General features: G+C 57.4%; 55 protein-coding genes and 1 pseudogene (2 of these 56 only partly in view). 22 read left to right on the top strand and 34 right to left on the bottom strand.

Annotated features, from left to right (window positions below):
* The 4 genes from ACR0NN_RS08885 to ACR0NN_RS08870 form a co-directional block, all read left to right on the top strand.
* A protein-coding gene (locus ACR0NN_RS08885) for a hypothetical protein (RefSeq protein WP_170720794.1) crosses the window boundary here: on the top strand, window positions 1–11 show its 3' end. It extends 1,132 nt beyond the left edge of the window; the window shows 11 of its 1,143 coding nt (coding positions 1,133–1,143); its start codon lies beyond the left edge, outside the window; its stop codon occupies window positions 9–11.
* 165 nt (window positions 12–176) lie between these two features.
* On the top strand, window positions 177–485 hold the full coding sequence (locus tag ACR0NN_RS08880) for a hypothetical protein (protein ID WP_170720797.1): 309 nt from the start codon (window positions 177–179) through the stop codon (window positions 483–485).
* A gap of 66 nt (window positions 486–551) precedes the next feature.
* The gene (locus tag ACR0NN_RS08875) at window positions 552–1,493 is read left to right on the top strand and encodes a LysR family transcriptional regulator (RefSeq protein WP_170720800.1); all 942 of its coding nucleotides are present in this window, start codon (window positions 552–554) and stop codon (window positions 1,491–1,493) included.
* A 133-nt stretch (window positions 1,494–1,626) separates the two neighbouring features.
* On the top strand, window positions 1,627–2,916 hold the full coding sequence (locus ACR0NN_RS08870) for an MFS transporter (RefSeq protein WP_170720805.1): 1,290 nt from the start codon (window positions 1,627–1,629) through the stop codon (window positions 2,914–2,916).
* Window positions 2,917–2,986: 70 nt separating this feature from the next.
* On the opposite strand, the gene ACR0NN_RS08865 is transcribed toward ACR0NN_RS08870, so the two are convergent.
* Window positions 2,987–3,436 (bottom strand): low molecular weight protein-tyrosine-phosphatase, encoded by a 450-nt coding sequence (locus ACR0NN_RS08865; RefSeq protein WP_170720808.1) that lies wholly within the window; start codon window positions 3,434–3,436, stop codon window positions 2,987–2,989.
* Between the two features lie 28 nt (window positions 3,437–3,464).
* Between ACR0NN_RS08865 and ACR0NN_RS08860 the strand changes: the two genes are divergently transcribed.
* Window positions 3,465–4,169, top strand: coding sequence for an NAD-dependent deacylase (locus ACR0NN_RS08860; protein WP_170721825.1), 705 nt, complete (start codon window positions 3,465–3,467; stop codon window positions 4,167–4,169).
* 58 nt (window positions 4,170–4,227) lie between these two features.
* A complete protein-coding gene (locus ACR0NN_RS08855) occupies window positions 4,228–4,836 on the top strand; it encodes a DUF308 domain-containing protein (protein WP_170720812.1) in 609 nt (202 codons plus the stop codon).
* Between the two features lie 78 nt (window positions 4,837–4,914).
* Here ACR0NN_RS08855 and ACR0NN_RS08850 read toward each other — a convergent pair whose 3' ends face one another.
* The 6 genes from ACR0NN_RS08850 to meaB all read right to left on the bottom strand — a co-directional run bounded on the left by ACR0NN_RS08850 (window position 4,915) and on the right by meaB (window position 8,909).
* A complete protein-coding gene (locus ACR0NN_RS08850; RefSeq protein ID WP_170720815.1) occupies window positions 4,915–5,373 on the bottom strand; it encodes a copper chaperone PCu(A)C in 459 nt (152 codons plus the stop codon).
* 45 nt (window positions 5,374–5,418) lie between these two features.
* Window positions 5,419–5,769 carry a hypothetical protein gene (locus ACR0NN_RS08845; RefSeq protein WP_170720818.1) on the bottom strand — a complete coding sequence of 117 codons (351 nt, stop codon included), beginning with the start codon at window positions 5,767–5,769 and terminating at the stop codon, window positions 5,419–5,421.
* A gap of 69 nt (window positions 5,770–5,838) precedes the next feature.
* Window positions 5,839–6,015 (bottom strand): hypothetical protein, encoded by a 177-nt coding sequence (locus ACR0NN_RS08840; RefSeq protein WP_170720822.1) that lies wholly within the window; start codon window positions 6,013–6,015, stop codon window positions 5,839–5,841.
* 147 nt (window positions 6,016–6,162) lie between these two features.
* Window positions 6,163–6,450, bottom strand: coding sequence for a 50S ribosomal protein L28 (rpmB, locus tag ACR0NN_RS08835; protein WP_008756960.1), 288 nt, complete (start codon window positions 6,448–6,450; stop codon window positions 6,163–6,165).
* 170 nt (window positions 6,451–6,620) lie between these two features.
* Entirely contained in the window at window positions 6,621–7,763 is a 1,143-nt protein-coding gene (locus tag ACR0NN_RS08830) for a Hint domain-containing protein (protein ID WP_170720824.1), read from the bottom strand.
* 168 nt (window positions 7,764–7,931) lie between these two features.
* Entirely contained in the window at window positions 7,932–8,909 is a 978-nt protein-coding gene (meaB, locus tag ACR0NN_RS08825) for a methylmalonyl Co-A mutase-associated GTPase MeaB (protein WP_170720827.1), read from the bottom strand.
* 120 nt (window positions 8,910–9,029) lie between these two features.
* On the opposite strand from meaB, the gene hrpB reads away from it, so the two are divergent.
* From hrpB to ACR0NN_RS08810, 3 genes are all read left to right on the top strand, one after another.
* Window positions 9,030–11,468: an ATP-dependent helicase HrpB gene (hrpB, locus tag ACR0NN_RS08820; RefSeq protein WP_170720832.1), complete on the top strand. Its 2,439-nt coding sequence runs from the start codon at window positions 9,030–9,032 to the stop codon at window positions 11,466–11,468.
* Window positions 11,469–11,650: 182 nt separating this feature from the next.
* A complete protein-coding gene (locus ACR0NN_RS08815) occupies window positions 11,651–12,109 on the top strand; it encodes an NUDIX hydrolase (protein WP_170720835.1) in 459 nt (152 codons plus the stop codon).
* A 91-nt stretch (window positions 12,110–12,200) separates the two neighbouring features.
* On the top strand, window positions 12,201–13,679 hold the full coding sequence (locus ACR0NN_RS08810; RefSeq protein ID WP_170685924.1) for an inorganic phosphate transporter: 1,479 nt from the start codon (window positions 12,201–12,203) through the stop codon (window positions 13,677–13,679).
* Window positions 13,680–13,741: 62 nt separating this feature from the next.
* Here the strand turns inward: ACR0NN_RS08810 and ACR0NN_RS08805 are convergent, their stop codons facing one another.
* The gene (locus ACR0NN_RS08805; RefSeq protein WP_170720838.1) at window positions 13,742–14,716 is read right to left on the bottom strand and encodes a 2-dehydropantoate 2-reductase; all 975 of its coding nucleotides are present in this window, start codon (window positions 14,714–14,716) and stop codon (window positions 13,742–13,744) included.
* A 64-nt stretch (window positions 14,717–14,780) separates the two neighbouring features.
* Window positions 14,781–15,746: a pirin family protein gene (locus ACR0NN_RS08800; protein WP_170720842.1), complete on the bottom strand. Its 966-nt coding sequence runs from the start codon at window positions 15,744–15,746 to the stop codon at window positions 14,781–14,783.
* Window positions 15,747–16,032: 286 nt separating this feature from the next.
* Between ACR0NN_RS08800 and ACR0NN_RS08795 the strand changes: the two genes are divergently transcribed.
* Complete coding sequence (locus ACR0NN_RS08795) at window positions 16,033–16,521, top strand: peptidase associated/transthyretin-like domain-containing protein (RefSeq protein WP_170720845.1); 489 nt, start codon at window positions 16,033–16,035, stop codon at window positions 16,519–16,521.
* A gap of 6 nt (window positions 16,522–16,527) precedes the next feature.
* Window positions 16,528–17,121, top strand: coding sequence for a ferric reductase-like transmembrane domain-containing protein (locus ACR0NN_RS08790; RefSeq protein ID WP_480684553.1), 594 nt, complete (start codon window positions 16,528–16,530; stop codon window positions 17,119–17,121).
* Here ACR0NN_RS08790 and argF read toward each other — a convergent pair.
* The 3 genes from argF to ACR0NN_RS08775 form a co-directional block, all read right to left on the bottom strand.
* Complete coding sequence (gene argF, locus ACR0NN_RS08785; RefSeq protein ID WP_170720851.1) at window positions 17,118–18,044, bottom strand: ornithine carbamoyltransferase; 927 nt, start codon at window positions 18,042–18,044, stop codon at window positions 17,118–17,120. The genes ACR0NN_RS08790 and argF overlap by 4 nt on opposite strands.
* A gap of 75 nt (window positions 18,045–18,119) precedes the next feature.
* Window positions 18,120–19,307, bottom strand: coding sequence for an aspartate aminotransferase family protein (locus tag ACR0NN_RS08780; RefSeq protein ID WP_170720854.1), 1,188 nt, complete (start codon window positions 19,305–19,307; stop codon window positions 18,120–18,122).
* A 243-nt stretch (window positions 19,308–19,550) separates the two neighbouring features.
* The gene (locus ACR0NN_RS08775) at window positions 19,551–19,808 is read right to left on the bottom strand and encodes a zinc ribbon domain-containing protein (protein ID WP_170720856.1); all 258 of its coding nucleotides are present in this window, start codon (window positions 19,806–19,808) and stop codon (window positions 19,551–19,553) included.
* Between the two features lie 75 nt (window positions 19,809–19,883).
* Between ACR0NN_RS08775 and ACR0NN_RS08770 the strand changes: the two genes are divergently transcribed.
* Both ACR0NN_RS08770 and ACR0NN_RS08765 read left to right on the top strand, forming a co-directional pair.
* Window positions 19,884–20,249: a MerR family transcriptional regulator gene (locus ACR0NN_RS08770; RefSeq protein WP_170720861.1), complete on the top strand. Its 366-nt coding sequence runs from the start codon at window positions 19,884–19,886 to the stop codon at window positions 20,247–20,249.
* A gap of 50 nt (window positions 20,250–20,299) precedes the next feature.
* Entirely contained in the window at window positions 20,300–21,190 is an 891-nt protein-coding gene (locus ACR0NN_RS08765; protein ID WP_170720864.1) for a DMT family transporter, read from the top strand.
* Here ACR0NN_RS08765 and ACR0NN_RS08760 read toward each other — a convergent pair.
* Window positions 21,172–21,975 (bottom strand): ABC transporter permease, encoded by an 804-nt coding sequence (locus ACR0NN_RS08760; protein WP_480684430.1) that lies wholly within the window; start codon window positions 21,973–21,975, stop codon window positions 21,172–21,174. The genes ACR0NN_RS08765 and ACR0NN_RS08760 overlap by 19 nt on opposite strands.
* A gap of 126 nt (window positions 21,976–22,101) precedes the next feature.
* Here ACR0NN_RS08760 and ACR0NN_RS08755 point away from each other — a divergent pair, with 126 nt between their 5' ends.
* A complete protein-coding gene (locus ACR0NN_RS08755; RefSeq protein ID WP_170686119.1) occupies window positions 22,102–22,671 on the top strand; it encodes a GcrA family cell cycle regulator in 570 nt (189 codons plus the stop codon).
* Window positions 22,672–23,099: 428 nt separating this feature from the next.
* Here ACR0NN_RS08755 and ACR0NN_RS08750 read toward each other — a convergent pair whose 3' ends face one another.
* The 6 genes from ACR0NN_RS08750 to ACR0NN_RS08725 all read right to left on the bottom strand — a co-directional run bounded on the left by ACR0NN_RS08750 (window position 23,100) and on the right by ACR0NN_RS08725 (window position 29,941).
* Entirely contained in the window at window positions 23,100–23,855 is a 756-nt protein-coding gene (locus tag ACR0NN_RS08750; RefSeq protein ID WP_170636879.1) for a branched-chain amino acid ABC transporter ATP-binding protein, read from the bottom strand.
* Between the two features lie 9 nt (window positions 23,856–23,864).
* The gene (locus ACR0NN_RS08745; protein ID WP_170685375.1) at window positions 23,865–24,620 is read right to left on the bottom strand and encodes an ABC transporter ATP-binding protein; all 756 of its coding nucleotides are present in this window, start codon (window positions 24,618–24,620) and stop codon (window positions 23,865–23,867) included.
* A 10-nt stretch (window positions 24,621–24,630) separates the two neighbouring features.
* The gene (locus tag ACR0NN_RS08740) at window positions 24,631–25,836 is read right to left on the bottom strand and encodes a branched-chain amino acid ABC transporter permease (RefSeq protein ID WP_170720873.1); all 1,206 of its coding nucleotides are present in this window, start codon (window positions 25,834–25,836) and stop codon (window positions 24,631–24,633) included.
* Window positions 25,837–25,839: 3 nt separating this feature from the next.
* Window positions 25,840–26,871, bottom strand: a complete 1,032-nt coding sequence (locus tag ACR0NN_RS08735; protein ID WP_170720876.1) for a branched-chain amino acid ABC transporter permease — start codon at window positions 26,869–26,871, stop codon at window positions 25,840–25,842.
* Between the two features lie 106 nt (window positions 26,872–26,977).
* Window positions 26,978–28,324, bottom strand: a complete 1,347-nt coding sequence (locus tag ACR0NN_RS08730) for a substrate-binding protein (protein WP_170685372.1) — start codon at window positions 28,322–28,324, stop codon at window positions 26,978–26,980.
* Between the two features lie 669 nt (window positions 28,325–28,993).
* Window positions 28,994–29,941 (bottom strand): homocysteine S-methyltransferase family protein, encoded by a 948-nt coding sequence (locus ACR0NN_RS08725; protein WP_170720879.1) that lies wholly within the window; start codon window positions 29,939–29,941, stop codon window positions 28,994–28,996.
* A 144-nt stretch (window positions 29,942–30,085) separates the two neighbouring features.
* Between ACR0NN_RS08725 and ACR0NN_RS08720 the strand changes: the two genes are divergently transcribed.
* The 3 genes from ACR0NN_RS08720 to ACR0NN_RS08710 all read left to right on the top strand — a co-directional run bounded on the left by ACR0NN_RS08720 (window position 30,086) and on the right by ACR0NN_RS08710 (window position 32,044).
* Window positions 30,086–30,712, top strand: a complete 627-nt coding sequence (locus ACR0NN_RS08720) for a TetR/AcrR family transcriptional regulator (RefSeq protein ID WP_170720882.1) — start codon at window positions 30,086–30,088, stop codon at window positions 30,710–30,712.
* A gap of 421 nt (window positions 30,713–31,133) precedes the next feature.
* Window positions 31,134–31,376: a hypothetical protein gene (locus tag ACR0NN_RS08715; protein WP_170720886.1), complete on the top strand. Its 243-nt coding sequence runs from the start codon at window positions 31,134–31,136 to the stop codon at window positions 31,374–31,376.
* A 335-nt stretch (window positions 31,377–31,711) separates the two neighbouring features.
* The gene (locus ACR0NN_RS08710) at window positions 31,712–32,044 is read left to right on the top strand and encodes a hypothetical protein (RefSeq protein ID WP_170720890.1); all 333 of its coding nucleotides are present in this window, start codon (window positions 31,712–31,714) and stop codon (window positions 32,042–32,044) included.
* Window positions 32,045–32,190: 146 nt separating this feature from the next.
* Here ACR0NN_RS08710 and ACR0NN_RS08705 read toward each other — a convergent pair whose 3' ends face one another.
* Window positions 32,191–32,961: a TIGR01458 family HAD-type hydrolase gene (locus ACR0NN_RS08705; RefSeq protein WP_170720892.1), complete on the bottom strand. Its 771-nt coding sequence runs from the start codon at window positions 32,959–32,961 to the stop codon at window positions 32,191–32,193.
* Window positions 32,962–33,286: 325 nt separating this feature from the next.
* Here ACR0NN_RS08705 and ACR0NN_RS08700 point away from each other — a divergent pair.
* Window positions 33,287–33,502: pseudogene (locus ACR0NN_RS08700) on the top strand (DDE-type integrase/transposase/recombinase); the annotation flags it as partial.
* Between the two features lie 143 nt (window positions 33,503–33,645).
* Here ACR0NN_RS08700 and ACR0NN_RS08695 read toward each other — a convergent pair.
* The 7 genes from ACR0NN_RS08695 to ACR0NN_RS08665 form a co-directional block, all read right to left on the bottom strand.
* Entirely contained in the window at window positions 33,646–34,809 is a 1,164-nt protein-coding gene (locus ACR0NN_RS08695) for a Gfo/Idh/MocA family protein (RefSeq protein WP_170720900.1), read from the bottom strand.
* A complete protein-coding gene (locus tag ACR0NN_RS08690; protein ID WP_170720903.1) occupies window positions 34,806–35,573 on the bottom strand; it encodes a sugar phosphate isomerase/epimerase family protein in 768 nt (255 codons plus the stop codon). Before ACR0NN_RS08690 ends, ACR0NN_RS08695 begins: the two co-directional genes overlap by 4 nt.
* Window positions 35,570–38,002, bottom strand: coding sequence for a beta-mannosidase (locus ACR0NN_RS08685; protein ID WP_480684425.1), 2,433 nt, complete (start codon window positions 38,000–38,002; stop codon window positions 35,570–35,572). The genes ACR0NN_RS08690 and ACR0NN_RS08685 overlap by 4 nt, the downstream gene beginning before the upstream one ends.
* Complete coding sequence (locus ACR0NN_RS08680) at window positions 37,999–39,072, bottom strand: ABC transporter ATP-binding protein (RefSeq protein WP_480684550.1); 1,074 nt, start codon at window positions 39,070–39,072, stop codon at window positions 37,999–38,001. The genes ACR0NN_RS08685 and ACR0NN_RS08680 overlap by 4 nt, the downstream gene beginning before the upstream one ends.
* Complete coding sequence (locus ACR0NN_RS08675) at window positions 39,072–39,980, bottom strand: carbohydrate ABC transporter permease (protein ID WP_480684423.1); 909 nt, start codon at window positions 39,978–39,980, stop codon at window positions 39,072–39,074. Before ACR0NN_RS08675 ends, ACR0NN_RS08680 begins: the two co-directional genes overlap by 1 nt.
* Window positions 39,973–40,899, bottom strand: coding sequence for a carbohydrate ABC transporter permease (locus ACR0NN_RS08670; RefSeq protein WP_170720909.1), 927 nt, complete (start codon window positions 40,897–40,899; stop codon window positions 39,973–39,975). Before ACR0NN_RS08670 ends, ACR0NN_RS08675 begins: the two co-directional genes overlap by 8 nt.
* Before the next feature lie 72 nt (window positions 40,900–40,971).
* Complete coding sequence (locus ACR0NN_RS08665) at window positions 40,972–42,201, bottom strand: ABC transporter substrate-binding protein (RefSeq protein WP_170720913.1); 1,230 nt, start codon at window positions 42,199–42,201, stop codon at window positions 40,972–40,974.
* Between the two features lie 175 nt (window positions 42,202–42,376).
* Between ACR0NN_RS08665 and ACR0NN_RS08660 the strand changes: the two genes are divergently transcribed.
* Together ACR0NN_RS08660 and ACR0NN_RS08655 are read left to right on the top strand one after the other, a co-directional pair.
* A complete protein-coding gene (locus ACR0NN_RS08660) occupies window positions 42,377–43,378 on the top strand; it encodes a LacI family transcriptional regulator (protein ID WP_170720916.1) in 1,002 nt (333 codons plus the stop codon).
* A gap of 230 nt (window positions 43,379–43,608) precedes the next feature.
* Window positions 43,609–43,800 carry an SGNH/GDSL hydrolase family protein gene (locus tag ACR0NN_RS08655; RefSeq protein WP_170720918.1) on the top strand — a complete coding sequence of 64 codons (192 nt, stop codon included), beginning with the start codon at window positions 43,609–43,611 and terminating at the stop codon, window positions 43,798–43,800.
* Between the two features lie 1,130 nt (window positions 43,801–44,930).
* Here the strand turns inward: ACR0NN_RS08655 and ACR0NN_RS08650 are convergent.
* Genes ACR0NN_RS08650 through ACR0NN_RS08630 form a run of 5 tightly spaced genes read right to left on the bottom strand, consistent with a single transcriptional unit; the run spans window position 44,931 to window position 49,426 of the window.
* Window positions 44,931–45,761, bottom strand: a complete 831-nt coding sequence (locus tag ACR0NN_RS08650; protein WP_170720920.1) for an alpha/beta fold hydrolase — start codon at window positions 45,759–45,761, stop codon at window positions 44,931–44,933.
* Window positions 45,762–45,781: 20 nt separating this feature from the next.
* Window positions 45,782–46,933 carry a CoA transferase gene (locus ACR0NN_RS08645; RefSeq protein ID WP_170720923.1) on the bottom strand — a complete coding sequence of 384 codons (1,152 nt, stop codon included), beginning with the start codon at window positions 46,931–46,933 and terminating at the stop codon, window positions 45,782–45,784.
* A complete protein-coding gene (locus ACR0NN_RS08640; protein ID WP_170720928.1) occupies window positions 46,930–47,574 on the bottom strand; it encodes an enoyl-CoA hydratase/isomerase family protein in 645 nt (214 codons plus the stop codon). The genes ACR0NN_RS08645 and ACR0NN_RS08640 overlap by 4 nt, the downstream gene beginning before the upstream one ends.
* Window positions 47,571–48,299: a class II aldolase/adducin family protein gene (locus tag ACR0NN_RS08635; protein WP_170720931.1), complete on the bottom strand. Its 729-nt coding sequence runs from the start codon at window positions 48,297–48,299 to the stop codon at window positions 47,571–47,573. Before ACR0NN_RS08635 ends, ACR0NN_RS08640 begins: the two co-directional genes overlap by 4 nt.
* Complete coding sequence (locus tag ACR0NN_RS08630) at window positions 48,296–49,426, bottom strand: aromatic ring-hydroxylating oxygenase subunit alpha (protein WP_170720934.1); 1,131 nt, start codon at window positions 49,424–49,426, stop codon at window positions 48,296–48,298. The genes ACR0NN_RS08635 and ACR0NN_RS08630 overlap by 4 nt, the downstream gene beginning before the upstream one ends.
* 98 nt (window positions 49,427–49,524) lie before the next feature.
* Here ACR0NN_RS08630 and ACR0NN_RS08625 point away from each other — a divergent pair, with 98 nt between their 5' ends.
* Window positions 49,525–50,424: a LysR substrate-binding domain-containing protein gene (locus tag ACR0NN_RS08625; RefSeq protein WP_170720938.1), complete on the top strand. Its 900-nt coding sequence runs from the start codon at window positions 49,525–49,527 to the stop codon at window positions 50,422–50,424.
* Window positions 50,425–52,331: 1,907 nt separating this feature from the next.
* Window positions 52,332–54,236, top strand: a complete 1,905-nt coding sequence (locus tag ACR0NN_RS08620) for an adenylate/guanylate cyclase domain-containing protein (protein WP_480684419.1) — start codon at window positions 52,332–52,334, stop codon at window positions 54,234–54,236.
* Window positions 54,237–54,471: 235 nt separating this feature from the next.
* Here ACR0NN_RS08620 and speB read toward each other — a convergent pair whose 3' ends face one another.
* Window positions 54,472–55,434, bottom strand: coding sequence for an agmatinase (gene speB, locus ACR0NN_RS08615; protein WP_170720944.1), 963 nt, complete (start codon window positions 55,432–55,434; stop codon window positions 54,472–54,474).
* Between the two features lie 188 nt (window positions 55,435–55,622).
* Window positions 55,623–56,491: the 3' portion of a T6SS phospholipase effector Tle1-like catalytic domain-containing protein gene (locus tag ACR0NN_RS08610; protein ID WP_170720947.1), read on the bottom strand. 208 nt of this gene lie beyond the right edge of the window; only the last 869 of its 1,077 coding nucleotides appear in the window; the start codon falls outside the window, past its right edge; its stop codon occupies window positions 55,623–55,625.

Here is a 56,491-nt window from a genome sequence, read left to right as displayed (position 1 = left end):
TTCTATCGTAAGCTTTGCCGGGCTGCAGCCCGGCTTACGGGGTGGGGTGTTTCCGACTCGTGTATTCACTTTTTCGAACCACCCGATTGATCACGAATCCACTTTGATTCATACTCCCGCGCAGACCGAGAGGGGCATAAGACCCGTCCGGGCAGGCAAAAAAACGAGGCTCGAGTATGAAACAGTTCCTCCTAATCGCATTTTGTGCGGCATCGGTGACGGCGGTTGCCCAAACAGTGGACGCGGCGCAGATCAAGCGGGCGTGTTTGGCGTCAGACCGTGAGGCGGCGACGCGGGCGCGGTGTACGTGCATCCAGCGTGTGGCAGATCAGGCGTTGACGCGTGGCGATCAGAAGACCGTGGCCAAGTGGTTCGAAGACCCCCATCAGGCGCAGGAGTTGAAGATGTCGCAGACCGCGCGCGATGATGCGCTATGGGATCGGTATCAGAACTTTGGCCAGATGGCGCAGGCGATCTGCAGCTAAGTCCGAGGCAATCCTTGACCTGATGCACGCTGCGCCTCAGAAAAGGCGCAGCGAAAGGTATGTGCGATGGTGATGAAAGGGCTGACCCTGCGGGGCCTTGAGGTGTTCGAGGCGCTGGCGCGGACCGGATCGGTAGCGCAGGCGGCCGAGATCACGGGGCTCAGCCAGCCATCGGTGTCTCAGCAATTGCGCAATCTGGAAAAGGCGTTGGGCACCGATCTGGTGGATCACGGGCGGCGACCGATGCGGCTGACGCAGGCCGGGCGCAGTTTTCTGGCGCGCGCGCAGGCGGTGTTGGCCGAGCTGCAGGTGGCCCAAAGCGAGCTGGCGGTGATGGATCTGGGGCATCTGACCACGCTGTCCATCGGGCTGATCGACGATTTTGACAATGATCTGACGCCGCGCTTGGCGACTTTGCTAGCCGACAGCCTGACCCGGTCCAAGTTCAAGCTCACCACCCTGCCCAGTCTGGACCTGTTTGAAGAGCTTGAGGCGCAGCGGTTGCACATGGCCGTTTCGGCCCATTCCGGCGAGGTACTGGAGGGCGTGGTCGAATACCCGCTGGTGCAGGACCCGTTCATATTGGTCGCGCCCAAAGGGGCCGAGCAGCCGATGCAGGGCCTGCCCTTTCTGCGCTACGCCCGCGAGCAGTTGATCAGCCGCCAAATCGAAGGCCATCTGGCCCGGCAGCAGATGGAGTTCGAGGAACGGTTCGAGATTGGCTCGCACCTTGCCCTGATGGCGATGGTGGCGCGTGGGCTGGGTTGGGCGATCACGACCCCGCTGGGCTATATGCGCGCAACGCGGTTCCATGACGGGTTAGAGGTGCACCCCGCCCCGTTTGGTGAATTCGCGCGAACGATTTCCCTGTTCACCCGCTCGGACTGGTCGGATCAGGTACCGCAGGAAGTCGCAGGCATGATCCGGCGGCTGATGCAGAGCCAAATCATTGACCCCGCGATTGCGCAGGTGCCGTGGTTGGGCGGGCAGTTGAAGGTGTTCGGATAGGACGGAGCATGTTTTTGGACGTCAAACCAGGACGCTTGGCGGGTGTTTCTGGCGTCGTTGAGCATGGCGACACGATTGAGGTCAGCCTTTTGAAGCTGTTGCGCAAGTTGCCTGCAAAGACGAGGGTGCGGTCATGGCAACGGAACTAGAATTCTCTTTCGCTGCGCTGAGCGTTCCGGCGAGACGACATATCCGAGTATTTCAGATCCACCAGTTTCTGGATCGTTTTGCGATGGGTTTGACGGTTGCCGTCGTTGCACTGGCGCTCACCGACCGTGGCATGGACCTTTTGCAGATCTCCCTGCTTTTTGGGGTCTATTCTCTTACAACCATGGCGATGGAACTGCCGTTCGGCGGATTGGCCGATAACATTGGACGCAAGCCGGTTTTTCTGGGTGCGGTCGTCGCCAGCGTGATCTCTCTGGTACTTTTCCTCTCGACACGCGACTTCTACGTTCTCGCGCTGTCGTTTGCGTTCATAGGTTTTGGGCGCGCTCTGCGGTCGGGTACGCTGGACGCCTGGTTCGTTGAAACCTTCAAAGCCGCTGCCCCAAATGTGGATGTTCAACCCGCTCTTGCAAAAGCGCAATGGGCCAATGCCATGGGCTTGGCGGTGGGGGCTGTTTTGGGCGGCCTTCTGCCCGATCTCTTTGGCGGTGTGGCAGAGAGGCTGGGTGTCAGTGCCTATGATGTGTCATATATGGCGAGCCTGGCGGTGATGCTTGGGGTGTTCGCCTATACCATTATTTTCATTGTGGAAAAACCCCATCCGCTCAACTCCAAAGCCGTGATGCAGGGATTTACAGCTGTCCCATTGGTGGTCAAAGACGCGGGTCTGCTTGCCCTGAAACATCCGGCGCTGTCGGTGCTTTTGGCCGCTCTGGCATTTTTCTTGATGGCAACCAATCCGGTTGAGGTGCTGTGGCCGACCCATGCAAAGCCAATGTTGGATGAGGGCTATGCGAATACGGTCATTGGCCTTGTGACTGCTGCCTACTTCTTCTCAATCGCATTTGGCGCGTCGCTGTCCCCTCGCGTCAATCGAATATTCAAACGACGACACGCGACTACCCTTGCGGCGGCTTTTCTCTGCACGGCCGTTGTTCAGATCGCCTTGGCTTTACAAGGCGGCATCGTCGGCTTTGTGATGGTATTCATCCTCTATTCCGTTCTGCTTGGAGTTTCCGAGACGCCAGCCAGCAGTATTCTGCACAGATGCGTAGAAGACCGACAACGATCCACAATGCTGTCTCTCAAGTCGCTGATACAGCAACTTGGGGCGGCGTTGGGCCTGATTTTGGCAGGCGCTATCGCTGAGGTCTATTCGACACCAACGGCTTGGATGGTTGGGGCCGTGTTTCTTGCGATTGCCGTGATCCTGATCGGCATCTTAGCCAAACGGCTGACCGCCGAGATTGATTAGCGGTCGCTGGAGCGGCGTGCTGCATTCCGTAGCAATGGCCTAACGCAATTTCCAATTTGACCTTCTGCGCCTACCCGCTCGTGTTTAGATGCGCTGCTAACCCCGCCACCGCTTCTTCAATCAAATCCAGCGCCCCGTTGAAATCGCGGGTATAGTAAGGATCCGGCACATGGTCTGCCCCGGTATGAGGCGCAAAGTCGGTGAGCAGGCGAACGGGCGTGTCGCTGCCATTTGGGCGCAGGTCTTCGATGCCCGCGATGTTGTCCGCGTCCATGCCGATGATCAGGTCGAAGCGGTGGAAATCTTCGGCCACGAATTGCCGCGCGCGCAGGTCGCTCAGGTCGATATCGCGGGCGCGGGCAGCTTTTTGCATCGGGCCATAGGGCGGGTCTCCGATATGCCAGCCCGAGGTTCCGGCGCTGTCGGTCCGGTGATGCGGGGCGCGGGCGCGAAAAACGCCTTCGGCGGCGGGGGAACGGCAGATATTGCCCAGGCAGACGAAAAGGATACGCTGTGTCATGGGAACGGGTGTAGCGCGAGAGGCAGGCATGGAAAAGATCGTCATTCTGACCGGGGCTGGAATTTCCGCCGAAAGTGGGCTGGGGACGTTCCGCGACGAAGGGGGCCTTTGGGCGCAGCACCGGATCGAGGATGTGGCCACGCCCGAAGGCTTTGCCCGCAATCCGGCGCTGGTGCACCAGTTCTACAATGCCCGCCGGGTGCAGGCCGCTAAGGCGAAACCCAATGCTGCGCATGAGGCACTGGCGCGATTGCAGCGGGACTGGCCCGGCGAAGTGGTCATTGTCACCCAGAATGTCGACGGCCTGCACGAAGCAGGAGGGGCCGCGGATGTGATCCACATGCATGGTACATTGGCCGGGGCTTTGTGTGCGATCTGTGGGCACCGCTGGACCTCACCCCCCGAAATGGAGGTGGGCGAGCCTTGCCCCGCTTGCCAGCAGCCCTCAGCACGGCCCGACGTGGTGTGGTTTGGCGAGATGCCGTATTTCATGGACCAGATTTATGATCATCTGGCCGAGGCCACTCTGTTCGCCTCAATCGGCACCTCGGGTCAGGTCTATCCTGCGGCGGGGTTTGTGCAAGAGGCTCGGGCCTCAGGCGTGCGAACGGTGGAGCTAAACCTTGAGCCATCCGCCGGAGGGGCGCTGTTTGACGAGATCCATCTGGGCCCCGCATCCGAAGTCGTACCGCGCTGGGTCGACGGGCTGCTGGCGCGAGGCGCTGTGCGTTAGGGGCAGACAGCGGAGCACTTTCCTGTCTATGGTGTTGAAAACAAAGCGAGTGAGTGACATGACCGACCTACCGCCCAAAGACGGAGAAATCCTTGACGATAGCAGCATCAACGCGCGCGACACGTTAAGCGCCAATCTGGCGAGCCTCTGGTGGACGTTTTTGCTGCGTGGTGTTCTGGCCGGCTTGATCGGGATCGCCGCATTATTCTGGCCGACCAGCAGTATCTCACTGCTGCTGCGGTTGGTGGGTGTGTTGCTGATCCTCGACGGCGCGCTAACCTGGCTGGGCTTCGGGCGGCGCGGGCTGATCGGTGGGTTCGGGATCGGGGCCGCACTGATCGGCCTGGTCCTGCTGATCTGGCCTCAGGGCGTGGCCTGGCTGGCCTTTACCCTGATGGGGGCGATGGCGCTGTTCGTGGCCATTGGCTCGTTCATGGCGCTGCCGCAGATGCATCCGCAGGACCCCGAGCGGGCAACAGTGCGCAACTCGGGCATTTTTGCGCTGATCATCGGGCTGGTGCTGATCTTCTGGCCGGGCAGCGGGATGGTGGCGCTGGGTTGGGCGATTGCCTTCTTTGCACTGACCTCAGCTGTGGTGATGTTCTTCCTCGCTGCGCGTTTCAAGAAAGCCGGCGACCGGGTGGGAATGAAAACGGTCAATCACTAGCGCAACTGGCCGGGCACCGCCCGGCCTGACGCATGGATGATGGCCACCGGAACGGTGGCTTGAAGACAGGCGTGGCCCCTAATGCCCGTGCTTGTCCTTCCGCTCCAGATCGACGGGGATTTCGATCTCAACCTCTCCGGCGTTTTCGAACACCAGCGTCACCGGGATGGTTGCTCCATGTTCAAACGGAGCGGTCAGGCCCATGAACATGACATGGTCGCCGCCGCGTTTCAGCATGTGGGTTTCGCCCGCCGGAATGGCAAAGCCTTCCTCGACATGCACCATTTTGGCGACACCGTTTGCATCAATCTCGTGTGTGTGCAGTTCAACACGGCCCGCGACATCCGACGTGACGCTGATCAGGCGGTCGTCGGAGTCACCAGTGTTTTCGATTATCATGAAGGCCGCACCGGCCTTGGCTGCCTTGCCCGAAGATCGGGCGTACGCGTCATCGACAACGATGACATCAGCGGCAAACGCCACCGAGGTCAGGGACAAGGTGGTCAGGGTTGCAAGCAGGGTGGACTTGAGGGTCATTGCGCCTCTCCTAATATAACTGTCTGATTTTCTAAGAAGTTTAGTTCAGGCAGTTGCAGGGGGCGCGCGTGCGGGGTGCTGCGGAACCGGGGCGGCGATCAGGCTGTTGGCGCGCCGCAGCAATTCGGGCACCGTTTTGGCGGGTGCTTGCGGCAGACTGGCCTGATCGGGATGCACCGCACCCAGCAGGCTAAGCGCGTAGTCGGGGCAATAATGCGGGGCGCGTGTGGGCTGGCCGTCTTCGTCCACATAGACCATGACCGGCCCATTGCCGGTACAAAGTACCATCTGACCAACGGCCCGATCCATGCCACGCGACTCGGCCACACCCATACCGGTAAGGATCACCAGCAGGGACAGGGCATAAGGCAGAGTATTTCTCAGAACAGCTCTCATTCCGGCTTGGGTATACGCCGGGGCAAAAGCGGGCTTCAAGCGCCAAAGCGTCGCGCTTGAAGCCAGGTTTTAGTGGTCAAGCCCCGGCCGCTTGACCGGGCTCTTGGTCAGGCTGGTGTGCGAGCGATTCACCCAACGCTGCATACGGTTACAGGCGGTGATCGTCTTGCGGATCAGCGATCCAACCATGAGGAACAAATAAAAACTCTTTAACGACATAACAGAGCCCCCAACTTCTGCGCTCATTCATAAATGCAAGTGCCCGCCGTGTATGTGAACGAGGTCACGGTTTCGGGAAAATTTAAGAACGCCCATGATTTCGGATCAGGACGCTTGAGACGAAAAAACCCCGCACCGAAAGGTGCGGGGTCAGAAATTCGACTGAGAAAGAGATCAGGCCGAGGCTTGTGCCTTGGCGATTTCTTTCTTCACTTTCAGTGCGTTGGCGGACAGCTCATCATCCTTGGCTTTGGCCAGGAATGCGTCCAGACCACCGCGGTGATCCACCGAGCGCAGGGCAGCCGCCGAGATGCGCAGCTTTACGCCGCGGCCCAGGGTTTCGGACTGCAGGGTAACGTCGTTCAAGTTCGGCAGAAAACGACGACGAGTTCTGTTTTTGGCGTGGCTGACATTGTTGCCAGTCATCGGGCCTTTTCCGGTCAGTTCGCAACGGCGCGACATGGTTTCTTCCTTTGTTTCTGGAGGCCGGGCACTAGACCCGCGGCCAAATCACAAGGGGCGCAACCCGAAGTCGCGCCCGAAAACTGGTTGGATGCGTTTAGTGGGAATCGCGCGGAGGGTCAAGACGGCTGCGCCGAAATCTTTACACCTCTGTTGAATTCCCTGAAGCATCAGATCCGAGGCATGCGCAACAGGGGTTTGTTATTCTTCAAATGCCGCGTGATCAACTGTGCCTGCATACGTCCACGCGGGATCAGACGGGCCGGTTCGGCACGAAAATCGAGATCAGCCAACTCGGGGAAAATCTCAAATATCTCTAGGCGCGCTTCGGCGCTGAGCGCTTTCAGCGCCTCGGGACCAGTATAAAGGCTTTCGGTTGGCGCGTTTTCAGCAAAGATTACCTGATGCTGGTCGAACAACAGGTGAAAATACTCGATTCGCTCGACGCCTTGATCGACATAAATCCCCGGCAATGCGGTAAGTTTGATGGCGGGTATCAGGACTTCGGTGGTACCGAACATGCGTTCAGCGATTTTCGATTGTACCAACATCCGATGCTGGCGCGAGACCAGCAAATCGCGATGCGGCAACCCCTCGCCCAGTGCCCCCGCGAGGATTCGCACGGGCCAGAGCTTGGGGTTGGCTTCAAGCTGAGGGCGATCAAATGCGCGTCGTCCGATCCAGCGGATCGGGTGCAAACCCTGCCCCAGCGTGGGGATCAGATCACCCGTGCGCAGAGACTGGATCGGGGCTGAACCTTGTGTGGTCGCGATCAGCGTATCGCGCGTGAAACAGGGCATGCCCGAGCCATTCTCGAACGCGGAATAGTTGACAACGATGCCGGAAGGCAGGGTGAATGTGCCGCTGGAGATCGAGTATCCGACTCCGTCTTCAACCGTAATCTCTCCGAATGTATCGTCGTTGATCACGGTGCCTTCGGGCAGGTTCAGCGTGTCAGTGCCGTTGCCGCCGCGAATATCGCCCGAGACCGAGGTGCTGATAAAGTTCAGCGTGTCGTTGCCGCCACCCAGCCGGATATTGCCCACGGTTGAGCCGCTGATATCCACCGTATCGGCATCAGAGCCACTGGCAATGCGCCCGCCAACCGTGCTGTTGGTGATTATGATCGTATCGGTGCCAGCGTTGCCCAGCACATTGTTAGAAATCGTGCTGTCCGTAATGGTGATATCGTCATCACCACCGCGCCCGCGGACATTATCAATCGGCGTGCCCTGCGGAGTGCCGTTTAGCGTACCGTTGTCATTTGTGACATCGATATTGTCGTCGCCATTGGTGCCATTGATATTGGGCATTCATATGTGTCCCGTTCCTCGGGGCGTTGGGACAGATCACGTCGATCAAGCCCTTACCCAGACCGGTTCAAACGCAGCAAATCACACTCGAACATATCAATTTATGCATCGATATTACACCATTAGCGGCCGGCACACTAGCCACACGCATAGATTGTGGTCTCAGAGTTACGTGACGGAAAGACCTTCAAGGATTTGCTCGGCCGCCGCCGACGGACTGAGGCTGCCAGCGCTGACCTGTGCGCCCAGATCGCCCATGCGGTCGCGCATTTGCGGCGTTTCGAGACGGGCGAGCAGGGCATGGCGCACTTCTTGCTTGAACCAATATTCGGCCTGCGCTGCACGGTTCGATGCCCAATGCCCGGCCTCGCGTCGCTTTTTGGTCAGGTCCTGCATCTCGTCCCAGGCCTGTTCCAACCCGTGCTCTTCAACCGCCGAGATGGTCATGGCCTTGGGGAACCCTTCGGGATCCTGCGGACGTTTGCGCAGTAGGCGCAGCGCGCCCGCGTAATCGGCGCAGGTGCGCGTGGCGGTGGCCTTGAGATCCCCGTCGGCCTTGTTGATCAGGATCATGTCGGCCATCTCCATGATGCCGCGTTTGACGCCCTGCAATTCATCGCCCCCCGCAGGGGCGAGCAACAACAAGAACAGATCAGACATCTCAGCCACCACGGTTTCTGACTGGCCGACGCCTACGGTTTCGATCAGCACAACGTCAAATCCTGCAGCCTCGCACAGCGCGATGGCTTCGCGCGTTCGGCGGGCGACACCACCGAGGTGGCTTTGGCTGGGAGAGGGCCGGATAAAGGCGTTCTTCTCACGACTCAGACGCTCCATCCGGGTTTTGTCGCCCAGGATCGAGCCTCCAGAACGGGCCGAGCTGGGATCAACCGCCAGAACCGCTACGCGCAGCCCCTGCCTCGTTAGCATCATGCCGAAGCTTTCGATGAAGGTGGATTTCCCGACGCCGGGCGTGCCCGACAAGCCGATCCGCAGCGCCTGTCGGCCGGCCTTGGTCAGATGATCCAGCAATTCTGTTGCCTGCGCCCGATGATCGGCGCGCCCACTTTCGACCAGCGTGATCGCACGGGCCAGCGCTCTGCGATCTCCGTTCAATATCCTGTCGCCAAGTTCGGCAGTGTTCATCGGTGGGCCCCCGGCTGGAATTTGCCCTAGATGAGGCGGGAAGCACGGGTTTGTCCAGCCCCTAGTCTGACGCGTCTTGCGGGTGCTGGACCTTGGCCGGGGCTTTGGCGATAAGGCGATATGACCCGGTTGCCCATAGATGACGCCATTCCAGACCTTCTGAGCGCCCTGCGAACGCATGGGCGCGCGGTGCTGCAGGCACCTCCGGGGGCTGGTAAAACCACGCGCGTACCGCTTGAGATGTTGCAGGCGGGCCTGTGCGCAGGTCGGATCGTGATGCTGGAGCCCCGGCGGTTGGCTGCGCGCGCCGCCGCCGAGCGCATGGCCGAGACCTTGGGCGAACCTGTGGGCCAGACCGTCGGGTACCGCGTGCGTGGCGATGCGAAGGTGTCAAAAGCAACTCGGATCGAAGTTGTGACCGAAGGCATTCTGACCCGCATGCTGCAATCCGAGCCCGACCTGCCAGGTGTGGGCGCGGTGATTTTCGATGAGTTCCACGAAAGGTCTCTGAACGCGGATCTGGGGCTTGCCTTGTGCCTTGAGGTGACCGGGGCATTGCGGGACGACCTGATCCTGCTCGCTATGTCTGCCACTTTGGATGCCGAACCGGTGGGCAGGCTGATGGAGGCGCCCCTAGTGACGTCCGAGGGGCGCAGCTATCCGGTCGAAACCCGCTGGTTGGATCGCCCGCTGGGTGCGCAGGCGCGGCGGCTGGATGCTTTGATCGAACTTGTGGTGAGGGCTGAGCGTGAGACGCAGGGCGGTATGCTGGTCTTCTTGCCCGGCGAAGGTGAAATTCGCCGTGTCGAAGCCGCATTGAGCAACCGGCTGCCCGATACTTGCGCCGTTCGGCCCCTGTTCGGAGCCTTGCCCTTTGCTGTTCAGCGCACGGCGATTGCTCCGGTGAAGCAGGGGCGCAAGGTGGTGCTGGCCACGTCGATTGCCGAGACCTCGCTGACCATCCCCGACATCCGCGTGGTGGTGGATATGGGGCAAGCGCGACGGGCGCGGTTCGACCCGGGATCCGGCATGTCACGGCTGGTGACTGAGCGGGTGACGCGGGCCGAGACCACCCAGCGTGCAGGCCGCGCAGGCCGTGTAGCTGAAGGGGTGTGTTATCGGCTGTGGTCAAAGGGCGAAGAAGGTGCGCTGTCGGCTTACCCGCCTGCCGAGATTGAGGCGGCCGATCTGACAGGGTTGGCGTTGGAACTGGCGCTGTGGGGCGCTGAACCCGGAGATCTGGCCTTTCTGACACCTCCGCCCGAAGGCACGCTGGCTGAAGCACGGGCGTTGCTGGCGATGCTGGGTGCATTAGACTCAAAAGGCCGGATCACCGATCACGGTCGGGCGCTGGCAGCGCTGCCGCTGCACCCGCGTTTGGGGCATATGCTGGTGCGCGCTGGGACTGATGCCGCGCCTCTGGCGGCGCTGATCGCAGAACGTGATCCGCTGCGGGGGGCTCCGGTCGATCTATTGCTACGGCTTGAAGCGCTGCGCGACGTGCGCGCGTTTCAGCGCAACCGGGTCTGGCAGGTCAATATGGGTGCTCTGGATCGGATCAAGGGCGAAACCAAACGGCTGCGCGCGCAGGCCAAAGGCACAGATGGCCTGAGTCCGGCGGCGATGGCCGCGCTGGCCTACCCGGACCGGATCGGGCAGCGGCGCAAGGGCGATACGCCACGCTATGTGCTGTCGGGCGGCAAGGGGGTTGTGCTGGACAACGGCGATACTCTGGCCGGTGCGCCATATCTGGTGGTGACGGATACGGATGGAAATCCGCGTGAGGCGCGCGTTCGTATGGCCGCGCAGATTTCCGAGAGTGAAATCCGCGCGCTGTTCAGTGATCAGATCGCTTGGGTCGACAGCTGCGACTGGTCAAAACGCGAGCGCCGTGTTTTGGCCCGCAGGCAGGAGCGGTTTGGCGCGATTACGCTGGATGATCGCATTTGGAAGGATGTGCCCGAGGACGCTGTGGCGCTGGCCATGTTGGATGGAGTGCGTGATCTGGGCATTCGGCTGAATGGCGCGGCGGCACGATTGGCTGCGCGGGTCGAGCTGGTGCGCGCGGAAGGAGCTGACTTGCCGGATTTCTCGGATCAGGGGTTGCTGGCTTCGGTGAAAGACTGGCTGCTGCCCATGCTCTCGGGCGTACGCAACGCCGAGGATTGGAAGCGGTTCGATCTGTTGCCAGCGTTACGCGCCAGGCTGGATTGGGACCAGATGCAAGAGCTGGATCGACGCGCGCCGGGCTCATTCGTGACCCCTCTGGGACGGAAACTGCCGATTGACTATGGGGGGGCGGTGCCCGAAATCTCGGTGCGTTTGCAAGAGGTGTTCGGTGTCACTCAACACCCGGTGGTTGGCGGTGAGCCTTTGAAGATCACCTTGCTGTCACCGGCGCAACGACCGATCCAGATCACCCGCGACCTGCCCGGGTTCTGGGCGGGGTCTTATGCCGATGTGCGCAAGGATATGCGCGCGCAATATCCCAAACACCCTTGGCCCGAAGACCCGACACAGGCCGACCCGACGCTGCGCGCGAAACGCCGGAAGACCTGAAATTTGGTCGTCATGCCAGGCGCCATCTACAGGAAAACGGCAAAAAACACACATATCTCGCTATAATTCGGCCATAACTGCCCATTAGCGTGGGAAAGTATTGTTTAATCTGCAATACATAATTAAGTAATGTTTTCTGACCAATGTAGCATTGTCCAAAAATACGTTTGAGCAGGCCGAGAATGACAAAGTGGATACACAACATCTGGGAAGAGGTCGCACGACCTTTGATCCAGCGCCCCAGCCGGGTGCAGGTTGCCGCATTGTGCACGCGCGACACAAGCCCGGGCGGTGATGTTCTGCTGATCACCAGCCGAGATACCAAACGCTGGATCATCCCCAAGGGCTGGCCCATCGATGGGCTCAACGGGCCTGAAACGGCGCTGCAGGAAGCATGGGAAGAGGCTGGCGTTCGGGCGACAGAGGTTGGCCAGACGCCGGTCGGCTATTACTCGTACGACAAGAAATTGAGTGATGGTACGGCGCAACCCGTTACCACGAGCGTTTATCACATTGAGGTGTCTGATCTGGCCGACGACTATCCCGAGGCCGACCAGCGCACACGCTGCTGGGTTTCGCGGAAAGTGGCCGCTGAGCGGGTGCAAGAGCCAGAATTGCGTGATCTGCTTCTACAAATGTAACAGTTATACGAAGTTTTGATGACATCCCGGTTGCTGCACGCGCCGGAAAGGGTTAGCGCCGAGCGTTAACTCAAATAGCTTCTGTGGACTGATGTCGGATCAACCTACCAAAGCCCGCTGGCACGCGCTCGATCGTGATCTTCAGCGTATCTCTCGTGTTGAACATGCCAATGCCCATGTAGCGCGCCCGCTGCTGGCACCCGGTATTGCGCTGGCCTTTATTGCTCTGGCCGGACTGGCCGCAGCGCTTCTGTTCGGACGCGCCGATGGCGGCCTGATCGTTGTCGCTGCTGCTGCGTTCGGGGCCTATATGGCGATCAACATTGGCGCCAATGACGTGGCTAACAATATGGGCCCGGCCGTGGGGGCCAACGCGCTGACAATGGGTGGCGCGATCCTGATCGCTGCCATTGCCGAAAGCGCGGGTGCTTTGCTGGCAGGCGGCGATGTGGTTTCGACCATCTCAAAAGGCATCATTGATCCGATGTCGGTTCAGAACAGCAATGTGTTCATCTGGGCGATGATGGCGGCGCTGATCTCGTCGGCGCTGTGGGTCAATCTGGCCACCTGGGTCGGCGCACCGGTCTCGACCACGCATTCGGTCGTGGGCGGTGTTATGGGCGCGGGCATTGCTGCGGCAGGCCTGAGCGCGGTGAGCTGGGGCACAATGAGTGCGATTGCTGCCAGTTGGGTGATCTCTCCGGTCTTGGGCGGAGTGATTGCAGCCGCATTTCTGGCGCTGATCAAGCACAAGATTCAGTATCAGGACGACAAGATCGCCGCCGCGCGCCGCTGGGTGCCCATATTGGTTGCGGTGATGGCCGGGGCCTTCGCCACTTATTTGTCAGTGAAGGGTCTGAAGCGGATCGTGAAAATCGATCTGCAATTTGCGATCCTGATCGGGCTGGCCTTCGGCGGGCTGGTTTGGGCTGTGACCGTGCCTTGGGTCAAGCGCAAGTCCGAGGGTCTGGAGAACCGGACCCGGTCATTGAAAGTATTGTTCGGCCTGCCGTTGGTGATTTCAGCCACGTTTCTGAGTTTTGCCCATGGGGCTAATGACGTGGCCAATGCGGTGGGTCCGCTGGCAGCGATTGTGCACGCGGCTGAATTTGGGGACTTTGCCTCGAAAGTGTCGATCCCGACATGGGTGATGGTGATCGGGGCTTTTGGCATTTCGTTCGGTCTATTCCTGTTCGGCCCCAAGCTAATCCGGATGGTGGGCAGCCAGATCACCAAGCTGAACCCGATGCGCGCCTTTTGCGTGGCGCTATCGGCGGCGATCACGGTGATCGTGGCCAGTTGGCTGGGTTTGCCGGTCAGTTCGACTCATATCGCGGTCGGGGCGGTTTTTGGCGTTGGCTTCTATCGGGAGTGGCATGCCGAGCGGCGGTGGAAATATTCGAACCGTCAACGACCGGCAGAGCTGCGTTTAGCGCGCGAGGAGCATCGGCGGCGCAAGCTGGTGCGGCGTTCGCATTTCATGACCATCGTCGCAGCCTGGGTGATTACAGTACCCGCAGCCGCGGTGATGTCGGCGGTGATCTTCTGGGTTCTGACGGCGTTTGGATGATCGGATTTAAGCGAGGCTCTGCCTCGCGCTCCGGGATATTTTTGGCCAGATGAAGAGGCGGATCAGGGATTGATCTGATTCACTGCGAGCGGTGTCGACGGGGCTTGTTGGATCAGTTCGGCGATCCGGCTGTTGATCGGGGTTGGGATTGCGTGTTGATGGCCGAGCCTGATGATTTCGCCTTGCAGGCTGTCGATTTCGGTTGGTCGACCTGCCATCAGATCATATGCCATCGAGGTGCGCGCAGTGGGGTCGATGGTCAACATCTTTGCCGCGATCCGTGAAAAGATTGGCGTTGGTAGGCGCAGGATATGCGGGGTCATCCAAGCGGGCAGCGGTGTGGTCGAGGCGGCGTTGATTTGGGCGGCTTGCAGCACGCGTATCGCCTCTGCCATTTGGTCGGCCATCAGGCGACGCCAGTTTCTGTCGAGCAGTTGGTTTTGCAGGGTCAGTCCAGACAGCGCGTTAAGCGCGTTGTTGAGGTTGATCACCAGCTTGCCCCATTGCACCGCTTCGATCCGGTCGCTTTCGGTTATGGGCAGATCGGGGCTGGTGAGCTGGCTGACCAGCGCCCTGGGGCCGTGCTCGATCACAATCTCTCCGGATGTGGCGCGGTGATAGGCGGCCCCATCGGTGGGCACCACATTGAACGGCACCATTCCGGCGCGCACGTCGCGCCCGCGGAGGAATGCGCGCAATATTCGGGCGTTCTCCAGACCGTTTTGCCAGGACAGGATCGGGGCCGTTTCCGGGGCATGCGCGGCGATCAGTGCAGCCATCTCGGCAGTTGCGCCGGTTTTGACCGTCACGATGACCAGTTCGGCATCCACAAGACAGTCCGATTCTTCGCTGAGCGTCAGTTGCGCGCCGGGGATATAGCGATGCAGGTTCGAGAAATCTGTCACCGTCAGCCCCCGAGCCCGGATCGCGTCCAGCACGCGGGCGCGGCCCAGCAGCGTCACGTTATGGCCCGTGGCGGCCAGCAATGCGCCGCAAAAGCAGCCTATACTGCCCGCACCTGCGATGACGATCTTCATGGTGCACCTCCGTTGTGCGCCAATGATTGCCGGGATCGCTCAGTGCGGCCAGTGTAACGTGAGGTCAGACGCGGGCGCGGCGTGGCTGCGTGCGTTCCAGTGCATCCGGGATCGGGATGAATTCCTGATCGTCACCAGGGGGCAGATGGAAGGCCCCGTTGGCCCAGTCAGCGGTGTTCCATTCGCGGGTGGCGGTTTCGATCTTTTCCTTCGAGGACGAGACGAAGTTCCACCAGATATAGCGATCTTCGTTCAGCGTCGCACCGCCCAGCAGCATCAGCCGGGCCCCCTGGGGGCCCGCCTTGACCGAAAGCTTGTCGCCGGGTCGAAAGACCATCATGCGCCCTTCATCGAAGGTATCACCCGCGACCTCGACCGAGCCTTGGGTGACATAGACACCGCGATCCTCATGATTGTCGGGCAGCGGGAACGAGGCGCCGGGGGCGAGTTGGACATCCAGATAGAAAGTCTCGGACAGCATAGTGACCGGGCTGGTTTCGCCATAGGCCGAGCCCAAGATCAACCGGGCGCTGACGCCACTGTCTTCGATATGAGGCAGCGCGCCTTGCTTGTGGTGTTCGAAATCGGGGGCCATATCCTCATGCGATTCCGGCAGGGCCAGCCAGGTCTGGATACCGAACAGTTTGTTCTGGCGGGCGCGGGTTTCGTCGCTGGTGCGTTCGGAATGGGTGACGCCGCGGCCTGCGACCATCCAGTTGACCTCGCCTGGATAGATCATCTGATGGGTGCCGATACTGTCACGATGTTCAAACTCACCCTGATACAGGTAGGTCACGGTGCCCAGTCCGATGTGAGGATGCGGGCGGACATCGATGCCGCCTTCGGTGATGAATTCTGCCGGGCCCATCTGGTCGAAGAAGATGAACGGGCCGACCAATTGCCTCTCGACCGAAGGCAGCGCGCGACGCACCTCGAACCCGCCCAGATCGCGGGCGCGCGGGATGATCAACGTTTCGAGCGCACCGTTTTCGGAGGCGCATTCGGGGTTATGGGTGGGGTTCCAACTCATTCCTGATCTCCCTTGTTCAGTTCCATGAGACGCGCTCATGTTCGCTTATGCAAATGTATAGCTAAATCATCACGTGAAAAGTGCATCTTCGCACAATATCCGTGCGATGGTTCGAGCAGCCTGCGACTACTTACGGTGGATATTCACAGAGGCGTGAAGTGGATCACTTGCTACTGCCCCTCATGCCTCTCGGAATCGGGGGTAATCGTGCTAGTCTTAGGGATCGGGTGCGGCTGGTTCAGGAAGGCCAGTCAATGATGGGGTTCAACCGACAGGAGTGGATGCAATGACCCGACTGGAAATCAATCGCCGCAGATTTGTTGCGGCCGGGCTTGGCACGGTTGCCGCGGGCATGACCGGCGTTGTTGCACCGGCCCGCGCGGCGGATCTTGCGCCGACACGCTCGATGCGGGGCGGGTCCAATAATTACCGACCGGGTGCGCCCATTGTCGACCGGATCGGCGGCGGTGGGTTTTGGATGACCGGGACCGTGCGCCGCGCGGGCGACGGAGCCCCCCTGCCCGGCCAGCGCATCCAGATCTGGGCGCATACGACCGAAGGGCATGAGCGCGACCAGCGCAGCCATGGCGCGACGCTGACGGATGCCAACGGAGAATTCCGGCTTGAAATGCCCCAGATCGTGCCTGCCTTTGGTCAGGCGCATGGGCATCTGGCTTATGACAGCGGTGAATTTGAAACGGTATTTCTGCGCCCCGTGATGTCGAGTTCGCGGGACAAAACCCTTGCCGCGCATTTTGTGCTGCAGCCTGTCTGATAGGTGCTGAAACGCGTGGCGATCTGGGCGGCGTTATTTGTTGCCGTTTTGGGTCCGGTTATTGCGGCAGCGTTCAGCCCATACTTGGCGTGGCGCGATCCGATTTACATCGTGGCCGGATTTGCCGGGATCATCAGCATGGGCCTGCTGCTGGTGCAGCCACTTTTGGCGGGGCGCGATTTGCCTGGGATATCCCCTATCGCAAGCCGACATATTCACCGATTGATTGGGCTGGTTCTGGTTGCGGCGATTGCAATCCATGTCGGCGGGCTGTGGATCACCAGCCCGCCTGATGTTGTGGACGCGTTGCTGTTCGTATCGCCGACACCGTTTTCCGCTTGGGGTGTCGTGGCCATGTGGGCGGCGTTTGCGGCGGCCCTGTTGGGGGTTTTTCGCCACCTTCTGAACCTTCGGTTCCGGGTCTGGAGGCTGGGTCACGCGGGGTTGGCCTGCGTGACCATCCTGGGCAGCGTGGTGCATGCGATGCTGATCGAAGGCACAATGGAGATCATGACAAAAACCGCCCTGTGCGCGCTGGTCTTGATGGCGAGCGTCCGAACGCTCGCCCGATTGAGGATCTGGGACATCAGGCGGCGTTAGACGCCAAGGCACCAGCGCATGATCGCCTTTTGCGCATGCAAGCGGTTTTCGGCCTCGTCGAAAATAACCGAGTTTGGGCCATCCATAACTTCAGAGGTCACCTCTTCCTCGCGGTGGGCGGGCAGGCAGTGCATGAACAGCGCGTCGGGCTTGGCATGTGACATCAGCTCGGTGTTCACCTGATAGGGGCGCAACATGTTGTGGCGGCGTTCCTTGGCGGATTGGCTGTCGTGCATCGACACCCAAGTGTCGGCCACCACCAGATCGGCGCCTTGGACTGCCTTATGCGGGTCGCGTTCGATCACCACCTTCGAGCCCTGCTGGCGGGCCAGCCCCATAAACTCGTCTTCCGGATCCAGCTGGGCTGGGCCGGTGAAGGTAAAATCGAACCCGAATTGACCGGCCGCATGCAGGAACGAGGCGCAGACATTATTGCCATCGCCAGTCCACACGACTTTTTTGCCTTTGATCGGGCCGCGATGTTCCTCGAAGGTCAGCACGTCAGCCATGATCTGGCAGGGATGGGTGCGGTCCGTCAGGCCGTTGATCACCGGTACGTCTGAATATTCCGCCATCTCGGTCAGGATTGTCTCGTCAAAGGTGCGGATCATGATCATGTCGACATAGCGCGAGAGCACACGTGCGGTATCGGCGATGGTTTCACCATGGCCCAGTTGCATGTCCTTGCCCGAGAGCACCATGGTCTGCCCGCCCATCTGGCGCACGCCGACGTCAAAAGATACGCGTGTCCGGGTTGAAGGTTTTTCGAAGATCAGCGCCACCATGCGACCCTTAAGCGGCTGCTCATCATCTGGCGCGGCTTTGGGGCGGCCAAGGCGGGCCTGTTTCATGACGCTGGCCTGATCGATCATACCTCGCAGAGCGGGTACATCGGTTTTGTGGATATCGAGGAAATGGTTCATTTCATATCGCTTTTGGCTGTCGAAGGCCGGGGGCGCTGCCCCCGGACCCCCGGAGTATTTGGGAAAAGATGAAGATCAAGCTGTGGTCAGGCTGGCTTCGATTTGCACTGCGGCCTTGTCGAGGCGGATCATGGCTTGGGCGATGTCGTCCTCGGTTAAGGTCAGGGGTGGCAGCAGGCGGATCACGTTGTCGGCGGCCGGAACCGTTATGACCTCGTTATCATAGCCCGCGTTCACCACGTCGATATTGGTCGGTTTGCACTTCAGGCCGAGCATCAGGCCGGAACCGCGCACCTCTTCGAACACTTCAGGGTGGTCGGCGATCAGGCCTTCGAGCTTTTGACGCAGCAGGCCTGCCTTGCGGTTGACGCCTTCGAGGAAGGCGGGCGTGGCGACCTGATCGATCACCGCACAGCCTACGGCGCAACCCAGCGGGTTGCCGCCATAGGTGGACCCATGCGTACCTGCCGTCATGCCGCTGGCGGCCTCTTCGGTGGCAAGGACCGCACCGAGGGGGAAGCCGCCGCCGATGCCCTTGGCAACCATCATAATATCGGGCGTGATACCGGCCCATTCATGGGCGAAGAGCTTGCCGGTGCGGCCCACGCCGCATTGCACTTCGTCGAGGATCAAAAGCAGCCCATTGTCGTCGCAGATCTGGCGCAGGGCCTTGAGTTCTGCGTCGGATACGGGGCGGATGCCGCCTTCGCCCTGGACAGGTTCGATCAGGATCGCCGCGGTTTTGTCAGAGATGGCGTTGGTGACGCCGTCGAGATCGCCGAACATGACATGCACAAAGCCGGGCAGCAGGGGGCCAAAGCCTTTGGTCATTTTCTCGGACCCAGCCGCAGCGATGCCAGCCGAAGACCGGCCGTGGAAGGAGCCGTCAAACGTGATGATCTCGACCTTTTCGGGCTGGCCTTTGTCATAGAAATACTTGCGGGCCATTTTCACGGCCAACTCACAGGATTCCGTGCCCGAGTTGGTGAAGAACACCGTATCGGCGAAGGTGTGTTCGACCAGTTTGTCAGCCAGCGCCTGCTGCTGCGGGATGTTGTAGAGGTTCGAGACATGCCACAGAGCATGCGCCTGTTCGGTCAGAGCAGCGACCAGCGCAGGATGTGCATGGCCCAGCGCGTTTACAGCGATGCCAGCGCCGAGGTCCAGAAAACGTCGGCCATCCGCCTCGGTCAGCCAGGCGCCTTCGCCCTTTACGAATGTCAGGGGCGCACGGTTATAGGTCGGCAGAACGGACGGGATCATCGGATCATCCTTTTCGAATAGCTTGAGCCCTGTGAGTGATACACTGGGGCCATGGTCGTCAACTGATTTGGTGGAGATTGCGCGGATTTGGGCAGCGCAAATAGATCAAACGGGCCGGTTACGCGGAAAAGCGTCGGCGTCGGAGGCGCAGGATATGTGCGGTTTTGATCATGCGTGCTCTATAGGGGCTATGAGCCGATCTGCAAAGCCTCAAAATTGAGCATTGTGATATTTGTGCCGAGATCAGGCAGACTGCCACCGATCCAGACGCCCCATACCGCGCGTGAAGGCCCATGCCAGGATGCGCGGCATACCCTTGGCGACCAGCGCATCCACGCAATGGGCCTGAAATTCTTCAAACGACGCATCAGGATGCCGGAATGCCCCGTTTTCGTAGCAAATCGAGCAATAAGTTATGCTGAGCGTTCCATCTGCTTCGGTCCCGCCACCCTGCGGATCTTTTGACAGCGGCATTCCGCAGCTCTGGCATTTCGGTCCCATGGGTATCGTCCTTGCGTGTGTTTGGCAAAAACCATAGAATATAAACCATGGATCATAGTCAACGGTTTTTTGAGCATGCGCATCGGTGAACTTTCGAAACGCAGCGGTATCAGCCGCGACACGCTGCGGTTTTATGAGAAACAGGGGTTAATACAGTCTTCCGAAGGGCCTGACCCGACGAATTCCTATCGCGACTACCCCGAAGATGCGCTGATCACGCTTGAGCAGATCGCTGACGCGCAGGCCGCCGGGATGAGCATCGCGGACCTTGCAATCCTGCTGGGCCAGCTTTCTGCAGCAGACCCCGAGTCGTTTGATGCGGAAGAGTTTCTGCAAGATCGGATTGATGAGGTCGAGCAGCGGATCACGCGCGCCAACCGGTTTCTGCAAAGCCTGCGCGACGCCAAGGTAGCGCTGGCCGGGTCGCATTTTCCACGCTGAGGGCAAGAATGCGCTTGCCATTTAGCGCCCACTAACGCACCGCTGTCGGCATGACACCTGCACGCCAAAACCCTGCCCTTGCGGCCCTGTTGATCCTCGCGGCAAGCGCGCTTTTGGCGGCCACGACGTTGCTGGCCAAGGCATTGGGCACGGATGTTCTGGGCCCTGCGCTGCATCCGATGCAAATCAGCCATGGGCGGTTTCTGTTCGCCTTTCTGGTGATCATCACGGCTGTGGGCGTTCTGCGTCCGCGTTTGGGGCGTGTTCATTGGGGGCTGCATATCGGGCGGACGAGTTTTGGCTGGCTGGGTATCACGCTGATGTTTGCCTCAGTCGCTTATATCCCCATTGCAGATGCAACGGCGATTTCATTTCTGAACCCAGTCTTTGCCATGGTGCTGGCGATCCCGCTGCTGAAAGAAGGCGTTGGCCCCTGGCGTTGGCTGGCTGCTGCGGTTGCGCTGGTCGGAGCCTTGATCCTGCTGCGTCCAACACCCGCCAGCTTTCAACCCGCCGCCTTGCTGGCCCTGACCGCAGCCGCCGTGATCGGGATGGAGCTGATTTTCATCAAGAAACTCTCAGGCCGCGAAATTCCAATACAGATTTTGCTGATAAACAATTCCATGGGGCTGACCATCGCAACTGTCGCCGTGAGTTTTGTGTTTCAAATGCCAACGCCGCAACAATGGGCCGCGCTGGCAGGGATCGGGGTACTGATGGCCTGTGCGCAGGCCTGTTTCGTCAACGGCATGGCGCGGGCGGATGCCTCATTCGTGGCACCGATCAGCTATGCGACGCTGATCTTTGCGGCCTTTTATGACTTTGCGATCTTTGACGTGATCCCGGACAGCATCAGCCTGATCGGATCAGCCATCATCCTGACCGGCGGGCTGATCCTTGTCTGGCGCGAAACCCGGCAGCGTCAGGCCTTGAGCCGGTAGCCGGTCCTCAGCATTTGCCAGGTCGCGGCCCCAACCAGCAGTGTTGCGGCACCACAAACGACCATTCCAAGCCACGGAGAGCTGTCAGAAACGCCGATTATGCCATACCGCAATCCGTCGATCAGATAGAAGACCGGGTTCACATGGCTGAGCCGGTTCAATACCGGAGGCAGTGCCTGGACCGAGTAGAAAGTGCCCGACAGAAAGGCCAAAGGGGTGACGATGAAATTGGTGATCGCCGCCATCTGATCAAACTTGTTGGCAAAAATCCCCGCCAACAGGCCGAGCGCGCCCATGAACGCGCTCCCGAGAATCACAAAGACCAGCGCGATCAGCGGATGCTGCGGCAGGATGCCCAGAACCAGCGCCAGCGCAGTGGCCACTACAAACGCTATCAGGACGCCGCGCGCGATACCTCCGGCCAGATATCCCAGCAAAATCTCAAGCGGCGACAGGGGCGGCATCAGTGTATCCACGATATTGCCCTGAATTTTGGCAATCACCATCGACGAGGACGTATTGGCAAAGGCGTTCTGGATTACCGTCATCATCATGATGCCAGGGGCCAGGAAGGTCAGAAAGGGCACGCCCATCACATCCGACCGGCTGGGTCCAATGGCGATGTTGAAGATCAGCAGAAATAATCCCGCCGTCACCAGCGGGGCCAGCAGGGTCTGCGTCCAGACCGCCAGAAAGCGCAGCGTTTCGCGTTGCGCCAGCGTAAAGAGGCCCATCCAATTCACCGCCCCAAAGCGGCGCGCGTCGTGATCCATGAGATTCTGCATGCCCTGCCCTATAACTGATTCGAAGAGCGCTTGTAACTCGGGCCGCAGTGATTAAAATAGGGGGCTGAGACGATTTCCCAAGGCGGCCCGAATCTGGGGCCGCTTTCCGCTTTTGAAAGGCAAATGATGTCCTGGACTGACGAGCGTGTAGAGCTGCTGAAAAAGATGTGGGGCGAGGGCCAGTCGGCCAGCCAGATCGCCAAGGAACTGGGCGGTGTGACCCGCAACGCGGTGATCGGCAAGGTGCACCGTCTGGGCCTGTCGAACCGCGCCACCAGCGCCAGCCCGGCCAAGGCCGAACCCAAGGAGAAACCGGCGCCCGCGCCCAAGGCCGAGGCCAAGCCCAAACCCGCCCCCAAGACCGAACCGGCCCGCCCGGCGCCTGCGCCAGAGGCCAAACCGGCCACCCCGGCCCGCCGTCAGATTATTCCCGCCGGTCAACCGCTGCCGCCGCAGCCGTCGGCCAATGAGATTAGCCCCGAGGCGCTGGCCAAGGTCAACGAGGTTGAGAAGAAAGCCAAGAAGCTGACGCTGATGGAACTGACCGAGAAGACCTGCAAATGGCCCGTCGGCGACCCCGCGACCGAGGATTTCTGGTTCTGCGGCCTGCCCGTTGAGGCGGGTAAGCCATACTGCGAGGCACATGTGGGCGTGGCGTTCCAGCCCATGAGCTCGCGCCGGGATCGTCGGCGGTAATTGGGAACATCAGAACCTAAATTATTATTGTGGAACGGGAAAAGAGCGCAGGCGTTTCGCCACGCCTCTTACCCGAAGCTCTGCGATGTCAAGCATAACGCAAGGCGTTATGAGCTCTGACAAAGAAAACACCCTCGCTGAAAGCTGCGAGGGTGCTTTAGACTGGAGCGTCGGCCTGGCGAGACAAAGCTGCCGTTAGCCGCTCTGCGGCAAGCTTCACCTGAACGAACGATCGTATTGCGGACATAGTGGTTAAAAATCTGAAAACAGTATTCATCAGGTCTTGGGCTACCGGGTTGCTCCACTCTGCTGCATGGTTACAGAATATCGGTTTCGCGTAAGTCAGCCGACTTAAAACCGAAGAACATAAATGCTTCGAACACGTATGAGATCTGCCTTTGTCCTCTGATTAGTGTGCATTATGCGGGTTAGATCGCCAGATATTCCTCACGAAGATTGGCATCTTCAAGCACCTCTTTCGCCGTACCATCAAATACAATGGTCCCGGTATCTAGTATGATCGCACGGTCCGCTAACTCCAAGGCGCGTACGGCATTCTGCTCAACAATTATCGTTGTCATACCCTGTTGCTTAACGTGAGTAAGGGTCTTTTCGATTTCATCGACAATGACAGGAGCCAACCCCTCATACGGTTCATCCAAAAGTAAGACCTTGATGTCCCTCGCCAAGGCTCTGGCGATTGACAGCATTTGTTGTTCGCCTCCTGACAGTGTAATTCCTTCTTGTTTTCTGCGCTCTCCCAAACGCGGAAACAACTCGTAAAGCCGTTCCAGTGACCATCCGATTGGCGGCGCAATCTGAGCAAGCTGCAGGTTTTCTTCGACGGTCAGGCCAGGAATTATTCGCCTGTCTTCTGGTACCAGACCAAGACCAGCTGCCGCCGCTTCGTAACTCGTCATTTTGTGTAGCGGCTTGTGGTCCAACCAGATTTCGCCATGCCTTACTTCAGGCTCGCCAACTCTTGCAATCGAACGAAGTGTTGAGGTTTTACCTGCGCCGTTGCGCCCAAGAAGAGCAAGAATTTCACCTTCGTGCACGTTGAAACTGACGCCTTGCACGATATAGCTTTCGCCGTAGTATGAGTGCATATCCCAAACGGAGAGAAACGCAGGCGCAGTGCTGGCCATATTGGCATTTTTCGAAAAGTCAGGTTTCTCGTTCATAGGTTTTCCTTACGCAGCCTCGCCTAGATAGGCCTCGCGAACCTTGGGGTTTCCGCGGATGTTTTCCGGAGTATCTTCAACCAGGGGTGTTCCCTGAGCCAGAACAGTGATGCGTTCGGCAAGGCTAAATACTACATGCATGTCATGCTCGATGATTGCGATAGTGATGTCGCGCTCATCCTTGATTTGTTTCAGCAGGTCGATTGTGTTGTTGGTATCCGCCCTCGCCATACCCGCAGTGGGTTCGTCCAACAGCAGTAGCCGCGGATTTTGACTCAGGCACATGCCAATCTCAAGCCGGCGCTTATCGCCGCGTGAAAGCGAGGCTGCATGCATTTCCCTCTTGTCGGCCATGTTCATCTCTTCCAGCATCGCTTCTGCTTGTTCGACAATCGCCTTTTCGTTGGCGATGGTCTCATAGGCATGCATGCGGAACACCCCATCCCTCATAGCAAAAATAGGGATCAACATGTTCTCCATCACTGTGAGTTCACCAAAAATCTCTGGTGTCTGGAATACCCGACTAATGCCCATCTGGTTGATTTGGAAAGGCTCAAGTCCCAACACCGAGGCGTTGTCGAACAATACGGTTCCAGTGTCCGGCATAAGCTTGCCCACCAGACAATTTAGCAAAGTCGACTTGCCGGCACCATTGGGCCCGATGATCGCGTGAACCGAGTTTTCCTCGACATTGAGGTTTACATCCGTCAGTGCCTTGAGGCCGCCGAAACGCTTGCTAACGTCTTTGACTCTAAGAATTGCCATGGCTCGCCCCCTATTCCGCCGGTTCCGTTTTGCCTGACGTTGCATCGTCGGCTTTTGATTTCTTGCGCTTGATCCGGTTGAGCAAACGCTGACCACCTTCGACAAGACCACCCGGCAGGTAGATAACGACAAGCATGAAAAGGATGCCAAGCGTGAGATGCCAACCTTTTCCAATGAACGGATGGATCACGAACACGACCGCGTTCTCCAAACCGTCAGGCAGGAAAGCGAACCAACTGTGCAAAACAGTGTCGTTGATCTTCGAGAAGATATTCTCGAAATATTTGATAAAGCCTGCACCCAGTACTGGGCCTATCAAAGTGCCCGTGCCGCCGAGGATCGTCATTAGAACGACCTCTCCTGACGCGGTCCACTGCATACGCTCCGCGCCTGCTAACGGATCCATTGCGGCCATAAGACCACCGGCCAGACCGGCATACATACCAGAGATAACAAACGCCGCCAGTGTGTACGGCTTTGAGTTCAGGCCGGTGTAGCTCATCCGCTGCTGGTTCGATTTGACAGCCCGTAGCATCATGCCAAAAGGCGAGCGGAAGATGCGGATGGACAGATAGAATACCACCATCATGACTATCGCGCACAGATAGTATCCCGCGTTAAAATCAAAGCTCCACGCTCCGACGTCCATTGTATAGGTTGCGCGCATCGGCAGCCCGAACAGATGTGGCAGGTCCGGTGAGTTGGCACCCTGCAGAATTTGCGGATCGTCTGCGTAAACCTGCAGACCGGTTTCCCCGTTGGTTAGATTGAACTTGGGGTTCGACAACACGGAGTAGGCCAATGCAAAACTCATCTGCGCAAAGGCCAGAGTCAGGATCGAAAAGTAGATGCCGGACCGGCGCAGACTGACATATCCAATCAGCAGCGAGAATACCCCGGCGACCACAACGCTGAGCGCAATAGCCGGAATGATGTTGTAACTCAGCAATTTGAACATCCACACGGCTGAGTACGATCCGACCCCCAAAAAAGCCGCGTGACCGAATGACAGGTATCCGGTTAGGCCGAACAGAATGTTGAACCCGATGGCAAAGATGCCAAAGATAACAAAGCGCTGCATCAGGTCCGGATAACCCGCGTTGAACTGCGCCATGGCGCTGCCTTCTGGGAACGGGTTCAGGATGAACGGGGCCAGAAGGGTGAGAAGGCCGACGATGATTAGAAGGCTGGTGTCTTTTTTGTTCAGTCCAAACATCGATTATTCCTCCATCACGCCTTTGCGTCCCATCAACCCGCGCGGGCGTGTCAGAAGCACAATGATGGCAACAAGGTAGATGATGATTTGATTGATCCCGGGAATTGTCGTGGTGGCCCAGGTCGTTGAGGCAAAACTCTCCAGGATGCCCAGCAGAAAGCCAGCCAGCACGGCTCCGGGCAGCGAGCCCATGCCGCCAACAACAACAACAACGAAGCTAAGGACCAGAAAGTCCATCCCCATGTGATAATTTGGCGGGTTTAGCGGCCCGTACATTACCCCGGCCAAACCGGCCACTGCGGCAGCGATACCGAACATGATCGTAAAGCGCCGGTCGATATTAATACCCAGCAAGCCTACTGTTTCACGATCCGCCATTCCGGCACGTACGACCATGCCAAACGTGGTGAATTGCAGGAATGAGAAAACAGCGCCGATAATGGCGACGGCAAATCCAAAGTAAACCAAACGCCAGATTGGATAGATTATAGCATTGGGGTCAAATCCAATCATTGTGCCAAGGTCGATAGAACCGCTCAGCGCGTCAGGCGCTGGAGTTTGGATCGGGTTGGCGCCGAAAAAATACTTCACGATTTCCTGCAACACGATCGCCAGACCAAAGGTCACGAGGATCTGGTCGGCGTGAGGGCGCTTGTAGAAGTGCTTAATCAAACCGCGTTCCATCACATAGCCCACCGCTAACATGATCGGGATCGCAAACAGGATAGCCAAAGGAACCGACCAATCGATGATCGTCGCACCAGTTTCTGGACCGAACCAAGCCTCGATATAAGGAGTTTCAACCTTCAGTGGGTTACCCAGAAAGTCGGTTTGGCTTTCGTCGATGGTCACAAAGCTCAGGTTCATGAGCTTTTGCAGAGTAACGGCACAGAACGCACCGATCATGAACAGTGCGCCGTGTGCGAAGTTCACAACACCCAGCGTTCCAAAAATGAGCGTCAGCCCCAGCGCAATCAACGCATAGGCCGACCCTTTGTCCAGACCGTTCAAAATTTGCAATAGGATGGCGTCCATAGGCCCCACCTCAGGGTTGGTCAGTGTGAATTAAGTGGTGTAACAGGATCAACCCTGTTGCAGATGTCTGGCCGCCTGTTCGGCAGCCAGACTGAGACACGAGGACTTACGCGCCCGGGTTACATTCACCCAGTGAACCACCCGAGAACATCGGATGCTCAGGATCGTATTCGACCTGTGCACGTGGCGTGATCTCGACGATTTCCAGAGTGTCATAGGCGTTGGTCGGGTTTTCGTTGCCACGAACAACCAACACGTCTTTGAAACACTGGTGGTCGGCGCCGCGATACCAGGTCGGGCCGTTGCCCAAACCGTCGAACTCGAAGTCTTCCAGAGCTTCAACAACGCCGCATGGGTTGAATGTACCAGCCCGCTCACAGGCATCCGCATAAAGCAGAACTTGTGCATAGCAGGTCTGTGCAGAGTTGGACGGCGGTTTGCCGTATTTCTCACCAAAGGACTTCACAAAGGCTTTTGTGCCCTCGTCTTGCAGCTGCCAGTTCCAGTTCATGGAACCCAGCACGCCTTTGATGTTCTCGCCCGCACCAGCGGCCATCAGTTCCGAATACAGCGGAACGACGATCTTGAAATCCTTGCCGTTGGCAACTTTGTCGAGCAAACCGAACTGAATTGCGTTGGTGAGCGAGTTCACCATGTTGCCGCCGTAGTGGTTCAGAACCAGAACATCAGCACCCGAGTTCAAAACCGGGGTGATGTAGGATGAGAAGTCCGTCGAAGCAAGCGGTGTTTTTACAGTGTTAACAGTTTCCCATCCCAAGGCTTCAGTCGAAGCAACTATCGACTCCTCCTGGGTCCAACCCCAGTTGTAGTCAGCCGTCAGGTGATATGCACGGCGCTCTTTGCCCATCTCGGCGGCCAGCACCGGCGCGAGCGCTGCTCCCGACATGTAGGCGTTGAAGAAATGGCGGAAACCATTGGCCTTCTTGTCTTTGCCAGTCGTGTCATTGGCGTGGGTTAGACCCGCCATGAATATCACGCCTGCTTCTTGACACAGACCCTGCACAGCAACGGCCACGCCCGATGACGAACCGCCGTTGATCATAATGGCACCGTCTTTTTCGATCATCGACTTCGCCGATGCGCGTGCAGCGTCTGATTTGGTCTGCGTGTCGCCTGTGACGAACTCGACCTTCTTGCCGAGTATACCGTTGCCTTTCAGCGCCTTCGAGCTGAAGGTATTCAGGCAACCCCCATCTCCCTCACCATTGAGATGTTCGACGGCCAACTGTTGCGCCAGTAGCTCGTCATTACCCTCTTCAGCATACGGCCCAGTCTGGGGAACGTTGAATCCCAAGGTTACGGACCCACCGGTGGGTTCGTTGGTATACGCAGCAGCCGACGAAGCCGTGAAGATCGTAGGTAGGGCCAGACCGGTACTTGCGACAGCACCAGACTTCAACACGCCGCGGCGTGTGACAGATTTATTGTTCATTAATTCCTCCCATTTCCCATTCTTCCGTCGTTTGGCTCCTCTTCCAGCAGACGAAAGCGCACTTATGTGCAAATCAATAATGGAAAGCCGAAGGAAAACTTCACAACAAATTATTGGTTTTGAAACATAGTTTAGTAAACGTTTTCACGAAATGTGATAAAAATTGTAAATATTCCTCAACTAGACTGAAATATATGTTGTACTTAATACTGTTATTTGAAAATTTTTGCTCGCCGTGCTTACATCCTGCATTGTCTCACACACTTTAGTGAGCAGGTGTCGAGTCCAAATCGCAAGAGCAGGGCTACAATTTCCGTTTCAATTTGATACTAAACCTTCACAATCACTGGGTGACCGCGGGACACGGAGCCAGCTTTGTCTGGTTTTCCGCTCTCGGCTTTCCTGACACCGTAGTCGCGATCTACACCGAGGGCTGGTGAAGAATGGATCGACTTTCGCTGTGCGCCGCATGACTTGGTGAGAGGCTGACAAAACTGGCGCTTCCTCGATGTCTGGGTAGAGCACGAATTTGGGCTCGAAGAAGATATTCGCTGTACAAGTCATGAATGTCCGCTGTGCGGTCTAATGCTGCCGTTAGCTGCACTGCGGCTCTCGAAGGCTTTCTGAATTTCTGCTTCGCTGACAAAACAGCGGCCGTGCGGGATTACTCTACTCCGCCGCCATCTGCTTCCGCACGTCTCCAACCTGACGTGTGATTTGTCCGATGTGTCTTCCATCAGTGCCGCAACAACCGCCCCAGACGTTAATGTGGGTGAACCGCCGAGCGAGGTCGGCCATTTGCCCCCCTAGTTCCTCAGGATCGCCGTCTTCCAAATGACCAAGTTTGCAGAGGTCACGCGTCTCCATCGCAACGGCATTTGGCATGAAACCACCAAGACGGCGCGTCCAATTCCCTTGGGTCAATCCAGGTGCGAACTCGGTCGGATGAGTGCAGTTGATCATGTAGTATGCAGGAGTATTTTCGGTGGCAACGTCGACAGCACGGATTGCTTCTTCGAGCGTCTCTCCGCCCTTAAGTTTTCCTCCTCGGGCAACGAAGAAAGAGATGACCACATTTATGTCTACGGATTTGGCAGCTCTCGATATACCAATCGCTTCTTCAATACTTGAGAAAGTCGCCGCAGTGACGACATCTGCACCGGCTTTCTTAAATGTTTGAATTTGCTCTGAGTGGTAATCTTCCGACTCTGCCGCGTCCGGTGTTCGACCGACGTTATAGGCATCCCCGCGTGGGCCAATTACGCCTCCAACAATCATCGGCGTTTCTGGGCTGTCGTATTCTTTGGCGAAGTCTTTGTAGAACTCTATCCCGCGGATGTTTATTTCTTCGAGCCCCTCGCGCGAGAATCCGATGAGTTCGCCCCAATCTCGGCTCGCCCGGTAATGTAACCCTTCGTTGATTACTCCGAAACCGTTTTCAACGGCGCCTTCGACCAACTTGCGGTGGTAATCCTTCAAACAGGATAAACCACACTGATCGTTGATCAATTCAAAGGCGCAAAAATGGCGAAGTGTGAACCCGTCGACATACTGCAGCCACGTCTCGAAACCTCCACCGCATGTCATCAACTGACCATTAAGTTGTGGGAGCCGCATGTTCCTGTCCTTCCGCTTAAGCTTTCAAGATCCAATTGGCTGCAATAGACGGCGCGCTGTCTAGTTCACCCATGGTGCAGTAGCCATTTGCCCCAGAAAGAGGCAATACTTTAGCTGTCAACTTTGCATCTTGGAAAGGCGCGTATGTGGAAACAGAATTCAGAGTCAAAATCCAAGCGCGAGCAAATCCTGGATGCCGCTGAAAAGGCGATTTTGCACAAGGGCGTATCGGGTACCACCATCGACGAACTGATCGCCGAAGTCGACATATCCAAGAACGGTTTTTTTTATCACTTCAGGGACAAGGATCAGATGGTAGAGGCAATCCTCGAGCGCAACTTGGAGGTCGACAAAGAATGGTTCGACAGGATGCTTAGAAAGGCGGCCAGAGTAAGCAATGACCCCCTGGCCAGATTCCAGGTATTTCTGAACATGATGGCCGCAGAGATGGAGAACCTTGAAGGGGGCCACCCTGGTTGCCTGACAACGGCTTGTTGTTACCAAGAACGTCTGCTGGGCAATAATGTGAGGCAAGTCGCAGCAACTGTATTGCTACAATGGAGATCGACTTTACTTGGACAACTTGAAGAAATTGCACAAGTGCACCCACCCAAAAATGAAGTAAGTCTGCAGGAGATGGCCGACATGCTCCCAGCGTTGATTGATGGTGCCATAATCTTTGCCAGAGTGGTGAATGACAATTTGATCTTGCCGCGCCAAATTCGCCTCTATCGGGATTTGATCCAAAACACATTTGGAGCAAGCAAGTAACCCGCGTTCAAAAAAAGACTGGAATGGGCTCTTTACAGACCTTGGGCATGAACAGCATTTGCAACTCTATCCCAAGACCAGTATTTGAGGACGGCCCGAAGCGGAAGTCTAGCCGTAGTTTGCGATGCTTTGATGTTGCACTTCGAAGTGCGTTGCTGAACTCACAGTTTGCAAGGCTCCAGCACAATGTGAGTATCCTTCCCGAAAGAAATACGGTGCAACAGAGCAGCACAGGGATGCCATCCATTTTGGCGAAATGGGATTCCCTCGGTCCGACCAATGTATTGCGAGACTACTGATATTCTGAATGATCACCTGGGAAGTCCGCAGTGACAGATTGTTCAAATGCTTATTGCTATCATGCTTACGTCGCTTAAAAAACATGGCGGCGCAGCGGAGATTAGAATCGTGGGGATAAACATTGACCCAAAACACCACCGATGCAGATGGAGATGGCGAAAAAGAAACGCGCCCTGAGACCAACAGGACGGTCGTAAATGAAACAGACGATCCGGTCCAGAACAATGCCCTCAATAAAGGTGCCAAACAGCTTGGCGACAACCCCAAACCAAGCAGGTTTAGAGCGATGGGCATGGTTCAAGCGCTTGCCTCGGTAGTAACCGTCTTGGCATTATTTTTTTGCTGGATGGCAACTGTACGATGATAGGTCGCTGAGACTCATGGAGGCAAGGCTGACCGCGGTTAGTAGTCTTACTCCGGATGACGGTATTGCCAGTGAAGCTCTCGGGACCGTACCAAGAAAAAGACACCATATCGATCCCTGTGGAAGTAGAGGTGCTTAACCAATCCGGGATATCGATGAACTTAGAAATCAGCGGATATGTTTGCCCACTCTACCCTATTGGAAGGCGTTTGGAAGACGAAGAGTTTCGCGTAAGTGTGATCCGAAAGATTTAACCTGCAAGGATGATAAAAGAGGTTTCGATCAATGGTAGAGCCCTAAGGCACTCGCAAGAAATTTTGCAACTGAGGCGAGGCGTGCACGACATCGTAATCTCAGTTCGGATACCATATCTCGATAAAGGGTATGAGCCTTTGGATGTGAAGGTGGTGCTTAGCGGTGGGTTTACGGATATTAAGGTCAGCAACCGGTTTGCCGATAGGATTAGGGACATCCTTAGCGACTACGATCCGAACTATGAATTGCCAGATACCTCCCGCTCCGAGGGAATTCACATAGGCTGGCAGCGGTTTGAAGCAACAGGGGTTTCTGGTCAAGATTTGGTAACCCTGGCTCAGTGTGAAGCCCTGTTGCGGGAGTTATATTGGAATAGGCTTTTTGAAGATTTGCTGGAAACGACCTTCGACTAGACATAAGAGCCGTAGTTCTGGCCGGCCCAGAGTCGCCGTTGGCCCACCGATCAAGTTTCTGCGGTCGCAGCCCGCATAGCTGCTGCTCGTTGCGAGTGGAAAATCAGAGGCTGGCGGAACTCACGCAACGCGCAACTAAGAGGGCGTTAAATCCTACCCATAATAGCCCAATCAACTGCCTCGGATATGTCATCTGCCACAAAGGAAGGTGCTGGGTCGTATCTCTTTTCCTCGCCAAGCCGATACTTACCGGTGCGTACCAGAATGGCTTTGCCAACACCCGCTCTTAGCGCTCCAGCGACGTCGTTTTCGGCGTCATCGCCTATCATGATAACTTCCGCGAGAGGCAGTCCCATGCTGTCTGAAGCTGCTTGGAAAAACGTTTCTGATGGCTTTCCAAGGACAAGAGCTTCAACTTGAGCCGCGTATTCAAGGCCATGGACGAAGGCTCCAGCATCGAGGCTAAGCGCTCCGTCGGCATCACGAAACACGCGGTTCGCTGCAAGCGCCAAAAACGGGGCACCTTGGTCAAGATTGCGAAACGCCGCATTTAGGCTTTCGAAGTCGAAGAACGGCCCCGCATCACCTACGACCACAGCGACAGGTTTTCCTGAAACGACTCTGTCGAAGTCTTCGGTCAGATCTGGGTGCACCAAAAGATGGGGAGAGTATCCATTTTCTTTCAACCACTCACACGCAGCCTGAGAAGGCGTCATGACTTCGTTCGTTTCGACCGCAAAGCCGAAGTGACTGAGCATCTCGACGATGAGACGCTTGGGTCTGCGGGTGGTGTTTGTAAGAAAGCGGATCGGGATCTCATTCGCTCTACATCGAAGCACAGCTTCCTTGGCGCCCGAAATCACTTGTGAACCGTTGTAAAGTACGCCCGATATATCAAGGAGAAGACCAATAGCCATGATAACTTAATGCTAGAACAGGTTTTCTGATTTGATCAAGCAGAAGACCCAATCGGGCGCGAACTCGGATAAAATTGTCTCCGCATTGATGGTATCCACGGCCCTGAGCTGCCGCTCACGCCGCAGCCATATGTTGCGATGCAGCTTCACCAAAGCGGACTTCCAGGTCTAAATCCAGGTCCAATCGGTTTAGGGTAATGATTACGAGAATTATCGCCACTCTCAACCAAGCCAAGCTGCCTAGTACAAGGGCGTAACTCTTTGGCGTTCGTCCACCGCCGCAGAAAGTTTCTATCCGTCAGCACGTGCTAGCTTAAACAAGATATTGAATGGCTTTGGTTGCCAGGTCCCAATTGAAATCGTCAGGCGAAAATACATGAATAATATTGTGGAATAGGATCATCTTTTAATCAAAAGACGAACCCGCCCGATGCTCGGCTTCAAGTCTTTTGTTTCGTCGTCAGTGACTCTGGCCAGCATTGAGGTCGCGCACATGATTCGTTTACATCAGTTCAAACCAGGACTCTGGCCCTTTCGATAATTCAGAGAGCTGCTCGCATAACAAAGCAGCTCAGATGTGTTTCTCTGAACTTCGGTAAACTTCGCAACAGAACCCGCCCGGGCTCCAACCGAATTAGCAGTTCGTCCAATTGGCAGGATAATTAACCGGAGCGTCGGTCCTTCTCACCCTTGCCCAAAGTTTGCAACAGCTCCGTCTATCAGTCTCGCAGCCAGCTCTGGTGTCAGAGATTCGGGCCGCGCGCAGGTTGTGGTCATGTCGACAAATTCCCCGCTCTCGGCCGAGGTCAGGATCGCCGTCATCACATCCACGCTGTGCGTGGCCAGTTCCAGCGCGCAGCGATGCGGGCGGTTTTCTTGCAATGCAAAGACCATATCGGCCAGCCCCGCGCAGCGATAGTTGGCGCGCGGATCCTTCCCTTCTGTTCCCTCGTTGGGGATGCCAAACGGGTGCGCCCACGGCTCGACCGCATGCACAGCACCATCCGCCCCCGCGCGTTTCAGTGTCCCACCAAAGAAATTCGGGTCCGGCACAAATAACGAGCCTTCACTGCCATAGAGCTCCATATTGCTGTGACCATGCGCCTTGACGTCCCAGCTGGCCCCCAATGTGATGATCGCGCCCGAGACAAATTCCAGCAGTGCCATCAGTGTCGTGGGTGTTTTGACCGGTACCGTCTCACCCCGGCGCGGTTCAGACGTGATCGTGCGGGTCTGATACGCGGTCTGTGACAGGGCTCCGACCCGTTGAACCGGCCCGATCAAGTTCACCAGATTGGTGATGTAATAGGGACCGATATCCAGAACGGGACCGGCACCGGGTAGGAAAAAGAAATCAGGATTGGGATGCCAGTGTTCCATCCCCGGTCCCATCACATAAGCCGTACCAGACACCACCGGACCAATGGCACCGTCATCGATCAATTGCCTTGCCTGCTGATGGCTGCCCCCCAGAAACGTATCCGGCGCCGATCCCACCCGCAGGTTGCGCACAGCGGCCAGTGCAGCCAGCGCCTCGCCCTCGGGTCGGCTCAGCACGACAGGCTTCTCCGAATAGGCATGTTTGCCTGCCTCAAGGATGGATTTCGTTACCTCGAAATGCGCTGCCGGGATCGTCAGGTTCACCACCACGTCGATATCATCCGCCGCCAGCAGTCCATCGACCGTTTCGGCGCGAATGCCAAATTCGGCGGCCCGCGCGCTGGCGGCCTTGGCATTCAAATCCGCAACCGCCCGTATCGAAAATCCACGGAACAGCGGCGCCAGACGCAGATAAGCCGCAGAAATATTCCCGGCACCGATGATGCCGACACCCAATTCTTCCATCATTGCGCCTTTCCCAGTTCAAGAGCCGCATCCAGCGACCGTGCCGCAAATCTCAGATGATCCGAGGGGTTGTCATGCTCCATGATGTAATGCTGCGCCGCACTGTCCCGCAGTGCTGCGTAGTATCCCGGCCAATCCATCACGCCCTGCCCGACATCGGCCCAGCCATCCTCGTCCATGCAGGTGCCGTCCGCCGCGATGTCCTTGACATGCACTGCCCGGATTCGGTCGCCATAGTTCGAGATGTATTGCAGCGGATCGCGCCCGCCGCGCACCACCCAGGCCACATCAAGTTCGATCAGCAGATCGTCCGACGCCTGCATGATCAGGTCCAGCGGCGCCTCGGGTATGCCCAGATCGACCAGCTCGAAATCGTGATTGTGCCAGCCATATCCCAGCCCCGCATCCTGCAGGGGCTTTCCCAGCTCGGCCAGTTCCGTGCCAAATGCCGCCCAGCCCTGCGCCTCCTTCGGCCGGTCTTCGGCAGCAAGATAGGGTACGAACACGTTGCTGATGCCAATCCGACGGCAAAGGTTGATCACCTCACCCGGCTGGTCCCGCAATACGTCCAGCCCGAAATGTACCGTTGGCATGCGCAGCCCGGATGCGTCCAGCCCGGCCAGCAACTGCTGTAGCTGCGCGTCGTCCTGTAACAGGGCGCTATAACCTTCGACCTCGGCGTAACCGATCTCGGCCAACATGCGCAGCGTGTCGCTAAGCGGGGGAAAATTGCGGGAACTATAAAGCTGATACCCAATCGCGGTCATGACCTGTCCTTACTGTTGGAATGATATGTGGCGCTGCGCAGATCGCGCAGGGTGAACCGGCAATCGGCTCCGGGCTGCGCTGGGGTGAACGTCAGGCGCACTGGTTGGTCAGGAAGCACCAGCACCGCATTGTCGCTCAGCCGACCCGGCTGATCCGGCTCGACACTTGCATAAATGGCTGGCTGATCCGCTGTCAGAGTCATAGCCAGGTGATCGCCAAGATCCTCGGTTTGCAACTGCAGCCCGTTCTCCGGAAGGTCATAGGCTTTGTAGGGCAGCGGCGCGTGATGACCGGTGCGGACCGTTCCGTCCGGCATGGTCATGCGATAGAGCAGCATTTCATCCGGCTTCAGCGCATCGTGCCGGATCGTCAGAAAGGTTGCGGCGGCATCGGTCGGGACGATCCCCCGGACCGCGCCCAGCCCGCGTTCGCTGCCATCAAGACGCAATGCGCTGGCGCTGAGCGAGATACTGACCGGCGCGCGCGTGTCGTTGACCGCAACCAGCGCAAGCCCCCCTGCCCCGGGCACCGCAGTAACCGCGACGGGATCGTAAAACCGCCGCGCCATGTGATGCAGCACCTTCCATCCGCCGCCATAATCCAGCGACGACCAGCTAGCCACCGGCCAGGTATCGTTCAACTGCCAGTACAGCGTGCCCATGCAGCGCGGCTTTTGCGCCCGCCAATGCGAAACGGCGGTTTTGATCGCCAGCCCCTGCTGCACCTGGCTGAGATAGACGAAATTTTCGAACCCCTCAGGAAAGCGGAAATACCGAAACATCGTCTCGGCAATCCGCGCATTGCCGCCTGCGTTCTTCTGATGGCTTTCCAGCACCGGAGCAGCGATGTTGAAATCTCGCGGCCCGGCAAAGCTGCTGATGACATCTATCGACGGGTAAGACTGAAACCCGAATTCACTGCAGAACCGGGGGGCAACATCGCGGTAATGGTCGAAATCCCGCCCCTCGTGCCAAACCGACCAGAAATGCATGTCCCCTGCCCCGTCCTCGTGCCAGCCATCACCGAAGTTCAGCGGGCCCAGCGAGGGCGAGGACGGCCACCAGTTCACATCCCTGCCCAGCGTGTTCCGGATGGCGCGCTCGATGGTTCGGTTCAGCCGGTCATACCCCACCAGATACCTGTCGCGGTCTTTCACACTGACGTCATACCACCCCAACGCGCCCACTAGCTCGTTGTCGCCGCACCACAGCGCGATGCAGGGATGCACGGACAGCCGAGCGGCCTGTTCGCTCAGTTCAGCCTCTACATTGTCCAGAAATTCCGGGTGTGACGGGTAGAGGTTGCACGCGAACATGGCGTCCTGCCAGATCAGCAGCCCCAGCTCGTCGCAGGCTTCATAGAAGCTGTCCCGCTCATAGCGTCCGCCACCCCAAACCCGCAGCATGTTCATATTGGCATCGACCGCCGATTGCAGCAGATCGCGGGTTTTCTCTGGCGTGATCCGCCCTGGTAGCGCATCGGCGGGGATCCAGTTGGCCCCCCTACAGAAAATATCCACGCCATTCACGCGCAACTTGAAACTGGTGCCGATTTCATCCGGTTCGGTGATCAGTTGAATATCGCGCAGCCCGACCCGGCGGGTTTCCGAGGCGACACCGCTGCTCAGAGTCAGCTCGTGCAGGGTCTGTGGCCCCAGACCGGCTGGCCACCACAGCTCTGGTTGATCGATGACAAACGCGGCCTCAATCCGGCTGTCGCTGTCAGCAGTTACACTCTGGCTATGACCGCAGAAACGCAGCTCAGCGCGTGCCGCCCCGTCAAGCCGCGCCTGCACAGTCAGCGTCGCCCTGCCCCCGGCATGGTGCTGCAGCACGGTCAGATCCGAGAACCGGGGCTGCGATATTGGCAGCAGCTGTATCTGCCCGTATACCCCGAACGGGGCCAGCGCGATGTTCCAGTCCCAACCGAAATCGCATTGCACCTTTCGCAGCATGTTGCCGTTCGGGATCGGGCAATTGCGCGGATGGCTGGGCACCGGATAAGGCAGCGCCGCCTGCCGTGCCGCCCCCTCGGCGATGCTTGACCGAAGGGTGATGCGCAGGGTGTTTTCACCCACCCGCGCCGCTTCGGACAGATCGGCCTGATAACGGCGAAAAACGTTGTCGGTGGTCAGAACCTCGCTGCCGTTCAGCGCAATTTCCGCCACCGTATCCACCTCGGACAACCGCAGCAGATAGCCCGTACCATCCAAATGAAAACTGCGCTCGAAGGTCCAGTCCAGCTCGGCGATGCGGCGCAGATCATATTCGTTGCGTCCCACATAGGGGTCGGGGATCAGCCCGGCCTGATGCAGCGCGGTGATCCCGTCACCGGGCAGCCTAACAGCCAGATCATACTCCCCGCTCGCGTCCTGCATCCGCCACTGACCTGACAGATCAAGCACCGGCAACGCCCCCACATCCTTCACAACCGCAACTCCGTCTCCGTGTCAAAGAACGAGGCTTTGGCAAGGTCAATGCCGATGGTCAGCTGATCGCCGGGGCTGACACCGCTTTGCCCGTCAAGGCGCACGCGGAACGGCTCAGCGGCGAACCGGGTCCAGGCCAGTGTGTCCGACCCCATCGGCTCGACCACCTCAACCGGAACCGTGGTGTGAAACGGCAGCTCTTCAGCCGCTGCACCCGTGACCACATGTTCGGGCCGCACACCCAAGGTCGCCGGGCCGCCGGGCTGTTTGGCAAAAGGATAGCTGTCCAGTGCCAGCGCCTGATCCGCGACCTCAAACCGCCCATCGGTCAACATGCCCTCGACAAAATTCATAGAAGGCGAGCCCACGAAATCCGCCACATAGCGGTTGCCGGGCCGGTTATAGATTTCGGACGGCGAGGCCAGCTGTTGAATCTGCCCACCCTTCATCACCGCGATCCGGTCAGCCAGCGTCAGTGCCTCGACCTGGTCATGGGTCACGTAGATGATGGTGTTCTTGAGCTGCTGATGCAGGCGCTTGATTTCCACCCGTAGATCGGCGCGCAGCTTGGCATCGAGATTGGACAGCGGCTCGTCAAATAGGAACACATCCGCATCGCGCACCAAAGCCCGGCCTATGGCCACCCGCTGACGCTGACCACCCGACAGCGCCGCTGGTTTGCGCTTCAGCAACGGTTCGATCTGCAAAATCTCAGCCGCGCGTGCGACCCGTTTTGCAATCTCATCCCGCGCCATCCGTGCGTTTTTCAGGCCAAAGGACAGGTTCCCTTCGACCGTCATCTGCGGATAGAGCGCATAGGACTGGAACACCATCCCGATGCCCCGATCCGACGGCTCTTCCCATGTCACGTTGCGGTCATGGATGAAAATCTGGCCATCCGTAACCTCGAGCAACCCGGCGATACAGTTCAGAAGAGTGGATTTTCCGCACCCAGACGAACCTAGCAGCACCAGAAACTCACCATCTGCAATGTTCAGGTTCAGATCCTTCAGCACCTCGACGGCCCCAAAGCTCAGATCCAGATCGCGTATTTCGACAGAATGCATGATTATCCTTTCACCGCACCGGCGGCGATGCCGCGCACGAACAGCTTGCCCGAGACAAAATAGATGACGAGAGGCACCAGCCCGGTCAGCAGGGTCGCGGCCATATTGACGTTGTATTCCTTGACCCCCTGCACCGAGTTGACGATGTTGTTTAGCTGCACCGTCATCGGGTAGGTTTCCGGCTTGGTATAGATCACGCCGAACAGGAAATCGTTCCAGATGCCCGTAACCTGCAGGATGATCGCCACCACAAAGATCGGCAGAGACATCGGCAGCATGATGCGGAAATAGATGCTCCAGAACCCGGCACCGTCGACGCGGGCGGCCTTGTGCAGATCCTCGGGGATCGAGGTGAAGTAGTTGCGGAACAAAAGCGTCAGTATCGGCATGCCAAAGATCGTATGCACCAGCACCAGACCGCCCAGATCTCCCATCAGACCGATCTCACGCAGGATGATCACCAGCGGATAGAGCATGGTCTGATAGGGAATGAACGCACCCACGATCAGGATGGAAAAGAACACCTCCGAGCCTTTGAATTTCCAGCGCGCAAGCGCATACCCGTTGATCGAGGCAATGGCGATCGACAACACCACCGAAGGGATCAGGATCTTGATCGAGTTGCCGAACCCACGACTCAACCCATCGCAGTTGATGCCGGTACAGGCCTGCGCCCAGGCCTTGACCCAGGGCTGAAAGGTAATCTCAAGCGGCGGCGAGAAGATATTGCCCGCCCGGATTTCGGGCATGCCTTTCAGCGATGTCACCACCATCACGTAAAGTGGCAGCAGGTAGTAGAACGACACCACAATCAGCGTACCATAGAGAAAGATGTTCGCCCGGCTCAGGCTGCGTTTGGGCTTTGGGCCGCGCGGCCCTTCGGCATAGCCGGCAGAGGTCAGTTCAGCCACGTTTGCGCCCTCCGAATTCCAGATAGGCCCAAGGGATCAGAATGATCACCACCGAGATCAGCATCATGGTCGACGCGGCGAACCCCTGCCCCAGATTCTGCGCCCGGAACATGTACTGGATCACGTATTTCGCAGGCACTTCCGAAGCGATGCCGGGCCCGCCATTGGTCAGCGCCACCACAAGATCATACAGCTTGATGATGCCACTGGTGATCAGCACCAGCGCGGTTACGAAAACCGGCCGCATCATCGGGATGATGACCACCACATAGGTCTTGATCGTCCCGATCCCATCGACGCGGGCGGCCTTCCAGATATCTTCATCAATCCCGCGCAGACCAGCCAGCATAATCACCATGATCAGCCCTGTCCCCTGCCACAGGCCCGCAATCAGAATACCGTACATCACGATGTCAGGGTCGTTCAGCGGGTTGAAGGTAAAGCTCTCCCACCCCATGCCGCGCACCACGTGCTGAATGCCCAGATCGGGGTTCAGGATCCATTGCCAGGCCAGCCCGGTCACAATGAAGCTGAGTGCAAACGGATAGAGGAATATGGTGCGGAACACATTCTCACCCCGGATCTTGCGATCCAGCAGCGCCGCCAGCGTGAACCCGATGACTAGCGTAAAAATCAACGACAGCGCACCATAGAGCGCCAGATTCCCGATCGATTCCAGCCAGCGCGGCGTGGTCCACAGCCGTTCGTATTGATCGAACCCGACAAAATTCAGCTTGGGCAACAGTTTGGACGAGGTGAACGAATGCGCAACCGTCCAGGCCGTGCCGCCCACAAACACCACCAGCGCGGTCAGGATCATTGGGATCGACGCGATTTTGGCGGACAGGTTGCGAAACAGCGAAGCGGGTCGCCTGGCGCGCCCGCGTTCTGGCGGGTCGAGAGAAGTCGGGTTTTCCATATTGGTCTTTCTGCGCAGCTTTGGCCTGCCCGGGGCCGAGTCTCCCCGGACAGACCAGTGCGCGGTGGTGCCTTACTCGGCGGACCGGATGATGTCGGCATAACGCGATTGCGCGTCAGCAGCCGACATGTCAGTGGACCAGAACTCAGCCATGAGGTCTTCGATCTGAGTCTGGGTATCCGGCGTCAGGTTCATCTCGCCCGAGGGGAGGACGCCACCAGCCTTCAAAATGTCCAGTCCCTTTTGCATGCAGTCGTTCGCGGCGGACAGGTCAATATCTCCGCGCACCGGCAACGAGCCTTTCTTGAGGTTAAAGGCAACCTGAACATCCGGGGCAATCAGGGTCGACGCCAGGGCCATCTGCGCCTTTTGAATTTCCGGATCATCAACGACCGGAAAATAGAATGCATCGCCACCAGTATCGAGAATCTCATTCACACCCAGTCCCGGGAGACAGGTGTAATCCTGCCCGGCGACCTTCTCGGCAATCTGGAACTCGCCCTGTGCCCAGTCCCCCATGATCTGCGCGCCCGCCTTACCAGTGATCACCATGTTGGTGGCCTGGTTCCAGTCCTGAACGTTCGAGTCCGCAGCCAGATCGCGCGCATCCACGATGGCTTCGAACACTTTGGTGTATTCCGGCCCCATCGCCGCATCGGCGTTGCGATTGACCACAACCTCGCGCCAGGCATCCACACCGGCAATCGCCACGGCCAACACGCCAAAGGCTCCGTTCTGCTGCCAGCTTTGCTGACCCATGGCCAGCGGTACGATACCCGCTTCCTGAAGTTTGGGCGCGGCGGCCACGAATTCGTTCCAGTCGGCGGGAACCGGCACACCGGCTTTGTCAAACGCCTCATGGCTCAGCCAGATCCACTGCCATGAGTGAATGTTCACAGGCACGCAATAGATGCGGCCTTCAAAGGTACAGGCCTCAAGCAGAGACGAAGGATTCACGATGTCCTTCCAGCCTTCCTGCTCAGCCAGCTCGGTCAGATCGGTCAGCAGCCCCGCCTCGATCAGCTCTTCCGCCTGACGTCCGTGATTCAACTGTGTCGCCCCCATGGGATCGCCACCAATGATTCGACTGATGATAATGGGGCGCGCCGTACCGCCCGATCCGGCAATGGCGCCATCAACCCATGAATGTTCTGTATTGTCGTTAAAGGCCTTGGCAAATTCCGACACCGCAGCAGCCTCGCCACCCGATGTCCACCAATGGGTGACTTCCAGATCAGCCGCATGGACGGCGCCCGCCCCTGCCAGCACGGTACCGGCCAGCAAACTCGTCAGTCGTTTCATCGATTCCTCCCAGTCTAAAACGTTATAGGAGAATACTATAACGATTTAGTAATTTCTTGCAACGGATTTACACCCGCCCTCTCAGCGACTAGGGTCAGCACCCAATATTCTACCGGATTTCACCACAGGCGACGGGCGCCATGCGGCGAATTTCACAAAGCAAACCAGGAACCGAATGTCTCGATCCGAAAAAAACCGACCAACGCTGCGCACCATCTCCGAACTTTCGGGGCTAGCGGTGCCAACAGTATCGCGGGCGCTGAACGATGCCCCGGATATCGGTGCCGCGACCAAGAAGAAGGTACGCGAGATTGCGGCGCAGATCGGCTATATCCCAAACCGCGCAGGGCTACGGCTGCGGACCGGAAAGACCAATGTGATCTCGCTGGTCCTGTGTTCGGATCACGAAGTAACGGATCACACCGGACAGCTTGTCGCCTCGATCGCGCAAGCCCTGCGCGACACCCGCTATCACCTGATCATCACGCCCTATTTCCCCGGCGAGGATCCCATGCAACCGGTCCGCTATATCCTCGAAACCGGATCGGCCGACGCACTGATCCTCAACCGGATCGAGGTCGAGGACCCGCGCATCGCCCATCTGCTGGACCGGAAATTTCCGTTTGCCACCTATGGCAGATCGAAATGGCGCGATCAGCATCCGTATTTCGATTTCGACAACACTTCGTTCGGGCAGCTTGCTGTGCAGGAGCTGGCACGTTCCGGTCGCCGCAAGATCGCCATGCTCACGCCGCCGCTGGAACAGAACTACTCACAGGACATGCTGCGCGGCGCGCGCGCGGCCTGCGCACAAACCGAAGCACAGTTCGAGGTGATTCCCGGGATCACCAGCGACGAAAGCGGTGAAGAGATGAAACAGACCCTCGCCGCCTTTCTTAAGACCCGCCCGGATATTGACGGCATCATCACCCCCTCCTCGACCGCCGCGATTTTCGCCAGCGTGGGCGCCGAAAGAGCCGGTCGTATCTTGGGTGAAGACCTCGATATCTTCGCTAAAGAAGCGGTTCCTTTTCTCAAGCACTTCAGACAGGCAATAAAGGTTGTCCGCGAGGATGTGCAAAACGCGGGAACCTTTCTGGCCAAAGCAGCGATTCAGGCGATTGAGGAACCAGACCGGCAACCCAGTCAAAGCCTCATTTCGGCGCGACTGGTCTGACACCGATATAGTTCATGCAGGGTCTGCCGATATTTTGTGGGTCAGGGCAGGGTCGCAAACCTGTAGTCTGTCTGTCGATCTGATCGATGGTCCGGTAGGGGATATAGTCGCGCATACTGTAGGAAGTTCGTGCTGGAGGCATGGGAGGAACAGAGTCAGCGGGTCGCCGAACCGAAGACAGTACTTTGTTTTAGGGATTCGTTGACCTGGGGCGCGATCCACGCGGTGGCATGAAGTTTACCCGGTATGGGTTTGTAGAGCGCTGGACGAGGCGACTGCAGGCAGAACTCGGCACAGCCTATCACGTAGTCGAAGACGGGTTGAATGGCCGGACGACGGTGTTCGACGATCCAATGATCGGCGAATCGAGCGGTCTCGCTCAGCTGCAATCACTCGAAAGACGCATATGTCGTTTGACCTAGTCGTCATCCTTTTAGGGTCAAACGACACAAAACTTCGCTTTGGCGTGAATGGTGATGAGATTGCGTGTGGTCTCGGTCGGCTTCTGGATATCATATGCAAGTCGAATGTTGGTCGGGATGGCAAAGCCCCACAAATGCTTGTCTTGATGCCACCAGAAATGGGCGAAGTCAGCAAAACTTGGCTGAAACCAAACTTCGATTCGGTTCACAGCCGAGCGGCTCTAGAGAGCCTTCGCGAAACCTACCCCACAGTTGCCGCGACGTTTGGAGCGTAGTGTTTTGAATTAAATCAGGTTGTTGGCCCTGACAGTATTGATGGCATGCATTTCGATCCTAACTTGCTTGAGCCCGTTGCCGTTGCGCTAGCTGAAGTTGTCCGCGACGTCATCCCTGTATCGTAAACGTAGGCCTCTTGCGATTCCATGATCAAGCCTCGAGAAAACCGGAGTTTCTGGTATTGGCACAGGCTTTCTTGTTTAAATGTCCATATTGGGCTCAGAGCGGACCTCGGAGCTGACGCAGCATTTGCTCCTGCACGGCTTGCCACTACCTAACCATCGACCGATTGCGGGTCGTTGATCTGTGGGTTTCGTCGCTGCGGCGCGGTCCGTCAGAAAAGGAGACATTCGCTGCACGAGCGAAGCTGCAACACGGACGGAGGTCCTAAGAGCGGCCCATAGCGGTCACTCGGCGGTATGCCGAAATGCTGCCGTCGCAGCCCACTTTCCAGACATTCGTCGACAGTGCTTTGACCAAGACCAAATCTCCTCAGGCATCAGAATTGCGATAGTTCGGAAAAAGGCTGCGTGAATTGTCTGCGACAATATGCGTTCAACCACGCGTCGCCCGAAATCATGTGTTGGTCCTTCCCAATTGGCATGAGCGCCGCTTACACTTTTTATAAGGGTCGCGATGCCCAACGATGGCGAATTGGAAAGTTCAAAACAAAGCTACAGGCCGACGCTTGGGCCTAAACAGCAACCTTTTGAAAACCCGCCCTAGCTGAGATCAGGACCGCCCATTCCGGACCATCACTGCTCAAACTTACGCTGCGCATAGCAAGGCACACGATCGTCACTTACCCAGACAATGGGGTAATGAGCGAAATCCCAGTCTCGTTCGCCACCCGGTCATCGCGCCATGCCGGCAAATTCTTCCAGCAGATGGTTGAACGCGGCCGCCCTTTCTATGTTGACTAGATGACCGGTTTCTGGAAACCGGTGCCAGATGGCATCGGGCAGTATATCTTGCAGGAACGCATTGGTTTCGTCGACCAGATAGTAATCTTCATCCCCCGTCACCAGCAGGACGGGCCGATCCAGGGCTTCTAAGCGGCTGCAATCTTCGAATAACGAACGCCGGTTCCAATGCACCGTCGACAGGACATGTATTGCGCCTGTCGCGGATTGGCCCTGCAGGTTGTCAGCATAGATGCCCCAGTTTTCAGGATCGTTTCTCTGGAAACTTTGATAGGCCGGATCATCTTCCAGCACCGCAACCGCACCCGCGCCGCCGCGAGCCTCGCGCAGAGCGATTTCGTGACCGACCCAGGTTTCGCGGTAACGGGCGCGTTCGGCCTCGTCCCGCGGGCCGGAGCTGTTGCCAACAAGGGTCACGCTGAGCACGCGGTCGGAATGGGTCAACGCAAAATCCAGGCTGGTGAAGCTACCCATAGAGGTACCCACCAGATGTGCCCTATCAAGCCTTAGGTGATCCATCAGCGCCAACACATCGCCAGTCGATTGTGCCTGGCCGTATTTTGCACGATCCTCGGGCACCGCAGACGGGTGAAAACCGCGCGCACTATAGGTAATGCAGCGAAAGGTTTGCGAGAGCACCGGCACTTGCCGATACCAGCTGCGATAGTCACCCCCGAATTCATGCACGAATAGAATGGGCGCACCGGCCCCTACGTCTTCGTAATAGAGGGTCAGATCGTCGGCGGATTGGAATTCAGGCACGGGTTTTCCTAATCGGGTCGTCAGCGGGTCAGGGCCTCGATGGCATCGGCGTTATAACCAAGCTCGGACAAAACCTCTGCCGTGTGTTGCCCCAACTCGGGAGCGGCGCTTTCCTGAAGGCCGCGGTTGGCGATGGGGTTGCGGGCAAAGCACATGTCGCGCCCGTTCGTGGCCACGGTGGAAAAGGCCGCGTATTCATCGGCCAGCGGATTGTCGGCGATGGTCTGTATCGTCTCAACCACCGAACAGGGGATCGCATTGTCGATCAGGATTTTGATCCAATAGGCTGAAGGCTGCTGTTTCAGATGTGCGCCCAGAACCTCATCCAGCGCATCGCGATTGGCAAGGCGCGTCTCGTCGCCCTGAAACCGGGTATCCTCCATTAGCTCCAGATACCCAATTGCCTCGCAGAACCGCGGCCAGTCCTTGTCGCTGCCAAGCCCGATGACAATGTCCTGGTCAGCGGTCGGATAAGGTTCAAACGGTGTCATCGACGGGTGGCGCGAACCGATTGGTCCCGGCACGATGCCTGCGTTCAGATAGCGTGCAAAGGCGTTTTCCAGGCACACCCATTGGCAGGCCAGCATTGAGACGTCGAGATGGCTGGTCTCTTTTGCACCTTGGGCGTCACGTTCATAGAGCTGCTGCAAAATACCGATGGTGGTGAATAGCGCAGCGGCGATATCGCCCACGGAAAAGCCCACCCGCGTTGGATCGCCGCCCAATTCACCGTTGATACTCATCATGCCGCTCATGGCTTGAACCACGATGTCATAGGCCGGACGGTGCGACAGGCTGCCGGTCTGCCCGAACCCGCTGATCGAGGCGGAAATCAGTTGCGGATTGATGCGTTTCAGATCAGCGTCGCTGCACCCCAGCCGGTCACGCACGCCGGGGCGCATATTTTCGACAAAGACGTCTGCAGTCGCCAGAAGCTTGTGCAGCGCTTCCTTGCCCTGGGCGGTCTTCAGGTCCAGCCTGACCGAGCGTTTGTTGCGGTTCAGCGAGGCGAAATAGAGGCTGGTGCCGTCTTCGAACGGCGGTGTGGTGCGGGCCAGATCCCCGTTCGGATTTTCCACCTTGATTACATCAGCACCAAGGCTTGCCAGCAGCCAGGTGCAGAACGGGCCGGACAGAACCGATGTCATGTCGACAACGCGAATACCTTTCATGTTGCACCTTTCAGCATGGATTTGAGGGTTTTCAGATGGGCACCGTCGGCGGCCAACGCCATGGCGCAGAGATCGCGGCACGTGTCTATCAAATTGCTTTGCGGGATCAATCGATCCACCAGCCCCCACAAGGCGGCCTCTTCGGCGCTCACCACGTCTCCGCCCAACAAGATCGCTGCACTGCGCCCCAGGCTGGTCAGGGCCCGCAGCCGATCCACATCAATTTGCCCAGGCAACACGCCGTTATTCAACACCGGGTACGAGAATCGTGCCTCTGGCACCGCAATGCGCATATCGCACCCCAGCGCCAGGGTCAGACCCCCGCCCATGCAAGGACCGTTTATCGCAGCAAGTGTCAAAACAGGCACGGCACGCAGGGCTTGGGCCATTTCATCCCAAGGGTCGGGGCCGGCGGTCTCGTCATAAAGCGTATTCAGGTCCGCACCGGCGCTAAACACGCGCCCGCCAGCCCCCGTGATCAGGACTGCGCGCAAAGTGTCGTCATGGACTGTCGCGCGAAAAATATCGCGCAAGGCGACCAACATCTCGGTTGTCAGCGCATTGGCCTTGTCCGCCCGGTTGATGGTCACGGTCAGCAAAGCGCCTTCCCGCAGGGTCTGGATCAGATCGGTGCCGCTCATGCGCGATACTCTGGCACTGTTCGGTCCAACATGCGCATCAGCGACGGCCATTGAACGTCACCATGGGGGCCGTTTTCCGGCGCGCCCCAATCATGCAGTGCGGCCATGGCATCAGCGGTAATCTCGATCGGCTTGTCTGTCGCCGCAAGAATGTCCACCTGAATCTTGCAGGCCATTTCAAGGTAATAGTGATACAGGAACGCCTCAGCCGCGGTGCGCCCGACAACCAACAATCCGTGGTTTTGCAACAGCATGGCGTAGTTTTGCCCCAGATCAACGGCCAACAGCGCACCCTCATCGGCGACTGCAGTAGAATCCTGGTACGGGTGGCTGGACAACGTGCCCAGCACAAAGCCCGCATGTTGCGACAAAGGCCTAAGCCCATCGGGCATGGCCGACACAGCCACGCCTGCGCGCGTGTGGCTTTGGATCACAAAATTCACCTCTGGTCGTGCGGTCAGGATACCCGCGTGGATGATGTGCCCGGCCAGATTGACGATCCGCCCGCTGCCCGGCTGACAGTCAACCGCCTGGCCGTCAAAAGACATGCGCGTCAGGTTCGAGGCCGTGATCTCGTCAAACATCAGATCATGCGAGTTCAACAGATAGTGCGCCGGATCATCGGGCAGGCGTGCGGAAATATGGGTCGATGTCAGATCGGTCCAGCCATAGTGATGCGCCAGCCGGTACAGAGCGGCCAGTTCCTGGCGGATTGCGGTGCTCATTCGCTCTCTCCCAAAGCATCCCGGTAGAGGTTGTGAAAATGGCGCAATCCGACCTCGCTCATCGCGCCGCAACCGTCACCGATGACATATGGCCCCGGCTCGAACGCACGGCTCTGCATACCCTTCTGGATCTTGGAGACTACAACTTCATCTTCGGCCCCGGTCGTCTCTTTGTGCTTGTGCATCAGCGCAATCACGTCCTCGTCCGCGATATCGCCGCTGGAAAACCATCGGTAACGATAGATCGTCTTGTTCCAGGCCACGGGCAGGAATTGGCGAATGGTAAAATAACCGCCCGGGTAGCAGCACATCGATACATTTGGGAAAATCCAATAGGCCCCGTAATCGCCTGCGCGTGGGCTGGCGGTCAGGTCGTAATCATATTGCTTTTCGTTCCTAGTCTGCGCCTTGCCATCGTGCCAGATCGTTTTGCCCTTCGGGACGGTTGTATATCCTTCCATCTCAAGGACCCCATGCGTCAGCGAGCTCGCGTGGACGGTTGGGCAATGGTAGCATTCGTTGTAATTTTCTACCGAAAGCTTCCAGTTGCTGTCATGCGCAATCTCGGTCTCGCAAACGAATTTCAGCTTGGTCGGGTCGGGGTGAAAGCTCAGCATATTCTGGCGGTATTCTTCCAGCTCTGGCCCCATTGGGTCCGCGTCTTCATCGAGGTTGACGAAGACGAAACCGCAAAACTCTTCGACCCTGATCTTGCGCAGATTGATTTGATCGCAGCTTAGCCCATCACTTTCAACCGAGCCCGGCGCGCGGCGCAGCTTACCGTTCAACTCATAGGTCCACGCGTGATAGGGGCAGACCAATACCCGCTTGCCCTTGCCTGTACCTTCGACCAGCGGATGCCCCCTATGGCGGCAGATGTTGTAATAGGCCTTGATCTGCCGCTCGGGCGTGCGGATGACAAAGATATCCTCGTCCACGATGGTGAAAGTCTTGAAGTCGCCGGGATTCGCGATCTCTGAAACATGGCAGACGCATTGCCATGTGCGGAAAAGGACCTTTTCCTTATCGACCTCAAAGAACTCTGGCTGCGTGTAGTAGCGGGCGGCTAAGGGGGCATTGCGCAACATTCCACCTCCGCTGCTGTCGGGGCGACGGGTCCACGACATGTTGCTTGTATCCTTTGAAGAAAAAGCCTGCCTTGCTCTCACTACTTTGCATAGATTAAAAATCACTACACCTAGGACAACTTGAACTTATCCTAAAGATGCCAGATCACGCTGATCAAATTCCGCTGGGCGCAGTGCGCACCTTTACGATGGCCGCCCGGTTTCAGAATTTCAAACGCGCTGCAGGCGAGTTGGGCGTGACCCCTACGGCGGTCAGTTCGCAAGTTAAAACCCTGGAACAGCATCTGGGCTGCTCATTGTTTGATCGCTACGCCCAATCGGTCACCCTTACTGAAGCAGGGCGCCGGTTTGCCGAGGCCTGCGACAGTATCTTCACCCAGCTAGACAAGGCCGTTTGGGACACACGGCAGACCGCCAGCCGAGCCTCGATCACTGTAGGGGTGGGTGCGCTAATCGGCTCGCAATGGCTATCCAAGCGGCTGCACAGTTTCTGGCAGCACTTCCCCGAAACCGGCCTGCACTTGCAGTATTCGCCGGGCGGCGTCGAGTTCTCGGACGGGCAAACAGATATGATGCTGGCTTGGGGCGACGGGCGCTGGCCGGGGTTGGTGTCCGAACCTTTGCTGCGTTTCGAAACGTCGCCTGTGATGAGTCCCGCTCTGCTGGATGGTGCGACACCTCCGGCCGAGCCAACGGACTTGCTCAAACTGCCGCTCTTGCATTGGAAAGACCAATTCGACTGGCTGGAGTGGTTTGCAGCCAAAGGCATCGACACCGGAGGTTGCTTGCCCGGAGTGGTGATTGACGATTCCAGCGTTCTACTTCGGGCGGTGTTGTCGGGCCAAGGCGTGTCGCTTGGACTACTGCCGATCATAAGAGATGAACTGCTGTCCCAGCAACTGATCCGGCCCTTCCGCGAAGACTTCACACCAACGCGTTCCTACCATCTGGTCTACCCTCCGGACGCGATGGAGCAGGTGCAGCTGAAGGCATTTCGGGATTGGATCATACAAGAAGCCGGTTTGGACCAAGACTAGCCGATAAGCGCCGGCGGTGGAGCTGCAATGCACTTAACCGATTTTGGAGCCTGCAGAGCTTTCATTAAGAAATCTACCTCCCGCTGTTGAGGACGGCCTCTACCGGACATTGAGCATGATGACCGGATGCTGCGATCTCAGCCCGCACTGCCGACATTAGCCGCGACCACAAAATCTTAGAGATTGCGAAGGGTAGGAGCGCGGAAAATCCGGACGTTGCGCTCTTGCAGTAACTAACTCTGTTCAAGTTCCGCCATCGCGGCGGGTGAATTTTTTCGTCACTCAAAAAGGTAAAGCACTTTCCGAACGTGACCGTAAGCCCACTTGGGGCTTGCGCTGGCGGGAGTTCCATAGCGCAGAAACGCGAGGCGATCATGAAGTTGGCTTCGGTCTGCAAGACCGGCGTCATCGTGCGAGTTGCCAAATCAGAGGAATATTCAAGGCAAACCGGAATGCATCGGCTACACTGGCAAACCATCAATTTTGGCAGATAGAACTGGAACGAAGGATGAATGGCAGCCATTTACAAACCTGCTGCAAGTGCCGCCTTTGCTGACGTTTATTGCAGCTACGGATAAGTAAGGCCTGCCTGCGGCCACAACGGATGGCTGCGGTTCTCAGTCAAATCTCTTCAAACGTACCGATGCCCAAACGGTCATGCGCCCATGAATTCAAATAAGGAAACAGGTCAACTCTTCGGAAATCTTAGTGTGCGAATGGTCTCGCGATCCAGGTCGTTCCAGCTTTGCCCCATACTCTTGCAGCCAACTTTGTTAGCATCAGCTGCGCCGGACGCCCGAGCAGCGTCACAGTCTTTACCTTCGCCCCAAAACTCTGACCGACCAGTTGTGTCCAAAACGGCGTTGTAGCAAATTAGCGCAACTCCCGATTTGTAGGGATTGATCTCTTCAGGATCTGGATCAGGGTCTTGGAGCAATTCTTGCCACCCTCCAGCTTTTTGATCGCATTTGTACCTTTTGCCAAAAGCAACGGCTACGGCACCGTATTTGAACCCAGCTCCTTTGGGTCCAGTACAATTCAGATCGGCTCCAAAACAGCACTTTGCGGTAGTGCCGGGCCCGTAACCGCAGTAACCAGATTGGCAATTAACGTTCACGTTACTCACTATTCCATTTTTACTGTCTGTCCACGTCCATCCCCAAGTTTCAGAACAGACGACGAGCTGACCAAACTTATTGCGAAGGACGTCATCAAACTTGGCACCATCGTGGTTTTCTACCGCACAATCCAGGTCGGCGGAAAAACAGTACTTGTTTGTTAAATCTGCTCCCGTTCGACGGAGGCCAGATACACACTCTCCGTCAGATGCGCAAAGCACACCATTTTTCCTTGGCTTGGGCAAGAACCTCGACCGTGATTACCTAGGCGCCTAGAATTATCGAGGCTGCCAAACTTGCCAAGCTGTGCTTTACCCCGAAGATCACACTAAAGGTTCCGAGTTGTTTCAGGCAGACTAGCCTTACAAAACTACCATGCCCAGAATTTTTTCTATTGATACTTTCATGGAATATATCTCAGCGTGATAGAATTAGCCCCACCCGATGACCTTCAGGTAGGTGAAGTCGGTCTGCCAGAGCTGGTTCGGCCGCGTGGTTTTCCCGAATAATGCTGCACATGACACCGTGGTCGCGTTATGGTCTCGCTGCCAACTTTCTCCGCGACGTGCCCGAAATGGTGCGCAGAGCCCTGAACCGACCTTCGCACTCCAAATGAACGCTGCGGATGCATTCATCAGGTCGCAGCCCCAAGCGGACATTCAATGAATTACTGCACTTCGCAGTCAGGCACAGCTTCACGGCTGATGCCGTAAAGAGACTTAACAGTCGCTTTGTTAAAAATGTGTGTTTGGTTAGCGCATCTGGCCTAGATGCAATTTTGCGTTTAGCGTGGTGCCCACTGTGGGAGTTCAGTCTTTGGAAAGACGTCTAGCAGCGATACTTGCCGCCGATGTGGTCGGCTATAGCCGTCTTATTCGAAATGACGAGGCCGGCACGCTTGCAAGGGTCAAAGCCCATCGCGAGCAGTTTTTTGAACCAATTGTCGCTTCACGACATGGGCGCATCGTCAAATTGATGGGCGATGGCTTGCTTCTTGAGTTTGCAAGTGCAGTTGAGGCCGTTCGATGTGCGGTGGACATGCAGCACAATATAGCGGTGGCTAACGCGGACCTATCGCCAGATTCGCAGGTGCGATACCGGATCGGCCTCAATGTTGGCGACATCGTCGTAGATCAGGGTGACATTCACGGGGATGGTGTAAATGTTGCCGCACGCATTGAAAGCCTGGCTGTCCCGAATGGCATTTACATGTCGGCTAGCGTTTTCGAACAGGTCAATACCAAGCTCGATCTCACCATAGAAGATTTGGGGATGCGAGAGGTCAAGAACATCTCCGACCCCATTCACATCTACAGCCTTAAAATGGATGAAAAGGCAAAAGCCATCGTTTCTCCTATCGTGCCACTTACGAACAAGCCAACAAAAAATCGCCTGATCATGGTAAGTTGTACCGCAATTGTCCTGGCGCTAGTAGCCGCTGCATGGCTACAACCTTGGTCCGTGGTGCGATCCCCGGACACGGATGAACAAGCCGCGGCCCTGTCTGGCAAACCCTCCATCGCGGTCATGGCGTTCGACAATCTCAACAACGACCCGAGTCAAGATTACCTCAGTGACGGGCTGAGTGAGAACATCCTGACCGCCTTGTCCCGTTTTTCAGACTTCTTCGTAGTCGCCCGAAACTCGACATTTTCATATAAGAACACCCCGGCAGATATACAGAAAGTGTCAGAAGAATTGGGTGTTCGCTACATTGTTGAAGGGAGCGTTCAAATTGCCGGTCAGCGTTTGCGCGTGACGTCCCAACTCATTGATACGACGACGGGCCAGAACATCTGGGCAGACAGCTATGACCGAGACCTACAGGACATTTTTTCTGTTCAGGATGAGATAACGCGAACCATAGCTTCGCTTCTCTCCACGAATATCGATTTGGCAGAGTACAGCCGTCTTAAGCATCAGCCTACTGATAGCCTTGGCGCTTACGAATTGCGCAAACGCGCGCAGGAGGAATGGTTTACCTTCACGAAAGAAGGAAACATCAAGGCAGAAATGCTTAGCGCAAAAGCCATTGCTCTCGATCCGAACTATGCTGGGGCGTATGTCGAAAACGCTTGGGCACACATAAACGGGTATCGTTGGGGCTGGACGAACTCTTTAACGCGCGAGGAATCACTGGAGCGCGCATTTGAGATGGCGCGGAAAGCCGTTGAATTGGAACCCTTCAACTTCAAAGGTAATTGGGTCTTAGCCAATGCAACTACTCAGAGCGGGAACCTTGAGCGGGCTGCTTCGCTTTACGACAAAGCAATTTCTCTGAATCCAAATTCGGCGTCCGTTCTGGCAGATTCCATCGACCCGCTCGTCTATGGCGGCAAGGCGCCTGAAGCCGTAGAGCGCATGAAACTGGCGATCCGGCTGAACCCACATCACCAAGACTGGTATCTTTGGAATCTGGGTTGGGCTCAGTACTTCGCCGAGGAGTATGAAGATGCAAAGGCTTCAGTTGAACAAATGAACGAAATACCAGACGGCTTGAAACGCACCTACGCGCCAATTCTTTTACGCCTTGGTCTTCCCAGTGATGCGCAGACCGTTATCGATGAATTTCTAGCGGCCAATCCCGAATTCACTATCCAAGAGGCGATGAATGCGCCATTCGAGAGTGAGGCGTATCTCAATCGGTGGGTAGAGGATCTGCGAAAGCTGGGTGTGCCTGATACCAAAGAATGAACGATTTTTCGAGTTTCGCTTTGCGAGTGTCGCCACCAGACACAGACACTCACAACTATCGCGACAAACTTTAATCCTGCGATTTGCGGCTGTGGCTTTGTAGTATTTTCAGCCCAATCTGGACATTCGAAAGAGACTTTGCAATTTCCAAGATGCGGGAGAAAACGGTCGTTCAGACAGGTGCACAGCGCGTCGGTAGTTAGGCGTCAGGCAGCAATCAGACTTCGCTTTGCCGTCATGTCGACTTTTCTGTCGCCATAACACACAAAATCTCAAACATTATTGAGGCCCCCAAAAAGGCAGTGCCGCCACTCTGATCAAAAGGTGGAGAAACCTCGACAAGATCCGCTCCCACGATCTGGACGCCTGTCAATTCTCGAACAACCTGAATGGCCTGATATGAATTTGGACCGCCAACTTCGGGCGTTCCGGTTCCGGGTGCAAACGTAGGATCGACGAAATCAATGTCGTAGGACACGTAGGTGTCAGAACGCCCCACAATCTCCCGAGCTTCCGCCATAACGCTTACAACGCCGCGTTCATGAAACTCTTCAATTGGCACAACCCGGATACCGACCGCATCTGCAAAGTCCCTGTCTTCGTTGTCATAAGTTGTTCCACGAATGCCGATCTGCACAACCTTTTTGGGGTCCAGCAGACCCTCCTCGATAGCTCGCCGAAATGGTGTTCCGTGCGTATACTTTGTTCCACCGAAATATGAGTCGAACAGGTCGGTGTGGCTATCAAAATGGATCATAGAAAGTGGGCCATCTTGAGCCAAAGCCCTCAGCAATGGCAGCGAAGTCAGATGATCACCACCAGCGGTGAGAGGACGAACGCCGGCAGCTTTCACATTGCTACAGAAAGATGTGATGCGCTCCATTGTCTCCATGATATCAGCCGGGTTCGTCGGGACATCGCCCAGGTCCGCGCAATTGGCCAGCTCAAAAGGCCGCACTCCCGATGCGCCGTTCTGTGCTCTGATCATTGTTGACATGTCACGCAATTGACGTGGGCCGTGGCGGGGACCGGGCCGATTGGTCGTGCCGCTATCCCAAGGCACCCCAATCAGACCAATGTCAACGTCCTCGATCCTCGCCTCTGTCAGGGCCACATGAGGTAACCGCATAAAGGTCGCTAGGCCCGCAAAGCGGGGTAGATCGAATCCAGACACTGGCTGGTAAAAGGTGTCAGACAATGGTCATCTCCTATGATTTTAGTATCCGAATTCAATCTGACGCATCGCACGCCGTATTCTCGGAAGCACAATCTAGATTAATTGCTGTATTCGGACATTCGCTGCACGGTGAATTGACGTCAAGATTGGGCTCGAACCTGAGATTGAAGTGTCGGTGGTATTGGAGCCACTGGCAAATGGTCAGCCTTTCACTGCGCCGGATGCGATGGCAAATCCGGCATCGGTACCCAGCGAGGCAGTTCGTCTGGTGAGACCGAGACGTGCAGGCGCTCGGATCGGTCTTTGCCAACCTTCCGGTGCTTGCGCAGTAGGAAAATCTTGCCCCAGCCGCGCCACGTGCCGACCGAGCGCGCGTGCGGGTCGGTTGGATAGCGGTCGCGCCAGCCTTCGGGCAGGGGCAGGCCGTGTAGTTCGGCCTTGTCCAGCATCCAGATCAGGGAGATGTTACTGAGGGGGCGGGCCTCTTCGAACCCGTTTAACTGGCCACCCACGTCACCGTGGGTGCCGCGGAACCAGACCTGCTCGATATGGCCTTTGAAATCGGGTGTGCATTTCCACAACACGGGCTCGAACACTTCGCGGGTCTCGTCCAGCGCCATGGCGTGATAGCCGTGGCGGGTGGCGGGGCCAAGCTGGTGGTTGTGGAAAGCGTGGCGTTCCTCGGCCCAGCGCCAGAGCAGTGGCAGGCGCAGACCCAGCGCTTTGACCGTATCCCAGACGCCGACCATTTCGATGGCCACATCCTCGTGGCAGAATTCCTGACGGAAGATCGCCGCCGCTTCGCCATTGGCGTTGCATTCATAGTGGCGGTAGGCCTGTTTGATGTTGCGCACGGTGGCGTGTTCGGCCTTAAGCAAGCCAATCGCATCGATCACACCCGCAAGGCTGCGCACGCCGTAAGCGCCACGGGAATAGCCAATGAAAAAGATCTTGTCGCCGGGTTTGTAGCGCGAGGCGAGGTAGCCATAGGCACGGCGAATCTGGCGGTTGATGCCCCGGCCCATCATCACGTCCATGGTGGATTTCCAACTGTCCCACTGCACGCCTGCTTCGTAAA

The organism is Ruegeria sp. BA2 (assembly GCF_056539605.1).
The sequence above is the reverse complement of the archived record's forward strand: the minus strand, read 5'-3'. Positions and strand labels throughout refer to the sequence as shown.

What these genes read in the sequence shown, in the direction of transcription:
- ACR0NN_RS08795 (WP_170720845.1), top strand. Translation starts at nt 16,033, where the DNA reads ATGACCCGACTGGAAATCAATCGCCGCAGATTTGTTGCGGCCGGGCTT.
- ACR0NN_RS08780 (WP_170720854.1), bottom strand. Translation starts at nt 19,307, where the DNA reads ATGATCCCGTCCGTTCTGCCGACCTATAACCGTGCGCCCCTGACATTC.
- ACR0NN_RS08750 (WP_170636879.1), bottom strand. Translation starts at nt 23,855, where the DNA reads ATGAACGAGAAACCTGACTTTTCGAAAAATGCCAATATGGCCAGCACT.
- ACR0NN_RS08875 (WP_170720800.1), top strand. Translation starts at nt 552, where the DNA reads ATGGTGATGAAAGGGCTGACCCTGCGGGGCCTTGAGGTGTTCGAGGCG.
- ACR0NN_RS08870 (WP_170720805.1), top strand. Translation starts at nt 1,627, where the DNA reads ATGGCAACGGAACTAGAATTCTCTTTCGCTGCGCTGAGCGTTCCGGCG.
- ACR0NN_RS08880 (WP_170720797.1), top strand. Translation starts at nt 177, where the DNA reads ATGAAACAGTTCCTCCTAATCGCATTTTGTGCGGCATCGGTGACGGCG.
- ACR0NN_RS08645 (WP_170720923.1), bottom strand. Translation starts at nt 46,933, where the DNA reads ATGAAAGGTATTCGCGTTGTCGACATGACATCGGTTCTGTCCGGCCCG.
- ACR0NN_RS08800 (WP_170720842.1), bottom strand. Translation starts at nt 15,746, where the DNA reads ATGAGTTGGAACCCCACCCATAACCCCGAATGCGCCTCCGAAAACGGT.
- ACR0NN_RS08730 (WP_170685372.1), bottom strand. Translation starts at nt 28,324, where the DNA reads ATGAACAATAAATCTGTCACACGCCGCGGCGTGTTGAAGTCTGGTGCT.
- ACR0NN_RS08745 (WP_170685375.1), bottom strand. Translation starts at nt 24,620, where the DNA reads ATGGCAATTCTTAGAGTCAAAGACGTTAGCAAGCGTTTCGGCGGCCTC.
- ACR0NN_RS08630 (WP_170720934.1), bottom strand. Translation starts at nt 49,426, where the DNA reads ATGTCGTGGACCCGTCGCCCCGACAGCAGCGGAGGTGGAATGTTGCGC.
- ACR0NN_RS08830 (WP_170720824.1), bottom strand. Translation starts at nt 7,763, where the DNA reads ATGCCCAATATCAATGGCACCAATGGCGACGACAATATCGATGTCACA.
- ACR0NN_RS08770 (WP_170720861.1), top strand. Translation starts at nt 19,884, where the DNA reads ATGCGCATCGGTGAACTTTCGAAACGCAGCGGTATCAGCCGCGACACG.
- ACR0NN_RS08775 (WP_170720856.1), bottom strand. Translation starts at nt 19,808, where the DNA reads ATGGGACCGAAATGCCAGAGCTGCGGAATGCCGCTGTCAAAAGATCCG.
- ACR0NN_RS08860 (WP_170721825.1), top strand. Translation starts at nt 3,465, where the DNA reads ATGGAAAAGATCGTCATTCTGACCGGGGCTGGAATTTCCGCCGAAAGT.
- ACR0NN_RS08755 (WP_170686119.1), top strand. Translation starts at nt 22,102, where the DNA reads ATGTCCTGGACTGACGAGCGTGTAGAGCTGCTGAAAAAGATGTGGGGC.
- ACR0NN_RS08665 (WP_170720913.1), bottom strand. Translation starts at nt 42,201, where the DNA reads ATGAAACGACTGACGAGTTTGCTGGCCGGTACCGTGCTGGCAGGGGCG.
- ACR0NN_RS08855 (WP_170720812.1), top strand. Translation starts at nt 4,228, where the DNA reads ATGACCGACCTACCGCCCAAAGACGGAGAAATCCTTGACGATAGCAGC.
- ACR0NN_RS08865 (WP_170720808.1), bottom strand. Translation starts at nt 3,436, where the DNA reads ATGACACAGCGTATCCTTTTCGTCTGCCTGGGCAATATCTGCCGTTCC.
- ACR0NN_RS08765 (WP_170720864.1), top strand. Translation starts at nt 20,300, where the DNA reads ATGACACCTGCACGCCAAAACCCTGCCCTTGCGGCCCTGTTGATCCTC.
- ACR0NN_RS08850 (WP_170720815.1), bottom strand. Translation starts at nt 5,373, where the DNA reads ATGACCCTCAAGTCCACCCTGCTTGCAACCCTGACCACCTTGTCCCTG.
- ACR0NN_RS08660 (WP_170720916.1), top strand. Translation starts at nt 42,377, where the DNA reads ATGTCTCGATCCGAAAAAAACCGACCAACGCTGCGCACCATCTCCGAA.
- ACR0NN_RS08840 (WP_170720822.1), bottom strand. Translation starts at nt 6,015, where the DNA reads ATGAGCGCAGAAGTTGGGGGCTCTGTTATGTCGTTAAAGAGTTTTTAT.
- ACR0NN_RS08655 (WP_170720918.1), top strand. Translation starts at nt 43,609, where the DNA reads ATGAAGTTTACCCGGTATGGGTTTGTAGAGCGCTGGACGAGGCGACTG.
- ACR0NN_RS08705 (WP_170720892.1), bottom strand. Translation starts at nt 32,961, where the DNA reads ATGGCTATTGGTCTTCTCCTTGATATATCGGGCGTACTTTACAACGGT.
- argF (WP_170720851.1), bottom strand. Translation starts at nt 18,044, where the DNA reads ATGAACCATTTCCTCGATATCCACAAAACCGATGTACCCGCTCTGCGA.
- ACR0NN_RS08810 (WP_170685924.1), top strand. Translation starts at nt 12,201, where the DNA reads ATGTCGGATCAACCTACCAAAGCCCGCTGGCACGCGCTCGATCGTGAT.
- ACR0NN_RS08695 (WP_170720900.1), bottom strand. Translation starts at nt 34,809, where the DNA reads ATGATGGAAGAATTGGGTGTCGGCATCATCGGTGCCGGGAATATTTCT.
- ACR0NN_RS08805 (WP_170720838.1), bottom strand. Translation starts at nt 14,716, where the DNA reads ATGAAGATCGTCATCGCAGGTGCGGGCAGTATAGGCTGCTTTTGCGGC.
- ACR0NN_RS08760 (WP_480684430.1), bottom strand. Translation starts at nt 21,975, where the DNA reads ATGCAGAATCTCATGGATCACGACGCGCGCCGCTTTGGGGCGGTGAAT.
- ACR0NN_RS08720 (WP_170720882.1), top strand. Translation starts at nt 30,086, where the DNA reads ATGTGGAAACAGAATTCAGAGTCAAAATCCAAGCGCGAGCAAATCCTG.
- ACR0NN_RS08815 (WP_170720835.1), top strand. Translation starts at nt 11,651, where the DNA reads ATGACAAAGTGGATACACAACATCTGGGAAGAGGTCGCACGACCTTTG.
- ACR0NN_RS08625 (WP_170720938.1), top strand. Translation starts at nt 49,525, where the DNA reads ATGCCAGATCACGCTGATCAAATTCCGCTGGGCGCAGTGCGCACCTTT.
- ACR0NN_RS08735 (WP_170720876.1), bottom strand. Translation starts at nt 26,871, where the DNA reads ATGGACGCCATCCTATTGCAAATTTTGAACGGTCTGGACAAAGGGTCG.
- ACR0NN_RS08740 (WP_170720873.1), bottom strand. Translation starts at nt 25,836, where the DNA reads ATGTTTGGACTGAACAAAAAAGACACCAGCCTTCTAATCATCGTCGGC.
- ACR0NN_RS08640 (WP_170720928.1), bottom strand. Translation starts at nt 47,574, where the DNA reads ATGAGCGGCACCGATCTGATCCAGACCCTGCGGGAAGGCGCTTTGCTG.
- ACR0NN_RS08670 (WP_170720909.1), bottom strand. Translation starts at nt 40,899, where the DNA reads ATGGAAAACCCGACTTCTCTCGACCCGCCAGAACGCGGGCGCGCCAGG.
- ACR0NN_RS08690 (WP_170720903.1), bottom strand. Translation starts at nt 35,573, where the DNA reads ATGACCGCGATTGGGTATCAGCTTTATAGTTCCCGCAATTTTCCCCCG.
- hrpB (WP_170720832.1), top strand. Translation starts at nt 9,030, where the DNA reads ATGACCCGGTTGCCCATAGATGACGCCATTCCAGACCTTCTGAGCGCC.
- meaB (WP_170720827.1), bottom strand. Translation starts at nt 8,909, where the DNA reads ATGAACACTGCCGAACTTGGCGACAGGATATTGAACGGAGATCGCAGA.
- ACR0NN_RS08845 (WP_170720818.1), bottom strand. Translation starts at nt 5,769, where the DNA reads ATGAGAGCTGTTCTGAGAAATACTCTGCCTTATGCCCTGTCCCTGCTG.
- ACR0NN_RS08725 (WP_170720879.1), bottom strand. Translation starts at nt 29,941, where the DNA reads ATGCGGCTCCCACAACTTAATGGTCAGTTGATGACATGCGGTGGAGGT.
- rpmB (WP_008756960.1), bottom strand. Translation starts at nt 6,450, where the DNA reads ATGTCGCGCCGTTGCGAACTGACCGGAAAAGGCCCGATGACTGGCAAC.
- ACR0NN_RS08635 (WP_170720931.1), bottom strand. Translation starts at nt 48,299, where the DNA reads ATGAGCACCGCAATCCGCCAGGAACTGGCCGCTCTGTACCGGCTGGCG.